Below are 57,671 nucleotides of genomic sequence, written 5' to 3'. Positions count from 1 at the left end.
TCGCCTCGGTATAGGCCTTGCGGGTCCGGTGCTGGAAACCGCCCGCAACGGCCACCAGGTCATATGGGCGTCCCGATAACTCGGCACGGATATCGTCAATGATCAGGTCGAGGTTGCAGCCTTTGCCGATCACACCGGCCAATACCTCGCGCGGCACCGGCTCGCCAGCGGCGAAAATAACCGCCTCCACCCGGTTCATCCATTCGCGCCAACGTAGGTCTGGCGGCAGGTGGTCAAGTTCGGTATCCAGCAATGTGCGCTGTGTGGTACGCTCTTGCCGCTCACAGCCGTCTTCTTCCAATGGCCGCATCTGTTCAGCCATCGCCTAAAGTCCAAACAGCTTGAACGTCGTGCGGCCGGAAAGCTCCTGCACCGCACCAAGGTCCTCCAGCCGCTGAAACAGGCGACGTGAAGCAAAACGTGAAAGCCTGCTTGTCGCCAATGTCCCCGGCACGGCATCGTCGTCGAGCAACTGGCGAATGGCATCGCAAGCTCCCTTGGCCCGCAATTGCGGCGTCACCTCCTTGAGGCGCGTGGCACGGCGTCCAATCTCTGCAGCCAGCCGACAGGCCTGCGTGGCTCCGTCCGTCAGGGCGAGGCAAAGCGCCAATTCGAATCCGGAATCGCCGGGCTTCAACCGGGTGCGTCGCCCTGCGTCAGTGCGGAAGGCCGTAGAAAACGCCTGCCCCATGAACAATGGAATGGGTCGCGGCCAACTCATGGTTTGTGCCAAGACGAAATCGGCCAGCCACCATGCCAAAGGCTCGGCGTCGGGAGCAAGCGCTACGGTTCGTGCCGCCGCGGCGGCAGCGGCAAACGGTGCGCCCAGCCCGGCGCTCGCAATGTCGTCCAATTGACCGGGAAGCGCATTCAACTGTCCATTATGTGCAAGGCCAAGCAAATCTGCAATATGCTCCAGGGCTACCGCATCGGCCGCCGCCTCCCCTGCAGCGAGACAACGCCAGGCAGCGTAAAGGCTGCCGCCTGGACCAAGCGTACCGATGGCGCCGGTCTCCCCTCCCTTAAGCGCATTCGGCCTCAGTGCCCAGACATCGCGCAGCGCCAATTCATCCTCGCTGCGCCCTGCCAATCGACAGGCAGCGACACCACATTTGATCGCCAGCCGCTGACGCCACGCCCCCGCCCAGACCGATTGGGACCGCACGATCCGGTCGAGAGAGTTAAGCGCTGCACCTGCCATGAAAGCGGCGTGCGCCTTGTCTTTCACCAAATCCTGCCGCAATGCCCATTGGGGAACGGGAATCGATTCGTCCTGAGGGGCCATTGCCGGAAAAACGGCAGCAAGACGAGATGCTCGCCGCGCTGCCGTTGCCTTGCTCCGCCTGGACACAGTAACCGCAATGGCCTGCGAGGTCTCAACTCGGTCGGTGGGCGACGCTATGTCGGCAGCGGTTGGCTCCGGGAGTGGGTCGGGTCGAATCATGAAACGAAGTCTAGCGCATCTGTGCGCTTGTTTCGATGCAGTCAATCAAAACCGCACTCAATATTGATTGGTCTGGTTTGGAGAAATGGGTCTGCTACGCCGCCTCTGGCGCAACTGTCTTCGGCACCCGAATACCATTTTTCGCTCTCCGACCTGACCCGCGATTTTTGGTAATGGTTGCGGATGGCCGAAGAAGAACCCCTGGGCCTCGGCGCAACCTTCCGCGTGCAGAAAATCGGCCTGCTCCTGGCTCTCGACACCCTCCGCCAGAACCGCGATAGTCTTCTTTCATTTCGGGATTGCCCGGACCCACCGAATACGGTTATGCGATGGACTCCTGCGCCCTGCCCTGCTTTGATGGGAACGGGTCTAACCGGAGGGCACTATGGTTTCGGAACGTTCTGCGCTTCTTGCACTGGCGAATTTGTTGAGAGGCTTGATCGTCAAGCTTCAGGAAAATGAGGCATTAAAGCCAGAAGAAGCGAGAGCTCTTATCGAAGACACCCTACTGAAGAGCGCTGGAGAACCCCCAAAAACACGGGGAGAAATCCGCGAATTCCTCCATGCAATGTTCCCGAGCGAAAAGTTCGAATAGGGAACGACCGGCTCTTCAACCACCGCCATTTCTGTGCTTGCCGACGTCTGAACACCTGCCTCGACGAACGTCAGCCCCAAACACGACCTCGGCGGAGACATGGAGGTTGCGGCTCGCTATTTTCAGATTATTGTTCATTCACCGCGCAGGTGATCATCATTTCGATCAGTTCCGGTCCGCTGGATAGCTGGACCCGCCAGCCGTACAATCCGAAAAGGTATGGCCTCTGTTGCGCTGATGGGCGTTTTTTGGGTTTTGGTCTGCCGTGCGGGCGATGCAAATTGTAGCGATGCAGCCAGACCGGCAGTCTGGCGGCTCGGTGCGCGGCCACGCTCGGCCATGCGAGACCCGATTTAAAGCTCCGGAATAATTCTAAACCCGATTTGCTGCCTTCAGTGCGGCGAAACCGCCGCACTGAAGGCGAAATATCAATTCTTGATCGTGTCTTCCAAGAAGAATCGGCCGAGTGGATTCTGGTAGAAGTTTTCGACGTTCTTACGGGTAACGCTGATGAAGGGGCTGTAGTAGAGATCAATCCAATGTACGTCATCCTTGGCGGTCTTCTGGATCTCCATATACATGGCCTCACGCTTGGCCGGGTCCATTTCGGTACGGGCTTTCGCGACAAGATCTTTCACGTGATCGTTCTTGTAGCGTGTCATATAATTCATGTTGGAATCGTGCCCCAACACGAACGTCGTCTTCTGGTCTGGATCGATGACATCGTAAGTCCAGTACATAACGGAAAGATCATAATCACCCGCAATCAGCATGTCCCAGCTCTGGCTTGGATCGACCTTCTGCAGGTTCGCGGTTACACCGGCCTTCGCCAATTGCTGCTGGAGCAGCACGGCGATTTGTTCGTCCACTTCGTTGCCGGCGTTCACAACATAGTTCAACGTTAAGCCGGACGCGCCGGCATCGGCCAACATTTGCTTGGCCTTTTCTGGATCGTATGCGCGATGCAGGGCATTCGCATCATGGTAGAGCGCACCTTTGGGAATATAGGAGTCAGCGACTTCGCCAAGCCCGAAAGTGACGGTGTCAACGATCGCCTGCTTATCGATAGCCATATCCAGCGCCTCTCGCACTTCCTTCTTGGCCAAGGCGCCATGCTCATGGTTGATAAGCAGGTGATCTTCACGGGTCGAAGTATTCTGCGTGACGACCAGTTCCGGGTCCTTCTTCAGTTCGGCCACGCGTGAGAACGGCACGGAGATTGCCGCGTCGAGTTGTCCCGCCTGGACGTTCAGCATCCTCGTATTGTCATCGGGAATTGATATCCATTCGACGCCATCGAGCTTAACGCGGCCGGCTTCCCAGAAATTGGGGTTCTTCTCCAGGATAACGCGGTCGCCGCGACGCCATTCCTTCAGCATGAAGGCGCCAGAAGCGATTGGATTTTCAGCATAGGCATCCGCGCCCATCGATTCGACTCCCTTCTTGGAAAGGATAGAAGCGCCGGGCATTGCCAATGAGGCGAGGAACGGCGCCGATAGGGTTTTCAATTTCACCACCAGCGTGCGCGGGTCATCGCCCTGGCTGGCTGTGTCGATCACCTTGTAGGTTTCGCTCCATACCGAGCCTTCGTCGTCGCGGATGCGCTGAAGGCTGAAGGCTGCATCTTCGGCCGTAATCGGCGACCCATCGGAAAACTTGGCCTCACGAAGCTTGAATGTGTAGGTCAGCCCGTCTTCGGACACGGTCCAGCTTTCCGCCAATCCCGGCTCCAGCACTTTGCCCGATTTGTCGACGCGCACAAGGACGTCATAAACGTTGGAAAATACCCAAAAATCAACATTCTGGGCCGTCTTGATCGGATCAAACGTCGTCGAGACCCCGCGGCGGCCGATTGTCAATATGCCAGCCGCTTCGGCCATACCCGCTCCCAGCGAAAGGCCGGCCATTATGGCCACGAGGCCGATCTTCACCCATTTGTTTTTCATCATCGTGTTCCCCTTCTGGATTGAGTGTTTTGAATAGCGGTCACTATGCCATCTCCCGATCCGCCAGCGGCAATAGCGATTTATCCGGATCGATATCGGGAATGGCCCGTATCAAAGCCTGCGTGTAGGAATCGGTTGGGTCCTCAAACACCTGTAGGGACGTGCCCTGTTCGACAATTTGCCCTCTGTTCATGACGACAACCCGATCACAGAGATTACGCACTATGGCGAGGTCATGCGCGATAAACAGCAGAGTTAACTGCATCTTCTCCTTCAATGTACGGAAGAGATCAAGAATCTGTGCCTGGATGGTCACGTCGAGAGCCGCCGTACTTTCGTCAGCGATAATCAGCCTTGGATTTACCGCGAGCGCTCGGGCAATGCCGGCTCGCTGACATTGGCCGCCGCTCATGCTGCGCGGGCGGCGTTCGGCGAACTCGCGGCCAAGTTCGACCAGATCGAGCAACTCGCCAACGCGCGCCGGAATATCCACTTGTGGAATCCGGCCCTGCACCTTCAGCACCTCGGCCAGCATCTCGCCAACCGTCATACGCGGGTTCAGCGCATTGTACGGATCCTGGAAGACCATCGCCGTTTCGCGCCGCAGTTTGGCAAGAAACGCTCCGGGATCGCCGCGCAAACTGGTCCCGTCGAAGGTGACATTCCCTGACGTGATGGGCGTCAATCCCAGGATCGCCCGCGCCAGTGTACTCTTGCCGCTGCCGGACTCTCCGACAATGCCGACTATCTCGCCGGCCATGATTTCGAGCGACGCGCCCGCTACGGCACGGACCGAACCGGACTGCTTGCCCAACAGGCTTCCGGCTCCGGCGAAACAGACGTCGACATCCTCCACCTTGAGTAACGGTTTATCCCGCGTCGCACGGAAATCGGGCGGAGATGTCAATGCCTTCTTCTCCATCGCTGGGGACGGCATCGATGGATGACTGCCAATGAGCGTCTTCGTATAAAAATGATCCGGTGAGCGTAACAGCTCGCGCTTGCGCCCCTGCTCGATGAGCCTGCCCTCACGCATGACGGCAATACGGTCGCACGTTTGAGCGACAATGCCGAGATCATGAGTAATGAGGATAATCGACAGGCCGCGTTCGCGTCGGATATCCATCAACAGTTGCAGAATCTGCGCCTGAATGGTGACGTCGAGGGCTGTCGTTGGTTCGTCGGCGATGAGGATTTCCGGATTGCATGACAGTGCGACGCCAATCATCGCTCTCTGTCGCATGCCGCCAGAAAATTCGTGCGGATAGGCATCGAACTGCCGTTCCGGGTCAGGGAAGCCGACCTGACGAAGGATCGCGATTGCCTGCCGGCGCGCGGCAGGAGCGTCGAGTTTCTGATGGTACCGCAGTCCCTCGCTTAGTTGATTGCCGATGCTCATCACAGGATCCAGATGGCTGGTCGGATTTTGGAAGATCATTCCGATCCGGCCGCCGCGAACGCTCAGCATCCCGGTCTCGCTCGCTTGGGCGAGATCCTGCTCACCCAGCATGATGCGGCCGTTCTCAATCTGCATGTTCCTCGAAGGCAGCAGCCGGACCAGCGTGCGGCAGAACAGGCTCTTGCCCGACCCGCTCTCACCGACCAGTCCGAGCACCTCGCCCTTGCCCAGGTCGAGCGAAACTCTGTCAAGCAGCAAACGCGGTGCGCCGCCTGGCCGGTTCAGCGTTACTGTGAGATCAGTGACGGCAAGCACAGGAGCGCTCATTCTTTCACCCCCAGCACGTCGCCGAGCGCATCGCCGAATAGACTGAAGCCGAAAGCGAGGACAACAATAGAAAGACCGGGAAATAATGTGATCCACCAGGCTGTGGTGATGAATGGCTGGCCTTCTGCGACCATAATGCCCCATTCGGCGATCGGCGGCTGAACACCGAGGCCTAGATAACTGATGGCGGCGCCGTTGAGCAGGACTATCACAGCGTCCGACATCGAAAACACCACAGAGCCGGCGACGGCGTTCGGCAGAAGGTGCCGGAACATGATACGAGCGCGGCTGAAGCCGAGGCTGACGGCGGCGACTGCATAGTCGCTGTTCTTCAGCACCAGCACCTGCGCGCGGATCAGCCGCGCATAGGAAACCCAACCCACAAGCGCCATGGCAATATAGAAACTCGTCAGCCCCGGACCGAGGATGGCGATGATCGACAACACCAGCACCAGGAAGGGAAAGGCCAGGATGACATCAATGAGGCGCATGAGGATCGCATCCACCAGCCCGCCGAAAAATCCCGCCACGGTGCCGACCAGCGTGCCGATGATGAAGGGGAAGACAACGCCGAGGATCGCGATCTGCAGATCGACACGTAGCCCCCAGATCACGCGCGAAAAAACATCGCGTCCAAAATTGTCCGTGCCAAAGAGATGAGCCCAGGAAGGGCCTTGTAGGCGCAGATCGGTATTCTGGGTGACCGGATCGTAAGGCGAGATATAGGGTGCCAACAATGCCGCCAGTACAAAGACAAGGAGGATCGTGGCGCCGATCATCAACACAGGTTGTCGTCCGAACTGACGATGCAAGCTCATCCATCTCGTCTTGAGGGTTAACGCACTCACAACTTCACCCGAGGATCGGCGGCGACAGTGACGATGTCGGCGATGAGATTGATAAGCACTGTGGCACAGGCCAGCACCATGGCTACCCCCTGCACTACCATGTAGTCGCGTGAAAAGATCGCTCGCACCAGCAATTGCCCGATGCCGGGAATGGCAAACACGCTTTCTATGACAACCGTGCCGCCGATCAGCCAGCCTATATTGATGGCAAGAAGGTTGATGGTGGGAACCATCGAATTCGGAAAGACATGACGCCAGAATACAACCCGCTCAGGCATGCCTCGCGCTCGGGCGGCGGTGGCTATGTCGGAGCGCAGCCCTTCCACCATTGCCGCCCGTAGACTGCGCGTCAACACGGTAGAGAGCGACAGCGCAATAGTGAGACTGGGCAGGATGAGATGGGCAACCTTGTCCCCCAGTGTGCGACCGTAGCCTGAAACCGGCAGCAGATCGAGATTGACGCTGAACAGGATGATCAGCATCAGCCCCAGCCAGAATGGCGGGAAGCCGATGCCTGCCGTTGAGACGACGCGCACGGCATGATCCGCAAATCGGCCATGATTACGTGCAGCAAGCGCCGCCATAAACACCGCGATCAGGACTGAAAGCGTCACGCTCGTCAGCACCAGCACCAGGGTCGGCTCGATACGGGTCAGGATAAGCTTCAGCACGTCGATCTTATAGAGAATCGACTTGCCCATCTCCCCATGGAAAAGGTTCTTCACGAAGTAGAAATATTGCAGCCACATCGGTTCATCGAGACCGTATTGGCTGCGAATATTGGCAATGGCCGTGGGTGTAGCGCGCGTGCCGAGCAGCACACGAGCAGGGTCGCCGGGGATGAGCCTAACCAGCACGAAGGTGACGATGCTGATGCCGAACAGGACCGGCAGAAACTGGATCGGACGATAGAGAACGAACTTGTACCGATGCATCCCTCAGTGTCCCGCCATTCGGTGCGTCATATGCCTGCCCCATGGCGGGAGAGAAAACCGAGCAGCACGCGGTAATAGTCGTCTGGGTTCTCATAAAACGGCATGTGACTGGAGTTTCGAATGATGCTTACCTCGGCTGCCGGCATGGCCGTTTTCATGCGTAAAGCGCAGGCAGGTGTCAACTCATCATGCTCACCATTGATGATGAGCGCGGGCGCCTTGATCTTCGGCAGGTCTGGTATGCGGTTCCAGTCCCTGAGATTGCCGGTATAGAGAAACTCGTTCGGCCCCTGCATGGCCACATATGGCCCCATGTTCCAGTCATCCAGTGAGCGCTGCACCGGTGCCGGCCATTCCGGCAGCCGACAGACATGCCGATAGTTGAGCAGAGTAATGGCCGCCATGTATTCGGGATGATCGAGCGAGCCTGCAGCCTCGTGTCTCTGCATCATGGCCACGGTTTCGGAGCCGAGTGCGCCGCGTAGCCGCTCAAGCTCGGAAACCAGGTGGGGGATGTCTGCAACTGTGTCGGTCAGAATGAGCGAGACGAGGTTTTCAGGATGCGTCAGCGCATAGTCGATGGCAAGCCACCCGCCCCATGAATGCCCCAGCATGTGCACCTTGCCGAGACCGAGTTCACGGCGCACCGTTTCGGTTTCAGCGACATAACGACCGATCGTCCAAAGCGAAGCATCTTCCGGTCTGTCCGAACAGCCGGTGCCTAACTGGTCGAAGGCAACGATCCGGTAGCCGTGATCGGTCAGACAGGAATGCGCCTCACGCAGATAGTCGCACGGAAGTCCCGGGCCGCCATTCAGGCATAGTAGCGTATTATCGCCCTTGCCGAAGCTGTATGCTCTTATCCGATAGCCATCCACCCGGATATCGACTGTTTCGTCGGGGCTGATCTCACGCCACATTGCATTCTCCGAGCGTTCGTGAAAGCGACCGCGAACCCGATATTGGTGGGCAACTCTAATACTTTGATGGAGCATCGGAATACTCCGAAAACCGGTACCCACTTTTCGGTCCGATGCTCTAGTTTATTCGCCAAGCATGCTTTGACCAGCTATAAGAAATGATAGGTTCGCGAATGTTTCCACGGGAGAAGGAGACGCGCAGTAGCATGCTCGACCGAATTGAGGGGATCAGACATCAATTCACCCGATGTCGGACGCTCGAGGGGCGCGTCGACCATGCCTTCGAGGCCATGCAGAAGCTCGGCTTCGATGCCTTGATTTACGACTATACGCCGGTGCCGATGAAGCCCAGTGGCGAGATCGCCATCCCGTCTTTCATGAAATTGCGCAACATCACCGGCGCCATGCATGAATACTGGTGCGACCGCGGCTATTTCCTCATCGATCCGGTGCAACTGCTTGCCGCGCGTACGTCGGTGCCATTCTTCTGGAACTACGAGCCGGGAGCCAACTCCCACATCCGCCGGTTCGTGACTTCCGAAACCGAGCCGGTGGCGCGCTATCTTCTCGATCACGATATGCCGGCCGGCGTGACGGTTCCTATCCATATGCCGCAAGGCGGCTATGCCACTGTTACCGGCACGCTGGCACGGAGCGCCCCCGCGCGCGACGCGCTGTCCAATATCGCCGATTTCGGCCTGCTCGCTCAGGTTTTCCACGAGAGTGCATATCAGGCCTATATCCGCAACTTGCCCAGCCTTGCGCCTGTCAGTCTGACGGCGCGCGAAAGGCAGTGCCTGCGTTATTGCGTCGAGGGCTACTCGGCCAAGGAGATTTCACGCTTCATTGACCGTTCGATTCCCACCGTCGTGCTGCATCTTACCACGGCGACGAAAAAGTTGGGGGCACGCAACCGCACCCAAGCTGCTGCACTGGCAGTGCGCCATGGCTTGCTCGGTGAAGTTTGACGACGGAAAGTTGCCTTCTCCGGTATCAGGGCAACACTGATCGTGCGTTGACCTGACATCGCCAAACGTCAAACCTCTCCGTATCTCATTAGCGGCTTGCCGGCGTGCGCCCGTAAAGCAGCAGCATGGCGACGATGACAATACCATAGATGATCTGCCGCCCCGCTTCCGGCATCTGCATGACCGACAGGATGGACTGCAGCAGCGTGATGAGGATGACACCGGCCACGGTGCCGAGATAGGAGCCTCGCCCGCCAAGGATCGACGTTCCGCCGAGCACGACCGCCGCGATCGACGGCAGGAGGTAGGCGTCGCCCATGGATTGCGCCGCCTTCGAGGCATATCCGGCCAGGAGAACGCCGCCGAAGGCTGCCAGACCGCCGCACATGGCGAAAGCGATCAGCACTACGCGGCGCGTATTGATGCCCGAAAGGTAAGCCGCACGCTCGCGATTGCCGATACCGTAGATCGTGCGTCCGAAGCCGGTGCGCGTGAGAAGGAACACCATCGCGATACCCACCAGCGCCCAGACGATGACCGCATTTGGCACACCGGGAAGGATGGAGCCGGTAGCAACGTAGCGCATGGCGGGGGTCGCCGTGTCCTGCGGCGACGAACCGCCGGTGTAAACCACCATCAGCCCCTGGACGACAGCATTGGTGGCAAGGGTGATAATCATGGAAGGGATGCGCAGATAGGCCACCCCTATCCCGTTGACGAGCCCTATCAAGACACCACACAGAATGCCGAACGGCATGGCCAAGGCCGTCCCGACGGGTCCGTAGGCGGCCGCCGCGCATGCCATCATCGCGCCCGCCGTGATCGTCCATGGTACCGACAGGTCGATCTGGCCGAGGAGGACGACCAGCATCATGCCGGTAGCGATGACGCCGAGGAAAGACGCGACTTTCAATTGCTGAAGCAGATATTCCGGCGACAGGAAGTTGCGCGAATAAAGACTGCCGAGAAACAGCAGCACAACGATGCAGGCAAAGGCGGTAAGGACCGCCGGGTCGGCCCGGCGCAGGAAGCCTGGCAGGTATCCGGCGCGGCCATGAGACGCCATGTCGCTCATAGGAACCACTCCAGCCGGTTGCGTATCCTGAACAGCCCGAAAGCGCCAAGACTAACAGCGACCAGAAGGATCACGCCCTGGAAAAGCGGCTGCCAAAGAGCGCCCAGATCGAACACGAACAGAAGATCGCCTATGGTGCGAAAAGCGAGCGCGCCGAAGATCGCGCCTATGGCGCTGCCACGCCCGCCGTACAGGGAAACACCACCGATGACCACGGCGGCGATGGAAAACAACGTATAGGCGTTGCCGCTGGCATAGGCGGCTTCACCCGTATAGGTGAAGAAGGTCAGGAACAGGCCGCCGAATGCCGCGAGCAGCCCCGAAAGCATGTAAGCGGCGAATTTGGCGCGGCGGATCGGCACGCCCGACATATAGGCGGCCGCCTCGGCCGAGCCGGCCGCATAGGCGCCACGGCCAAGCACCGAGCGCCGGAACGGCACCCAGACCAGGAGAACGATCACCAGCAGCAGGACGAGGCTTGCCGGCACCACGCCAAAAATCTTTCCCGTCAGGGTATCGGCAAGATCCTCATTGACCGAACCGCCTGGAAAAGGCCGGATCAGAAGGGCTATGCCGAAGAACACGGCGCCGGTCGCGATGGTGGCGACGATGGGCTGCAGGCGACCATAGATGACGATCGCCCCATTCAGCGCTCCGCACAACACGCCCACGACAAGTACGGCCAGGATGCCGAGTGCCGTTTGCATCGGCGTCCCGACGACCAGCGCCGACGCGACGCAGTTGGTCAGCACAAAGATCATTCCAACGGATAAATCGATGCCGGCCGTGATGACCACCAGCGTTTGCGCCATGGCAACAAAGGCAAGCAATACGCCCTTGTTCGCCGCCGTCTCCACCACATTGGCCGTGAAGCCCGCCGGATGGTTCGACGTGTAGATGGCAAACATCAGAAGAAAGATGCCGCATGCAAGCAGCGTGCCCCGCTGCTCGGCGACCCAGTAGCGCCACTCCTTCACGCGTTGACCTCCTGCATTGCGCTTTGCCCTTCTGCCTCGATATTGAGGGCGCTCGCAATCAGCGCATGCTCAGTGATTTCGGCACCGACGAGTTCACGCCTGACAGCGCCGTCATAGAGCACCAGCACCCGGTCGCAGCAACCGATGAGTTCGTCATAATCGGTCGAGTAGAACAGGATCGCGGCGCCGGTATCGGCAAGCTTGCGCAGAAGCTGGTAGATTTCCTGTTTCGTGCCGACATCGATGCCGCGCGTCGGATCGTTGAGCAGAATGATGCGCGGCTGGCGCATCAGCCATTTGGCGATCACCACCTTCTGCTGATTGCCGCCCGACAGTGCACCGACGGGAATGTCGAGCCCTGCCGTCTTTATCGCCAGCAGCCGAACCATATCGTCGATCAACTCCTGTTCCTGGTCGCGATCGACGATACCGGCCTTGGTGATGCGGTCCAATGATGCGAAGGACAGATTTTCGCGCACCGTCATCGGCAGCATTAAGCCCTCGGTCTTGCGGTCCTCCGGGATCAGGGCCATTCCGATTCCCGCTGCACGGGCGGCAGCGGGGCTGTCGATGGAAACCGTTTTGCCGTCGATCAGGACTTGTCCGCCGAGGCCGCGCAACACGCCGAAGAAAGCCAGCAGAAGTTCGCGTTGTCCCTGGCCGTCCAGCCCGCCAAGGCCGACGACTTCGCCCGGATGCAGTGTCAGCGAAATATCGTGCAGCCGACCCGCCCATGACAGACTGCGCGCCTCCAGCACCGGTGCCGATTTCGAGGCCGATCCCGAGTCCGGTTTGGCCGGGAAGACATGACTGTATTGCCGGCCGATCATCATCTCGATCACTTCGTCGTCGCTTCTGGTGCCGGCGCGGTAGCTGGCGACGTTATGGCCGTTGCGGAAAACCGTGCACTCGTCCGCAAGTTCGCGGATTTCGTTCATGCGGTGGGAGATGTAGAGCAGCGCTAGCCCCTCCGAGCGCAAACGCTTGCATACGTCGAAAACCTTCGCAACATCGGCGGCGGTCAGCGCGGACGTCGCTTCGTCGAGAATGAGGATGCGCGGCTTCCTGGCCAACGCCTTGGCGATCTCGACTATCTGGCGGCGCGACAGCGGCAGGTCCTTGACCAGCGCGCGCGGATGGATGTCCGCCGCGCCGGCACGCGCCAACGCCTCCTCGGCAATGCGGCGCTGGGCCTTGTGATCGATCATGCCGAAGCGTTGGGGCGGATCGGAAATGACGATATTGTCCGCAACGCTCAGTTCCGGAACCAGGGACAATTCCTGGAACACGCATACGATGCCGGCCTGATTCGCAGCGGCGGGAGACGCGAACGTCACCTCGCGCCCATCCAGCAGTATGCGGCCCTCGTCAGGTCCGACAACCCCCGAAAGAATCTTGATGAGGGTGGATTTTCCCGCGCCATTCTCGCCCAGGATGGCGTGGATGGAGCCGGCATTTACCGACAGATCGGCTTTCTCCAACGCCTTCACGCCACCATAACGCTTGGAAATGCCTTCCATGCGCAGAAGTGGAACCGCATCGTCCATCGGCTTCTCCAGAGGTGCGTTTCAGGGAAGAAGCGCCACGAATTCTTCCGTGGCGCGTAGTAGGCGGGGAGGCCTACTGGTCTTCCTTGGACTGCCCCATGATTTCCTGCGCGCTGAAATTGATGCCGCAGGTCGGAAAGGAATTTCCGACGAAGAAATTGTTGGACTCGCTTGGAAAGTAGTCCTGGCCTTCTTTCAGATCAGGATAGGAGGCAACCGCCAGCGGCAATTTCAGTTCCTGCGGCACAGTCTCACCTTCGAGCGCGGCGATGGCCACCTTGATTGCCACCGCGACCTGCGCGGGACCGCTTCCAGCCGAGGTGCATTTCAGGCCCTGTTCTGCATATTCATGGCAGAATTTGCGGAACCCGTTCTCCGTCTCGCCGGCGAACGGCACAAAGGGGTGCTTGGCGTCGATCATGGCCTGGACGACGCCGGTGTCGCCGCCCTGGGCGGTGATGCCGTCGAACGGTCCATTGGTGGCGATGACGTCAGCCGCGGCTTTCTGCGCGACGCCATCATCCCATTTGCCCATCACTTCGGTGATTTTAAAATCCTTGCCAGAAGCCTTCAGCGCTTCCTGGACTCCGGCGTGACGGTCGGTATCGACCGACGTGCCGGCGACGCCGCGCACTTCCAGCACTTTGCCGCCTTCCGGCAGGTACTTCACCAGCCAATCACCCCACAGCGTTCCCAATCCCTTCTGATCGACATTGACGTTGATGGCGTCCTTGGTGTCGAGCGTGTTATCGAAGGCAACGAGGACGACGCCGGCTTTCTTCGCCCGCTTGATGACCGCGCCGAAAGCGGTAGGATTCTGGGCGTCGGTGACGATGGCGTCATAGCCGGAATCGATGAAATTGTTGATCGCTGAAATTTGCGCCGGCACGTCCTCGCCGGTCGAGACGACCTTGAACTCCTTGAGCTTGGCGGCGACATCCGGCTGCGCGGCATAGGCCTTGGCCGTCTGCACCATCTGGATGCGCCATGTATTAGCTATGTAGCCGTTGGCCAAAGCGATGCGGTAAGGGCCTTCCTTCTTCGGGTATTTGAAGAACTGAGTATCCGCCGACCACGGCACGAAGCAGTCGGCCTGCGCAGCCGGACCGGACACGATCTCCGGATCGGCCAGCGCTGTCGAGCCAAGCATCATTAACGCCGTCGCGGCCACGACGCCGCCAAGAAATGACCTGTTCATTCTTACTCCTCCCATCTTTCTTAGTTTCTCACGTCTCAGGCGCTTGGAACAGATCGGCAGGGCATCTCTTCCCATGCCGATGCGCGTACAGCCGCCATTCATCAGATTTATGGTAGCGCTACCATTGAATTGTGTAAAGCGAAAGCCGGCACATTTTGGGCGATTCAGCGTGCCGTGCTTTCCCGAGGGATGAGTTCAAATCCGAGATCGATCACGCGGGTTTCCGGCCGGTTCCCGTCGATCTCCTCCAGCGCCATTGCAACCGCGTTACGACCGATCTCGTAGCGGGGCGTCCTGATGCTCGTCACGGACGGATAGGCGACATGCATCATGTCCAGGTCATTGAAGCCGGTGATTCCAATTTTTCCCGGCACGTCGATCGAGGCTCGGTGACACTCGAAAAGCACCCCCAGCGCGATATCGTCATTGTTGCAGAACACGGCGTCAAGAGTCGGGACTTTGGCCAGCGCCTCGCGAAACAGTTCGCGGCCCAACGAGACGCTGGACGGGACCGGCGTCGTCGTTACCAGGCGCGGATCAAAAAGCCCGGCCCCCTCCGCAGCCGCGCGGTAACCAGCGAGGCGGCGCTGCGAGCGCGGATCCATGCGTGCACCAAGAAAGCCGACACGACGATAGCCCGTATTGATCATGTGTTGCGTGGCAACCCGCCCACCGTCAAAATGCGAGAAGCCGACCAGCATGTCGATCGGATCCGGGCCTGTCTCCATGATTTGTACGACAGGGCATCCCGCCGTGACCAGGAGCCGGCGGGCTGCGGCGGTCTGGTCGATGCCGGACACGATCAGCGCCGCCGGTCTTTGGCTGAGAAACAGGTGCAGCAATCGCTCTTCTTCCAGGCCTGAATAATGCGTGTCGCCAAGCTGGATGCGAAACGGCCCGTCCGACAGGCTGTCGTAGATGCCGCGAACCACTTCGGCGAAAACATTGTTGGTCAGCGACGGCACAAGAACTCCGAACACATCGGCGCGTGCCGAGGCAAGTGCGCGAGCATTGGGATCGGGCATGTAGCCGAGTTCACCGACGGCATGCTGGATCTGGCGACGCAACTCCTTCGAAACCCGTTCAGGCTCACGTAGAGCACGGGAAACGGTAATTGCGCTTACGCCCGCCTTTCGCGCAACGTCGGCAATCGTCGGGCGGCCGCCACCCCGGCGGGAGCGTGGTTTCATCATCGGTCTCCACAGCGTCCCGTGTTACAGATACGCACCCGTCGGCACGACAAAGCATAATACTCAACGTTTCCATCTTAATCGTCACGCCGCCACCCGATCAATGGGTCCGCAAAGGCCGGTTCAATAACTTGAATGAATAAATCATATAAAGTAACTACCCGTGCAATGCGGCGCCGGCCTACGCCTAGATCGCTGGGCCTGAGGGGCGAAAGCAGCATGGAAAAACGGCGGCGGCATATCGAGCGTGGTTCAAGGGAAGGTTGATCGTGGACTTAAACCCGCGGATGGAGAGCCGCACCAGCGGTTTCATGGTTGCCGGCGATCTGCGGTGGCGAGTCTGGAACGGCGTCGTCGCCGATGTGTGGAATGTAACCTGCAACGAACGAGCCGAAGGACATTACGTATCGCCGAATCCTCGGTTGTTCGTTCTTCTGGAGATGGAAGGGACCGAAGGCAGGTTCGAAGTCAGCCATGCTGGAGGAAGGGCCGCACATTTCGAAACCGTTTCGATGTGCTTCGTTCCGGCTCGGATGGCATTGACCGCACAAGCGTTCAACCTTCACCGGATCCGGCATCTCGACCTGCACTTTTCCGAGAATGCGATCCGGCAACGCTTTGGCCGATCCTTCGATTATTCACGGCTGACGCAGGAGCGACTGCAATTCACGGATGCGCGCATGGCTTCGATCGCCGGGTTGATCGCGAAGGAGTGCATCACCCCCCAGCCTTTTCATCGGAAATACGGTGAAAGCTTGATCGATGCCCTGTTGGCGCTGCTCTTTGAGGTGCCGCCGGAGCGCACCAAACGGCGCACCGAACTGTCACGGCGACAACTTGTGCAGACTACAGCCTTCCTGGAAGCACATTGTTTCGAGACGATACGACTCGCTGAACTCGCCGCTATGATCGATCTATCGCAGACCCATTTCAGCCACGCCTTCAAGGCTTCAACCGGAATGCCGCCACATCGGTGGCAGATGCACTCTCGCATCCGCAAGGTGCAGGAAATTCTCGTTGCTCGCGAGGCTTCCCTGATCGAAGTTTCCAACATCGCCGGATTTTCCGACCAGGCGCATTTTACACGAGTCTTCAAGAATATCGTCGGCGTCACCCCCGCCGAATGGCGCCGCCAGAATCTGTCGTGACATTTCCGCGCGGCCATACAGCTTTCATGCGCAAACGCCCAAAAACAGACAAGACAAGCCAAAAACGTCCAATCCTCTTCACAAAACTTGATGTAATCGATCAAGTTATAAGAACGGCTTTGACTAGGACGCCGGGGGATTATCAACGATGGAACGAACTGCCTTTTGGACATTCTTGGCGGCAAGCCTGGCAAACACTGCGTTGATGCAGGCCACGCCAGCCTGGTCACAGAGCCAGGGCGAGGTTGAGTTGACGCCGGTTGTCGTCAACTCCGGTGAGAATGGAGAGGACGCCAGCGGCACCGGAACAGTCAATGGCGTCGTCGCCAGGAAAACCACGACCGGTTCCAAGACTGCCACCGCGATCACCGAGGTGCCGCAGTCGGTATCCGTCGTAGGCCGCGAAGAAATCGACGCGCAAGGCGCGCAGAAGGTGGACGAGGCATTGCGCTATACCGCTGGTGTTTTCGCTCAACCTTTCGGATCGGACAGCGATACCAACTGGCTGTTCATCCGTGGCTTCCAGGCGACGGCGGATGGCGCCTACATGGATGGGCTGCAGCTTTTCAGCTATTCGTTCGGCGGCTTCTATGTCGACTCCTTCGGCCTTGAACGAATCGAGGTTCTCAAGGGTCCGGCTTCGGTACTCTATGGAGGGAGCAACCCTGGCGGCATAGTCAACTATGTCAGCAAACGGCCGACGTTCGAACAGCAGCGCTATGTCGAAACCGGCGTCAACGACGCAGGCACGGCCTATCTTGGCTTCGATGTCGGGGATACTTTTAACGACAATACCGTCTCCTATCGCATGACGGGAAAAGTCGCAGGTGGCAACGGTTATACCGACTATCAGGACGGCTGGCGTGGCATCATTTCCCCGAGCATGACCTGGAAGCCTGACGAACAGACATCGCTCACGATCCTCACGAATCTCACCTATATCGATGAGAACCACAACGGCGACAACTTCTTGCCCTATGATGGCACCGTCGTCGACCGTGTGGTCGGCGGTGTGAACTACGGCCGTATCAAGCCGGGCACCAACCTCTCGGAACCGGCTATCGATTACTACAAGCGCCAGCAAGGATCGATCGGCTACGAGTTCGAGCATACTTTCGATAACGACTGGACCGTTCGTTCCAACGCGCGCTTCATCGGCACGAAGAACCAGGAACTCTCGGTCTACGGCAACGGCTGGGCACCGGCGCTCGCACCGGACCAGTTGTCGCGTATCAACTGGGAACACGACACCTCCGCCAAGTCGTTCCTGATGGATAACCGGGTCGAAGGCAAGGTCGAGACCGGTCCGTTGGATCACACATTGCTGGCCGGCATCGAATACAAGTATTACAACATCGACAACAAGCAGAGTTACAATCTGTGGGATCCGAACGCTAACCCGATCGATCCGTTCGATCCGGTCTATGGAACCGCGCTCGCTCCGCGCGAATTGCAGACGAACGAGAATTTCACACTCAAGTCGCTCGGCTTCTACATCCAGGACCAGATCCGCTTCAGTAGCGGCTGGTTGACGACGCTCAACGGACGCTATGACCATGCCTCACTGACGCTGGATAACGGGCCGACCTATTGGGGAACCAGTCCCGATCTCAGCACCAGCTATGGGCAGTTTTCCGGACGTGCGGGTCTCGCCTACGAGTTCGACAACGGCCTGACACCCTATGCCAGCATTGCCACGTTCTTCAATCCGATCATCGGCAAGGATGGGGTGACGGGCCAACTGTTCGAGCCGGAGACTGGAACTCAATACGAAGTAGGCTTGAAATACCGGCCGAGCTTCATCGACGGTTTGTTCACCCTCTCGCTGTTTGATCTGACACGCCAGAACGTACCCACCTATATGGATCCGTTTGCGCAGGTCCAGACCGGCGAAATCCGTTCGCGTGGCTTCGAGGCCGAGGCAAAAATCAACGTCACCGAAGACTTCAGGGTAACGGGCGCGCTCACCGCCTACGACATCGACATCACCAAGGCCGCCCCCTACAGTTCGGGGACCATCGGCAAGACGCCCTTTATCGTTCCCGAGGTTCAGGCATCCCTCTCGGCGGATTATACATTTAGGAGCGATGCTTGGTACGATGGCGTCTCGATCGGCGGCGGCGTGCGCTATATCGGCAAAAGCTGGGCCGACAACGAGAATACGCTGTCTGTCCCCGCCGTAACGTTAGCCGATCTGAAACTCGGTTATAAAAAAGACAATTGGGGCGTTGACCTCAACATCACCAATCTATTCGACAAGACCTATGTAGCGGCCTGCCAGTCGCCCACGGCCTGCTATTATGGCGAAGGACGTTCGTTCAAGCTGAAGATGCACACCACTTGGTGACCCGACTAGATAGGACCTCCAATCGGGAACAGACAGCGCTGTTCCCGAATTCATTTGAAAGCCGGCAATGCTCGATGAACACGACATCCTGTTTGAACTCGACTCCGTTTCATTCCGGGCCGGTGAGCGTGTTATTGTCAAACCGTTGACGCTGGCCTTGCCGCAAGGCCGAATTTATGGCCTCGTTGGCTCGAACGGTTCCGGCAAAAGTACCCTCATCAAAGTGCTGGCGCGCCAGCAACCGGCCACGGCTGGCGCCGTCAGCCTGCTCGGCAGGAAATTGCCGGACTTCACGGATCGTGAGTTTGCGCGTCTCGTCGCCTATATGCCCCAGTTCACGCCCCCGACGGACAGCCTGACCGTACGGGAGCTTGTTTCGCTCGGCCGCTTTCCCTGGCACGGGGCGCTGGGCCGCTTCAGCGAGGAGGACGCCTCCAAGGTTGATGAGGCGCTTGGGCAAACGGACCTGCATTCCTTCGCCTTGCGCATGGTAGACAGCCTTTCGGGTGGTGAACGCCAGCGTGTGTGGCTCGCCATGATGCTTGCTCAGGACACGCGCTGTCTGCTCCTCGACGAGCCGACATCCGCCCTCGACGTAGCCCATCAGGTGGAAATCCTGTCGCTCGTAAGGCGCCTCAGCCGCGAACGCGGGATCGGCGTCATCATCGTTCTGCACGACATCAACATGGCCGCGCGTTATTGTGACGAGATTATCGCGCTCCGTGACGGCCGGATGGTCGTGTATGGCACGCAGGCGGAAATTCTTGATGAGGCGATCCTAGACCGGATCTATGGCCTGCCAATGGGAATATTGCCTCATCCCGTTACTGGCGCACCGATCAGCTATATTCTATGACAGTCGGGCATCTGAGCAGACGGAAGCTGTTGGCGTTCGCCAGCGCCCTGCCTTTCCTCCCGGAAACGTCGCATGCAGCCGAACCGACTATTGCTACGATCGACTGGGGATTGCTAGAAGCAGCGCTCGCGATCGGAGCGGTGCCCGTCGCGGCGACCGAATTGTTGCAGTTTCGCAAGATCGCCGTCGAACCGACCGTGCCAAGCACCGTCGCCGATCTCGGCCTGCGTGGGTCGCCGAGCTTCGAATTGCTTCGCATTATCAAGCCGGACCTGATCCTGATTTCCGGGTTCTACGAATATCAGCGTCCTTCGCTCGAACGTATTGCCCAAGTTCTGACGCTGCCGGTCTACGAAGCAGGCAAGTCGCCCTATCCATTGGCGCAACATTCCACGCTGGCTCTGGGTGAACGACTGGGAAGGAGCACGCAAGCACGAGACTATCTGGAACAGACAGAATATGATTTAGCCAACGCGCGGAGCGCACTCGCGAAAGTCGCACATCGCCCATTCTTCGTCATCAGTCTGGGGGATTCCCGCCATTTCCGAGCATTCGGGGCCGACGCCATGTTCGGCAATGTGCTCACACGCCTTGGCCTCGGCAATGGATGGCAGGAAACTACCAACTACAGCGCGGCGGCGCCGGTCGGCATCGAGGCGCTCGTGCAGGCGCCGGAAGCTTTTATTGTCATCGTCGGTCCCCTGCCTCCGGGAGTCAGCCGGGGCCTTGACGAGAACGCCCTGTGGAACGCATTGCCTTCCGTCCGTGAGGGACGAGTCGTTTTTCTCGATCCTATCAATCATTTCGGAACGTTGCCGTCGGCGCGGCGCTTCGCCAGGCTTCTCACCGCTGGTATCGAAAGCCTGCCGCATGGCTGATCGATCCCTCCTGCCTGCCGTATTTTGGTGTCTGCTGGCGCTTGGGGCCGCTTTGCTGTTCGGCCTGCGCCTCGCTGAACTTTGGCCGGCCGGAGTGGCAGATACAGATGGTGTCGATCTTTCCCGCGTTATCCTGATTTACAGTTTTCTGCCGCGCGCCGCTGTCGCCATCGTGGCAGGCGCCGCGCTCGGCCTTTCCGGGCTGCTACTTCAACGCATTCTTCGCAACCCGCTCGCCGAGCCTTCGACGCTGGGCATTTCGGCGAGCGCGCAACTCGCCATGGCGACGGCGACGATCTACGCGCCTGCCCTGATGGAATTCTCGATCGGCACGGTCGCTTTTGCCGGAGGTATCGCCGCCGTGGCGCTGATCCTTGCACTGACCTGGCGAAGGGGATTGGAGCCGGTCGCGGTTGTATTGGCCGGCATGATGGTGGCGCTGACTGCGAATTCACTCAGTGCTGCACTTATCCTCGCCAACGGCGACTACCTGTTCTCCCTCTTCATCTGGGGCGGCGGGTCACTGGTCCAGCAAGGATGGGGCCCAACCATCTCGATCGGCCTGCGGCTTGTTTTGGGGCTTGCCGCGGCCGGGCTCGTGCTTCGCCCTCTGGCCATCCTCGGCCTGGACGACCAGTCCGCACGCAATCTTGGCGTCGCCGTCCATGCCAGCCGTTTCGCGGTCATTACGCTGGCCGTCTGGATCGCGACGACGGTCACAGCCGAAGTCGGCATCATCGGATTCATCGGGCTTGCCGCTCCGGCGCTCGCCACGCTCTCCGGTGCCCGTTCATTGCGCCAGAAACTGATCGCAACGCCGCTGACAGGCGCCATTCTTCTATGGCTGACCGATGGCTTGGTGCAACTATTCTCCGGCCCCGAAGGCGAGCGCGTGCCCACCGGCGCGGCAACCGCTTTGCTGGGCGGACCGTTGCTGCTATGGCTCTTGCCGCGCCTGAAGATGTTCGAATGGCCTTCCGTCAGTGCGTCGACTGCTGCCGTTAACCGAGCGCCAAGACCCTGGTTGGTCATCATGCTGATCGTGCTCAGCATGCTGTTGGCCACCGGCGTCGCGCTGCTGGTCGGCATCGGGCCGCAGGGTTGGCAAATCGCGTCAGGCGAGGCATTCAATGATTTGCTCGACTGGCGCGCACCGCGTGTCGCGGTGGCGGCGGCAACGGGTGGAATGCTCGGCGCCGCCGGTGTCGTCATCCAGCGCGTCGCCGCGAATCCGCTGGCCAGCCCCGAGATTCTCGGTGTCGGCGCGGGCGCTGGCGCCGGCATGGCTTTGGCCCTCGTGTTCGGGGCGACACTCGGCTTTCAGTTGGCGGCTTCGGCCGCAGGAGCGCTTACCGTGCTCGGTGTCATCCTGTGGATCGGAGCACGCGCCGGTTTCGGGCCCGAGCGGCTGCTGTTCGCCGGCATCGCCATGAACGCGCTATGCAGCGCAGTGCTGACCGCGATGATCGCGCTCGGCAACCAACAATCCTACACATTGCTGCGCTGGTTGAGCGGATCCACGAACGACGCGGTTGCCTTCGATGGATTGATCTCGGTGGTTGGCCTTGTCCTGTTGACCGGACCGCTCTTCCTCGCGACGCGCTGGCTCGATCTCCTCCCCCTTGGCTCGCCGACAGCGCGAGCACTAGGGCTGCACGTCGGCTATTCCCGCCTCGTGGTGATCGTGCTGGCGGCGCTGATGACGGCACTGACCGCCAATTACGTCGGCCCGTTGAGCTTTGTCGGACTGATCGCCCCGCATCTGGCGCGCCTTCTCGGCCTTGGCCGCGCCCGCCAGCAACTGGCAGGCGCTATTGCGCTTGGCGCATTATTGATGGTCCTGTCGGACTGGCTTTCACGTATGGTCGCCTTCCCGTATCAACTCCCGCTTGGCATATTCGCATCGCTCATCGGCGGACCGTATCTGATCTATCTGCTGGGAAAAGGAGTACAGCGCCATGGCTGATATGCCACGGGTCTTCACCGCTTCGGCCGAGGTGCGACTGGCTTCGCCAGAGCGGCTGATGCTGCGGCTGTGCGCCCATTTCCGCGAATTCGGCGAGGTGATGGTGAATGGTCCCTGCAGTCGCGTCGAAACCGGTTTCGGCACCGCCGGCATGGAGGCGTGCAAGGGCTGCCTCAAGATTTCGGCGCAAGGCAAGGACGAGACCGCGCTCGCTTATGTAAAGCTCGCGCTCGCAGAGCATCTTTTGACTTTCGCAATCGATGAGCAGCCTGAAATAGTATGGCATGGCGATGGCGCGGCCGGCTCTCCCCTGCCCTATTTCCGCGAGATGCGCGTCGTCCGCACCAGCGACGTGACCCCACGCATGCGGCGCATCACACTTTCCGGCAGCGACCTGCAACGCTTCACCTCGGACGGACTGCATGTGCGTCTGCTGTTCCCAAAGCGTCGTGATGTGTTGCCTTCCTGGCCGACGACAGGGCCTGACGGACGCCCCTGCTGGCCAAATTTCGAGGACCGCCCCGAGGTGCGCATCTATACAATCCGCGCCATCAACGTCGCCAGGGGCGAGGTCGATATCGATTTCGTCATGCATGCCGGCGAGAATATGCCTGGCGCCCGTTTCGCCGCCGAGGCCCTGCCCGGTGATCTCGTCGGCATTACCGGACCCGGCGGCGGCGGCATAAGTACGGCGGACTGGTATCTGCTGGCCGGCGACGAAACGGCACTGCCGGCGATCGCCCGCATTCTGGAGGAACTCCCCGGCGGCACAAAAGCGGTCGTGCGGATAGAGGTGGCAAATGCGCAGGAACGTCAGGTTCTGCGTTCCGTCGCCGATGTCGATCTGCAATGGCTTTGCCGGGACAGCCTTTCCGCCGGAACGGAGCAACCGCTGGTAGATGCCGTGCGAGCCGTAGATATGCCCAGGGACGGCAAGTCCATTTTTGCTTGGGTTGGGTGCGAACGCGCCGCTTTCCGCCAGATAAGAAAATATCTAAGGGAAGAATGTGGGTTGAGCCGCGCCGAGCATCTCGTGGTGGCTTACTGGCGTCGTGGATTTTCCGGCGATGCCGCGAGAAAGGACGAAAGCCGACCGTAGCCTCGGCGCGGCCAGCTATCCGAAATGATCCGCAGCTTTTTCGAATATTACAGACCTTGGAAGCGGCTGTTCCTGCTGGACTTCGCCTGCGCAGTGATTTCCGGCCTGCTTGAGCTTGCCTTTCCTCTCGCGGTCAAGTGGTTCATCGACACATTGCTGCCGACCCAGCAATGGGGAACGATCCTGCTGGCGGCGCTTGCCCTGTTGGCCCTCTACGTGGCCAACACCGCGCTGCTTGGTGTGGTCGTCTACTGGGGGCACATGCTCGGCATCAACATCGAGACCGAGATGCGCCGTAAGAGCTTCGACCACCTGCAGAAGCTTTCCTTCACCTTCTACGACAACAACAAGACCGGTCATCTCGTCGCCCGCGTCACCAAGGATCTCGAGGAGATCGGCGAAGTCGCGCATCACGGCCCGGAAGATCTGTTCATCGCGGTCATGACCTTCATCGGCGCCTTCGTCCTGATGCTCACCATCAATCCGAAGCTTGCTCTGATCACTGCCGCGATCGTGCCGGTTGTTGGCTGGGTGACAAGCCGGTACGGCGCCCGCATGACGCACAATTGGCAGGCGCTCTACCGGCGCGTAGGCGACTTCAACGTTCGCCTGGAAGAAAATATCGGCGGCATGCGGGTCGTGCAGGCTTTTGGCAACGAGGACCATGAGCGCGATCTCTTTGCCAAAGACAATTCCAACTACCGCAAGACCAAGCTGGCCGCCTATCGCATCATGGCCGCCAGCACATCGCTCTCCTATCTAAGCATGCGGCTGATCCAACTGGTCGTGATGATCGCCGGAAGCTATTTCGTACTGACCGGCGAGTTGACCAACGGCGGTTTCGTCAGTTTCCTGCTTCTCGTAAACGTTTTCTTCCGCCCCATCGACAAAATCAATTCCGTCATCGAGACCTATCCGAAGGGGATAGCCGGGTTCCAGCGCTACCTCGACCTGCTAAATACACGGCCCGACATCGCCGACCACGCTGGCGCTCATGCGGTTCGAGACCTGAGTGGCGCGATCCGCTTGCGCGGCGTCACCTTCAGCTATTCCAGCGGACGGCCGGTCCTGAACGGGATAGACCTGGATGTGTCCGCCGGCGAGACCATCGCCTTTGTTGGGCCGTCAGGCGCCGGCAAAACCACGCTGTGTTCGCTCATTCCGAGGTTCTACGAGATCGACAAGGGATCGATCGAGATAGACGGCATCGACATTCGCGACATGACGCTTGCCTCGCTGCGAAGCCAGATTGGGGTCGTCCAGCAGGATGTGTTCCTATTCGGCGGCACGATCCGCGAAAATATCGCCTATGGCCGGCTCGATGCGCCTGAGGAAGATATTGTCGAAGCGGTAAAGCGCGCCAGGCTCGACCGGCTGATCGCCTCCTTGCCAGAAGGGTTGAATACGGTGATCGGTGAACGCGGGGTCAAGCTGTCGGGAGGGCAGAAGCAGCGCCTGGCCATTGCGCGCATGTTTTTGAAGAACCCGCCGGTCCTCATCCTGGACGAGGCCACTTCGGCGCTCGACACCGAAACCGAGCGCGAAATTCAGCTGTCGCTGACCGAACTTGCCAGGAATCGTACTACTCTGGTGATCGCGCATCGGCTCGCCACCATCGAGCATGCCGACCGCATCGTCGTCGTGGATCATGGAAAGATCGCCGAGCAGGGCACTCATGCAACGTTGATGAAAAGCGGACCGGTTTACAGGCGCCTGCACGCCGTCCTCGATTGACGGGAGGATCAGCTCAGCGGAACGTTAGCGGTATGGCAAAGGCATGGCGCGAGCCGCCAAGGCCTTCGGGAGGAGCTGGAACCCGCGCGGAACGAACCATCCTCAAAGCGGCCCGGTCCAGCCTTGCATTGCCTGATGAGCCGGTGACGCTGGCAGAAACGATAGTGCCGGAGGAACCGATCACAAAGCTGATCCGGACTGTGCCCTGCATGCCGCGTACGGCACTTGCACGGCGCGCGATGGCGGCCCGCACGGCGCTGTTCCAACGGGAAGGATCGATCTTAGGCGCCCTGGACGCGGCTGAAGCCCGAGTCGAAGGCGGCGTCTTGGCCTGGCGCCTCGGTCGTTCGGCAGGCTTGTCCTCCTTCACGACTTTAGGCTCTTTAGATGCCGGCTTTTTCCGTTCCACTCTTTTCCTGACTGGCGGCTCCGGCCTCGGCTGCGGCAACGGGACCACGATTTCGGGCGTCACCACCTCTGTAGTCTCCTGCTCGATCATTTCCGGTTCGACGGGTTCCGGCTGCACCGTTTCGGCAACGGGCTTTTCGATTTCCGGCTCCGGTTGGATCTCTTCCACCGGCGCGGCGGTTGCTTCCACGACCTCGTCGGGCTCTATCTCTGCCGTCTCTTCCACCGGGTCGATCTTGTTCACCGGCTCTTCCTGCGCCAGCGCCTCGGACTGGACAGTTTCCGGCACCGACACCGGAAGCGGCGCCAGGTCGATCTCCATCGCCTGTTCCATTGCGTCATGCTCGTCCCGGGGGGCAACATCGCGCAGCAGATAGGCAAAAGACGCATGCGCTACCAGAATGACAATACCCGCTCCCAGCCATAGGCCGGCTTCCCGCAACGGAGGACGCCGACTGAGCGCGAGTTCGGCAGGTGCTGCTGTCATGGATTGCCGGCCCCGCCTCCGGGCAGGCTCTCTATGCCGACGAGCGCTACTTTCAGATAGCCGGCCGAACGCAACAGGTTCATCACCTCCATCAATTCCCCGTATTCGACCGCCTTGTCAGCGCGCAGGAATATCCGGGTTTCCTTATTGGCGTCGGTAATCCTGTCGAGTGCGCGCGCGAAACCCTGCCGCGGCAGGATCTCGTTTCCGAGTGACAGTGAAAGATCCCGCTTCAGGGTTAGAAAGGCCGGCTTGTCCGGCCGCGGAGCAGCAGCGGCGGTCGAACCCGGCAGGTCGACATTGACGTCCACTGTAGCCAGCGGTGCCGCCACCATGAAGATGATCAGCAGCACAAGCATGACGTCGATGAAGGGCGTCACATTAATCTCGTGCGTTTCCTCCAGTTCGTCGCCGATGCTCTCGCGAACTTTCCCAGCCACTGTCCTTCTCCTACCCGGCAGCCACGCGGGCGGGTACGGCACGGTAGTCGAGATCGCGGCTGACAAGCCGCTCGACACCTGCGGCGGCATCGGCGAGAACCTGCCTGTACCCGGCGATTGCGCGCGCAAAGACGTTGTAGATGACCACGGCAGGAATGGCAGCCACCAGACCCAGCGCCGTCGCCAGCAGCGCCTCGGCGATGCCGGGAGCGACCACCGCGAGGTTGGTCGTTTGGGCTTCCGAAATGCCGATGAAGGCGTTCATGATTCCCCAGACCGTGCCGAACAAGCCGACAAAGGGCGCCGTCGAGCCGATGGTCGCGAGCAGCCCGGTGCCCCGCGTCATGCGACGTGCAGCTTGCGCCTCTATGCGCGACAGCCGGGAGGCTACGCGCTCCTTCAGCCCTTCGCCGCCGGCATGATCAAGCGCTTCCGCAGAAAGATCGACCTCTTGCCGGGCAGCCTGAACAAGCAGACTTGCCGCATTTTTACCGGAGCCGAGTGCCGCGCTTGCATTCTGGAGGGAGCGTGCCTGAACGATCGTTCCCATGGCGCGATACGCGCGCATGCGCGCCACAAACAATTCAAGCGTCTTGACGAGCCAGACGGTCCACGTCACCAGCGAAGCGAAAGCCAGACCGATCATCACCGCCTTAACGACGATGTCGGCATTCATGAACATGCCCCACGGAGAAAGGTTGTGCGGCAGCAAAGGCGTGGCAATCTCTTCTGGGGCAGCCGTGTCCTTGGCATGTCCAGCTGGTTCGGGCTCATTTCCCTGCGCTGCATTCATGCCGGCCGGAGACGCGGACGGAAAAGCCAAGTCGGTGGACGTGCCCTGCCCGGTCCCGGATCCTGCCGCGGCATTGTTTACAGCCGGGTCTGGCGCGGGGTCCTGCGCCATCGCCACCGCCGTCATAAGACCCAGCATGGCCCATGCAAGAATTGCGATCGATCTCATCCGGGTTATCCATTCGCGAGTTTTGTGGACAAATACACTCAACTAATGCGTCGTTTCAATGGTCCATTTGAGAAACGCGAATTTGTCAGCGTGTCCGCACGCGACCCGCTTGGCCTCGCTCTGGGCGCACGAGACGCCATCGTGAATTCGTGGCGCCCGCATAGCCGGACATGGAAGCCGCGTCTTCGGTCCGATGCCCAGCTTGTCAGTAGGTGGCGCGGCCCCCGGATAAGTCGAAGACGGCAGCGGTAGTGAAGGAGTTTTCTTTCGAGACCAGCCAGGCAACCATGTTGGCAGCCTCTGCCACTTCGAGGAAGCGGGCGCGCGGAATTTTCGCCAGCATGTAGTCTATATGTTCCTGGCTCATCTGATCGAAGATCGGTGTGCGCGCCGCCGCGGGCGTAACGCAGTTGACGGCAATGTCGAAAGCGGCCAGTTCCTTGCCCAGCGACTTGGTCAGGCCTATGACCGCCGCCTTCGAGGCCGAATAGGCCGATGCATTCGGATTGCCCTCCTTGCCGGCAATGGATGCGATATTGACGATGCGGCCGTAATCGCGGGCTTTCATCGACGGGACCACGGCGCGGTTGACGTGGAACGTACCGTGCAGGTTGATGTCGATGACGCGTTTCCAGTCTTCCAGTGGATAGGTGTCGAGCGTGTGGTTGGGGCCGGCTATACCGGCCGAATTGATCAAAATGGACACCGGGCCGAGAGCGGCCTCGGTTTCGGCGTGGGCCCTGACGACCGCCTCGGCATCAACGATATCGACGACCGCCACACTTACAGCTCCACCCAAAGCTTTGCGCGCCGTTTCCAATTGCTCGCCATTAACGTCCCACAGGCTGACTCTGGCTCCGGAAGCTATGAGGCGTTCGGCGAAAGCCAGGCCCAGTCCCTGCGCACCGCCCGTCACCACCGCCGCCTGGCCTTCAAGATCAATTCTGTTCACTGTAAATCTTTCTCCCATGGCTCACGACGCAACACATTGTCTTGTATGAGCTAGGAATTCAACGAGCATAGCGCAGTCACGCGGTAAGACTTCTGACCCGCTCGAACGCCTTGTCGAGCGGCCAGAGTGGACGCGGCACGCGGATATAGGGTCGCCGCTCCGCGCGTGGGGTCGCCAGTGCACCCGCATCGCAGACGACGACCTTGCCGGCTATGGGCTCAAAGGCCGCACGGAAATGCTGCATGGACTTCAGAACCAGCACGCGGCAAGTTGTCGGCTCGATCCCGAAAGCGCGTAATTGCTGGAGATCAACCATTTGCTGCGCCTCGGAAACGATCAAGATGTCGATTCCGTCGACATCGATCACCGCAGTCGGTCCGAAACTATGGGCAAGTCCGCCCTGGATCGGCCCGTCGCCTATATAGGCCCCGTCCGAGAGCTTGCGCAGCACGCCGGTCACCGGTAGCGGGCCGCCGCCGAAATTCGCATCGCCCTTGCCGCCAATCACCACCGTTACGGTTTCGCCTTCCTCGCGGCGATGCAGTTCCGCTGCCGCTTCGGCGTCGACCATGGGGGCAAGCACGGCGCCCCGCACGCCTGCATTAAGCAGTCCTTTCAGCAGCGCGGTCGAGTCGCCATAGGAGCCGGCGCCAGGATTGTCGGCATAATCGGCGATGACAAGCGGCTTGTCGCCACGCCAGGCGAGAGCCTCGGCGGCGGCTTCCTCGATCTCGATGAAGACGTTTCGCTTGCTGGTGCGCCCCTGCCAGACTCTGTCGGCGAGTTCCTCCGTCACGCGCCGGGCGACCGCCTCGGCGTCGGGATCGCTTCTGTCATAGGTCGCGAGCACGGTCGGACCGACACAGGACACATCCGCCCCGGTGAAGGCCGCATTGACGGAAACCGCAAACAGGCCCTCGGCCTCGGCCTCTCGGGCGCGATCGTAAAGCGCCAAGGTCTCGGAAATGTCGGTGCGGCCGGAATTCGCCTCGTCCAGCATCGGCACATGCGCCCTGACGGTGCGCGGCATCACTTCGCCTTTCATGGCGCGGTCCAGAATTCGGGCGGCATGGATACCGGTTTCGCGCATGTCCACATGCGGATAGGTCTTGTAGGAAACGAGGATTTGCGCCTGACGGACCATATCCTCCGATACCATAGCGTGAAGGTCGAGCGTCACCGCGATCGGGATGTCCGCTCCAAGTTCGTCTCGCAGGAGGTTGAGCAGGTAGCCTTCCCCGTCATCGCAGAAGTCCGGGACCATCGAGCCATGCAGGCCGAGCAGCACTCCGTCGAGCCGGCTCTTGTTCGACCGTGCGGCCCCCAGGATAACACCCGCAATGTGGTCATAGGCCGCCTTCGTTACCCGCCCGCCGGGCACGGCATGTGCCGAAATGGCGTGTACAACGTTCCAGCCTGCGGACTCGGCCACATCCATGAAACCGGCAAGTTCGGTGTTCGCGTTGCGCCGGACGCGGATTGCTTCTTCGCCATGTAACAGCGCGTCCACCTCAAACTGTGGCAAGTCGGTGCGATAGCGCGAAAACGTATTGCTCTCGTGCATGAATTCGGCGGTGAGGACAGTGAAGGTCATTGATGGTCTCTATTGCGCGACGCGGACAGTGTGGCTTTCGCCGATCTGGATAAGTACGCTGGGCTCGGGTTCTTCGTCAGGCGTCGGCCGGCGTGATATATCGGGTGAAAAACGCGAGGCATCGGGAATGGGTGCAGCATCCGGCAAGCGACGCGTTCCGACCAAAACCGCATCCGGATCTGGAACAGAACTGATCAGGCGGCGCGTATAGGGATGGGTCGGGCGGTTAAAAATCGAATTCCAGTCCCCCTCCTCGACGACGCGACCAAAATACATCACCGCGACCCGATCGCTGACATGCTCCACCACGCTCAGATCGTGCGAGATCATGATGTAACTCAGACCTAGAGTCTCCTGCAGATGCATCAGCAGGTTGATGATCTGCGCCTGGATCGACACATCGAGCGCCGACACCGGTTCGTCCAGAACCAGTATTTTTGGGTCAAGCATCAGCGCCCGCGCGATCCCGATCCGTTGACGTTGCCCGCCCGAGAATTCGTGCGGATAGCGGTTGGCATGATCCGGCGTCAGGCCGACACGCGTCAGCATGTCGGCGACGCGGTGGTCGGCGTCGCTTCCCTTGGCGATTTCATGCAGCGAAAGCTGTGAGGACAGCATGCGCCCGACGGTCTGACGCGGGTTCAGCGATGCATAGGGATCTTGAAATACCATCTGGGCGATGCGAGCGCGATCTTTCCGGCCAGGTGCATTGGCCCCTGTCAGTGACCGACCCCGAAACAGAACGTCCCCCTGGGTCGGCTCCTGCAAACCCATCACGGTTAGCGCCGTGGTGGATTTTCCGCAGCCGGACTCACCGACGATGGACAGGCATTCTCCTTCGTTCAGGGTGAGATTCACCCCCTGCACGGCGCGGAGCGTGCGTTTCGGGGCGAGAGGCGATTGACGTGGCAACGGGAAATGGACACTGAGATCCCGGATTTCGAGCAAAGGTGCGCTCATGCCGTCACCTCCGGACAGGCCTCGCGCGGGGTGGTCAGCGTTGGCGCGTCGCGCCCGCGGTCCTCGCTGGCTACAACCTGGTCAAGTTCCGTCAAACGGCCACGCCCGGCGAGGGTTCGTGAACCCAGGCGCGGACGCGCAGCAAGCAGGCCGCGGGTATAAGGATGCAACGGGTTCTCGAACAGTGCCTTGGCGTCCTGTTCCTCAACGAGGCGCCCTCGATCCATGACGCCGACGCGTCGACACATATTGGCGATCACGCCTAAATCGTGGCTGACCAGCAGCACGGCGGTTCCCTCGGCCTTGCAAAGCTCGGCGATCAGTTCCAGGACACCAGCCTGTACGGTCACATCGAGCGCGGTGGTCGGCTCGTCGGCAATCAAAAGGTCAGGGCGGCAAGCCAATGCAATCGCGATCATGACACGCTGGCGCATTCCTCCGGAGAGCTGATGCGGATAGGACCGGGCGCGCTCCTCGGGCGAAGGCACGCGAACGTTTTCCAGCCCCTCGACGGCTTTGCGACGCGCCTGCGGCCAACTCATGCCGCGATGAACAACCAGCATTTCAGCAATCTGTCGGCCCACTGTCACCAAGGGATTGAGTGCCGTCATCGGCTCCTGGAAAATCATCGACATACGATCGCCGCGCAGGCGGCGCCGGGCGCGGTTGCCAAGTTTGAGAACATCCTGTCCTTGAAACATGACCTCGCCGCTCGTCACTTGCAGCGGTCGCTTCAACAGCCCCATTACCGATAGGCCGGTGATGCTTTTCCCGGAGCCGGATTCCCCAACCAATCCATAGGTTTCTCCGGGCAGGATATCGAAAGACACGTTATGAAGGATGGCGTTGTGCTTGCCGACGCCGATACGCAGATTGCGTATGGACAGGACCGGATCAGGACAAATGCGGCTCATGCCTTCCGGGTCCTCATGTGTGGATCAAGCATATCGCGGAGCCCGTCGCCAAGTAGGTTGAAGCCGAGAACAGTGACGAAAATCGCGAGTCCGGGGAACACTGACGCCCAGGGAGCGGTGCGGATCAACTCGCGTGAATCTGTCAGCATGTTGCCCCAGCTTGGCTGTGGAGGACTGATGCCAACGCCAAGAAAGGACAAGGCCGCCTCTGCCAGGACGGCGCTGCCGATACCGAGCGTTGCGATGACCAGTACCGGGCCGAGGATGTTCGGCAATATCTGCGTTCGCATGATGTTGGCATCGCTGAAGCCCGCGACCTTGGCGGCTTGCACGAAGGCTTGGTTCTTGAATGACAAGGTCGAACTGCGGGCGATGCGACAGGTCCACGACCAGTTCGTCAGGCCGAGCGCAATCAGAAGACTTGGCAGACCTGGCCCCAGCACCGCCATGATGGCGAGCGCAAACACCAGCGACGGGATTGCCAGCATGACATTCGTCAGCCCGTTCACCAGATCATCCCACCAGCCTCCGAAATAACCGGCCGAAACGCCGAGCACCGTACCGATGGTCGAGTTGATCATCTGCGAGACGAGGCCCACGGTCAAAGACACCTGGGCGCCGTACAGAACGCGGGAAAATACGTCACGACCCTGTGCATCCGTGCCCAGCAGATGCTCCCAGCTTGGGGGCATCTCGGAGACCATCAGATCCGCATCGAGTATCGGATCATACGGCGCAATCCAGCCGGCGCAGATTGCCGCCACAACCACGATCACCGCCAATGTCAGCCCGAAGACAAGATTGAAGCGCAGCCGCATCCTCAAGCCACCTTGATGCGCGGGTCAATCGCGGCATAAGCGACATCGACCAACATGTTGATGACGAGGAACCACAGCACGATCACGATAACCGTGCCCTGAACCACGGGAATGTCGCGAGTCGAAACACTATCGACCAGAAGCGAGCCGATTCCTGGCCAGGAGAACAGCGCCTCGATCACGATCGCCTGCCCCATGAGCGAACCGAACTGGAGACCGAGTGTGGTCAGGACGAGCACCAGCACGTTACGGGTCACATGGGCAAACACCAGACGCGGCTCCGTCAGCCCTTTTGCCCGCGCCGTGCGCACGAAATCGGCGTTCATGACGTCCAGAACACCTGCGCGGGTTGTTCGCGCCAGAAGCGCCATCGGCGATACGCCTAGCGCAATGGCTGGCAATACGATGTGTTTGATGCTGCCGGGGTGGTAGCCGAAGCTGGGTAGCCAGCCAAGTTGCAACGCGAAGACATACATCAGAAGCAGACCGAGCCAGAATTCAGGAAGCGACAGGCCCGAAACGGCCATCATCATTGTTCCGGTATCAAACAGGCTGCCCGGCTTCAGCGCGGCGAGAAATCCGAGAGGAACGCCGACCACCACGGCAAAACCCATTGCTGTTAGCGCGAGTTTGATCGAAGGCCAAAGCCTTGGCTCAATCACATTCCATACCGGTTCACGGGTCCGGTAGGAAATTCCAAGATCGAAATGCGCCAGCCCCCAGAGATAGTCACCGAGGCGAACCAGCAGAGGCTTGTCCAGCCCGAACTCTGAATTCAGATGCGCAACGACATCTGCATTCATCGCGTTGCGACCCTCCGCCATCAGGCTCGATATGAAGCTGCCAGGGATGACGCTGAAAATCACGAAGATGATCAGGACGACCGCCAGCAAGGTGGGGATCATCTGCAGCGTGCGACGAAAAATGAAGCGCAACATGAGCTGGTTCTGCCTCCCAGAGCATCGGGCCGAAAAGTGACTGCCGGGTTTCGGATTGTTCCGATGCTCCATTAAAGTGCTGGAGCGTCCTTTGTGCGTTCAATTGAACACGGCGCTCCAGGGGCGAGTGTCATGCGGCGGGCCGGATCACTCCCGCCCGCCGCATGACATCCCTACTTGCGCGAAGCGGGGGCGCTGGCGTCGATCCAGATGTCTTCATAATCCTGGATCGCCAGTTCCATGGCGTTCGGCTTCAGGCCGTGAACCCATGGCTGGTAGGCCATCACGGCCTTGTTATAATTGAAGAACCAGATCGGAGCTTCCTCTTGGAGAAGGTTGTTTGCCTCCTTGAGAATCTCGTTCTGCTTGGCTGGATCGGTTTCGTTACCCGCCTGCTCGATCAGCTTGTCGAAGTCTGCGTTGGAAAACTTGACATAGTTGCAGGCGGTTTGCGGGGTTTTCGAATAGAAGCAGGTCAGATATTTCAACGGATCCGGGCCGGACGAGTTCGACCAGATAAAGGCTTCAAAATTGTCTGACAGGATCTTGTCGGACAAGACTGAACTCTCCACCGGGTCGGTCGTCACCTTGATGCCCACCTTGGCCAGCATTGGGATGATCGCCTCGACGATCGGCACGCCCCAACTTTCATTCGAGGTCGCGGTGACCGAGAATTTCAGGCCGGTCTCGAATCCCGCTTCCTTCAGCAATTCCTTGGCCTTTTCCGGATCATAGGGATAAGGCTTGGCGCTCTTGTCGAAAGCCGGCGACGATATCGGCAGCCACGAGACCGCGGGATAGGCTTTGTTCTTCAACAGTTTCTCGACGATCAGATCCTTGTTGATCGCATAGTTGATCGCCTGCCGGACGCGCTTGTCCTTGAACGCTTCGACCTTCGGGTTGAAGCCGATGTTGCGGGTGTAGACTTCGGCCACTTCAAGAATGTGATCCTTCAGCGCCGGATCCTGGCCATAGGCTTCGTATTGCACCGGGCCCAGAACATTGACGTCGATCTCCCCATTGCGGAAGGCGATGTCGCGGGCCGAGGCTTCACCCATCAGCATGATCGCAAGCTTATCCAGATGCGGCTTGCCTTCTTCGTAATAGTCGTCGAATTTTACCAGTTCGACCTTCGAGCCGGGAACGTAGTTGGCAAGCTTGAACGGGCCGAGGCCATTGGGTTTGGAGGCGAGTTGATCCTCCGGATAATCCTTCGAATAGATCGGCGCAAAATTCGACATCAGATTCCAGCCCGGCTCGGCCAGGTTGATGAAGGTGATCTGGACGGTTTTGTCGTCGATCTTCTTCAGCCCCGAAATATGATCGGCCTTGCCGGCCTGAAATTCGGCGACGCCGGCGATCTGCAGCATCTGCTCCGCACCTGGCAGCGCCTTCTTGGGATCTGCCAGACGGTTGTAGGACCAGATCACATCGTCAGCATCGAGCTTGTCGCCATTGTGGAAGGTCGCGTCCCGGAGCTTGTAGGTATAGGTTTTGCCGTCCGCCGACTTCTCGACAGATTCTGCGAGAGCGAGCTCCGGCTTGCCGCTTTCGGGGTTCCATTTGTAGAGCGAGCGATTGATCGCCTTCGCAACGATTTCGTCTTGCGTATGCGGGGTCGCCGTGATGTCGAGCGACGTAATCGAACTGCCATAGGGCGCGACATACACGAATCTCCCGCCATCCTTTGGAGTCGCGTCCTGCGCCAGGGTGGCGGTCGCCATCCCCAGCATAAGTGCCGCTGTCAGGCCAAGTCTGGTCAACATCTTACTTTCCTCCCATGGGGTTCGTTTCTCATTCCTCTCCGAGACGGTCGCGTCCAGCGGCCGCCTCACCCTCTTTCATGGACGACACGCCCGTCCAGAACCGTTATTTCACATTGCGTTTCATTCAGGATCTTCTCGGGGTCGGCTGTCAGGAGATCATTCGAGAACACGGCGATATCCGCCAGCATTCCGGGCTCCAGCCGCCCTTTCACCTTTTCCGCGCCTTGGGAATAGGCGCCATGTTCGGTATAAGCGCGCAGAGCCTGTTCGGGCGTCAGTATCTCGGAGGCATCCATCACCGTGCCCTTATGCGTCTTGCGCGTAAGCATAGCGTAGAGGTCCGGGAAGGGATTGGGCGAACAGACCGGTGAGTCGCTGCCGGTGGACGGTTTCATCCCAAGCCGATCCCAAGTGGCGATCGGATAGGAGGTCAGCCCGCGCTCCGCCCCGAGGACCGAGATGTAAGCGTCGCCGAAGTCGTAGATGAAGGCCTGCTGGGGTGCCGGCAGGATGCCGGCCTGAAGCATCCGCTGGTTGATTGCTGCATCGACATAGCCACAATGCTCAATGCGATGACGATGCTTATGGCCGGGATTGGCAGCACGCACTCTCTCATAAGCGCGCACGAGCTGGTCAATGGCGGCATCGCCGATGCCATGACAGACCATGGTGTAACCCATCGCCGTATATTGATCGACCAGTTCGAACAGTTGGGCGTCAGGCAGCATCTGAATGCCAAAATTGTCAGGCTGGCCGATATATGGCTGGCGCATCCAGGCCGTTCGCCCGCCGGCCGAACCATCCGTGAATACCTTCACGCCACCTATCCGGAACATGTCGCTGCCGCAGCCGGTGACAAGGCCGGCAGCATGGCATGGCTCGACGATGGACGATCCGGGATCGCCCAGAAGCGTTGCCCAGACCCGCACCGGCAGTCTGCTTTCGCGCTCAGCCTGCTGATAGGCTTCGATCTCGGTCATGCCGTCGACCTGGCCGACAGCCGCATCCATGCAGGACGTGATGCCAAACTGCAAAAGGTGGCGGCCACCCGCCTCGATGGCATCGATAATCCCGGCAAGAGACGGCGTCGGCTGGACGTCATAGACGAGATTCTGGGCATTCTCCGCCAGCATTCCGGTAAGTTCGCCAGCCTCCCGGCCAATCAAGCCGCCATCCGGATCAGGCGTATCGACGTCGATTCCCGCCAGCGCCAAGGCGCGAGAATTCGCGATCGTGACATGGCCGCAAGCGCGTGTGACCGAAACCGGGTGATCAGGCAGCGCAGCGTCCAGTTCCTGCGCCGTGGGCATCCGGCCGTCGGGATAGCGGGTCTGGTCAAATCCACGCGCCGTCACCCACTCGCCCTTCGGCGTTTTGACGGCTCGCGCCTGAAGGGCGGCAAGCAGCGCGTTGCGGGTCGGTGTTGCATCCGGCGTTGCATCGACCTTGCCACGCAGCAATCCTGTCGAGATAAGATGCAGATGCGCATCGTTCAGGCCGGGCATCGCAAAGCGCCCAGCCAGATCGATCACCTTCGTGCCTGCTCCGATCGACGCCTTGATGTCGGAGTCCGAGCCGCTGGCCTGGACCTTGTTGCCAAGGATCGAAATCGCTTCTGCGATTGGATTGCCGAAACCAGTCCAGATTTTGCCGCCAAGGAGAACGAGATCGGCCTGCTTCAGTGAGTTCATATCGCTGGCTCTGTCCCTTCCAGTAGCGACAAAGCGCCAATCCTTGTCGAGCGGCAAATAGCCATCCCAATCTCGCTCTCGCTCGAAAACGCTTTGCTATACGTGTCCCGACAATGATTTGCAGAAGGAACTCCGCCCTGCCGCCTTGGATAGGGCAAAAGGCTCCGCGTTGCGGCAGCAACGCAAGGACGCTCTGCCGTATCGAGCACGAAATTCGAGATTGTTCCCCTCCCGGATGCCGGCTTCGGGTGCCGGCTTGGTCATTTTTCCGACGATACGTCGTCTGGAGCAATATGGCTAATTCGGTTTTTGCAATTAATCATGCCAAATTTGCATAACATGAGCGCAAATCATGGCATGGCCGCTTCGACGCCAGACAGATTTTGGTTGCTTCGCCCTATCGTAGAGAGGGGTCGACAATGCGTGCAATATGCTGATGGAAAGTCGATTAGCCCACCCTTGTTTTATCTAACGGCAATCTCGTAACACTGCGTAATGGGCTCTCTGGGGCGCCATACATCAGGTCATTGGCAGTTTCCGTTGCCAAGGTCATATGATTTGAATTGATAACAAGGAAAGGATCGTCATGCGGATGCGATGCAGGCTCGCCGTCTTTTTCTTTCTGGTCGCAATGCCCTTGTGGCCGCAAGCCTCTGCACACGCGCAGCAGCCAACAGCACCTTTAAAGGTCGGCCTCTTCGTCAATCCCCCCTTCGTGATGAACGAAGGAGGGCACTTCACCGGTATGGCAATCGACCTTTGGGAACATCTGGCGGCGAAACTTGATCACCAATATCGCTACGTCGAGTTCCAGACGCTTCGTGACCTCATCGGTGCGACCGCTTCCGGCAAAGTCGATGTTGCCGTCACCAATATGACGATCAATCAATCGCGAGCCGAACGAGTAGATTTCACTCAGCCATGGTTTGATGGCGGCATGCGGATCATGACGAATACAGAGCGGGGGAAGGGCTTGTCCAACCTGATCTCCGGCCTTAGTGATGCGGGGTTCCTGAAAGCGTATGCCTGGATCGCATCGATCATTGTGGCCGCCACGTTTTTTCTCACTTTCTTCGATCGCCGGTTTGACACATCGTTCCCCAGAAGGTGGCGAGACGGCGTCGCTGAGAGCTTCTACACGGTGATGTCGGTTGCGACATCCGGCAAGCCTCCCTCACGAAAAAACCTCTTCGGCTGGGTCGGCCGCATCTGGCAAGGGCTGTGGCTGGTTTGTGGCATCGCGGTTCTTGCTTATGTGACCTCATCGGTCACAAGCGTGATGACGACTCTTTCCCTCACCAACCAGATCAACGGCATCGCTGACTTGGCCGACCAGCCGGTTGGGGTGCTAAGGGGAACGGTCGAGGAGGATTTCGCGCTGCAACAAGGCCTCCAGACACGGCCTTATCCGGGCCTAGCCCAAGCCGTTGAAAGCCTGCTGAGTGGCGACGTGGCTGCCGTCATCGCCGACGCGCCCGTTCTCGAATATTATGCCTACACTCATGCCGATCTGCCGGTTGATGTCGTGGGACGTCTGTTCGAGCCGGACAAGTACGGCTTTGCCCTCCCACACGGCAGTACGTTGACGCACCCGCTGACGATTGAAGTGCTCGGCGCACTTGACACCGGGGAGGTGGAGAAACTTCGCACCAGATATTTCGGGGCAGCTGAATGATCACGAGGGATATATATGCTTTCTTCACACGGTGCGAGCTGCGCCAGGTATAGCCTCATCTTTCTGCCCGATATCGAGCAGATCTTCGATGCGGATCGGAAAGCGGCGGACGCGCACGCCCGTCGCATGCCGACCGTTCCGGTGATGCTTCGCTCCCTTAGCACGTAGTGCAAAAAAAGCGCCTGTCCCCGGTTTCGGTCGTTTATAGCACCTTTGGCATCCATCAGATTTACGATGCCAGAAGAACCTTCGCCACGGCCTCATCCGTCACCAGATGATTTACATATTTGCCGAGCAACGTCGCACGGATGATGCGCGCTTTGTAAAGCCCTCCGGAAGCGAGCACCGAGACGGGCTTCTGGCGCAGCGCGTTCAATGAAATGGCCATAACGGAACGATTCAGCGGATGATCGACCGGTTGACCCTCGGCATCGAGGAAATAGCCGAGCGTTTCGCCGACCGCCCCCAGACGCTCCAGCTCTTCCAGATTGTCCTTGACGATGCGTAGCGATGGAATGGGCGAACGCTGGTGCAGATCGCCACAGGCGATCAACGCCACGTCGGCGATCTCCGTGCGCGCAAGAACATCGGCGATCTCGTCATTATGGAGGATTGCTTCAAGGCTCTCGGGGCTCGAGCAATAAATAGGCGCGGTAAGATAGTGGCACTCGAGGCCAAACGATCTGGCGACCGACATGGCCACTTCGAACGTATTGGTCAACGACGCTCGGGTGACGCCCCCCATCAACCCAACGACCCAGGAATTCGGATTGGGCCGCGCCTCCAGTCGCCTTGTCGCGAAGGACAATGTCCGGCCCCAGCCAATCCCCACGCCCAGATCCCGCCCGGCAATAACGGAGTTGAGAAGTTCGCCGGCCGTCTCGCCTATGGTCCGCTGCTGCTCGACCGGATCCGCCAACGAAGGCACGACCACCGCCCGAGTGAGACCATACCGGGCCTTGAGAGCTTCTTCGAGCTCAACACAATCGGCAAGCGGCAAGCGGACTTCGACATTGACCAGACCAGCCATACGAACTTGCCCGATGATCTTGTTGACGCGCAGGCGCGTCATGCCAAGTTCCTTCGCGATGTTCGTCTGCGTCATTCCTCCGACGAAATACAACCACGCAGCCCGAGCAAACTCGCGGTCCAATTGAAAATCGTCATCGCCGGCATCGGCTCCGGGCTTGCTCAGCACGCTGAAATGTCCATTGGCTTATTCGTCCATGGGTGATGATTTGGCCGATTTTTGCCTCGTTCACTCCAGGTTCGTGTGACGCGAGCGCATGGCAGCGGCATCTACACCCAGACGCTCCCGCAACTCCAATATCAGCACCTCAAACAGCAAATAAAGCGCGCCCTCGAAGAGCGACCCCATCGGCAAAACCGAACTCGGCGCCGTCGCATCGCGTGCCATGGTCTGCGCCGGCACAACCAGAGTCCAATCGGCGGAACGTGGCGTCGCGCCCTCTGGCTCTGCCGTCAGGCAAAGGCTTTTCGCGCCTGCATGGCGGGCAACGCCGAGCAAGGCGCGGACGGTGGAAAAATCACCGGGACCGGCCGACACGATCAACAGGTCGCCATCCCCCAGATGCGGCGTGTCCATATCGCCCACGACATGCGCATCGAGACCAAGATGGAAGAGCCGCATGGCCAAGCCCTTGACCTGCAAGCCCTCGCGCCCGACCCCGTAAAGCGCGATACGGCGCGCGCCGGCAATGGCATCGAGTGCGACCTTCACCTGATCCTTGTCGATAGCAACGAGAACCCCGCGCAGTTCGTCCAGCGCCTTGTCAAAAGTCTCGTCCATGCTTCCTCCCAACAAGAAAACCGTCATCCCGGCGCCTATTGACCAAGCGTCTACTGGCCAGGCGCCTTTTGCCCAAGTGCCCCCTGTAGAGCTTCGGTCATGGCGCGCAGCGTCAGATATGTGGAGGCGGCTCCGGGATCGATATGACCGATCGAGCGTTCGCCAAGCTTTGCGGAGCGGCCACGGCGCGCAACCATATCCGTCGTTCTGTCCATGCCATCCTTGGCGCCGGCAGCAGCCTTGACCATCACCTCGACCGACGAGGCCCCGTTTTGGGCGGCGTTCGTCGCGGCAACGGCTGCCGGCACCCAGGCATCCACCATCGTCTTGTCGCCGGGCTCCGAGCGGCCACGATCGCGAATGCCCTGACAGGCCGCGGCAATCCAGCTTGCCAACGCGTTGGCATCGAGGTTCCGCCGATCGCCGACCGCAGTGCCAGCGCGCAGGAAGGCAGTTGCATAGAGCGGTCCGGAGGAAGCGCCGACGGCATCGAGAAAAGCCTTGGCCATGCGCTTGCAGGTTGCCTCGATCGTTTCATGATCGGGCGCGGCCGCCAGCGCCTTGGCCACCGCGATCCAGCCGATCTCCATCGTCACGCCGTGATCGCCGTCACCGATCACGCCGTCGAGTTGCGACAGCCAATCCTTCTCGGCGATAATCGCCGCCCCAACTTTGCGCATCATCTGGCGGAATATCGCTGGCGTGACATCGCCATCCGTTGCCAGTTCCTTATGCTCGGCCGCACCGTCGGCATCGTCCCCGCGTGTTTGCACCGCGGTGTGAGCCACATTTGCGCGCGCCGGGTTTGCAGCGGCAATTTCGCCGACAGTCAGCGCAACAGAGCGGCAGGGATGCGCAAGCAATGCGCGCAATTCGTCGTCCAGCCGCAGCACGGTGATGGAGGCTCCGGCCATTTCAAGCGACGTCGCATATTCGCCGACCCAGCTGCGGGCCACAGCGATGCCATGGTCACTCAGGATATGCTGCGTCTTGCGGTGAAGGAGATAGAGTTCCATCATCGATGTGGAGCCAAGGCCGTTCACCAGAACAGCCACCTCGTCGCCGCGCCGCAAACCGAGGTCGGCGATGATCGCCGAGAGCAGGTCTTGAGCAATCTCGTCAGCGGTTTCGAGCGGGCCGCGACGAATGCCGGGCTCGCCATGCAGGCCCATGCCGATTTCCATGTCGTCGGCAGATATCTCGAAATTCAGCTTGCGCGTTTGTGGCAGCGAGCACGCCGAAAGCGCAACGCCCATGCTGCGTGTCGAGGCATTGGCGTGGCGCGCAAGGCGATCGATCTCGTCGAGGGGCAGCATCCGGTCAGCGGCCGCGCCGGCAATCTTGAAGACGAAAAAGTCACCGGCAATGCCGCGCCGTTCGCCGATCCGTTCCTTGGGGGCAGAGGCGACATCATCTGTCACGGCAACGCTTTTGACGGCAACGCCAGACGCTGACAGCTCTTCGGCTGCCATGTCGAAATTCATCACATCGCCGGAATAGTTGCCATAAAGGAAGACGACGCCAGCACCGCCGTCGGCTTCGCGCGCGGCATCCAGGATCAACTCTGGCGATGGCGAAGCGAACACATTGCCGACAGCCGCCGCATCGGCCAACCCACGACCGACATAGCCGGCGAAAGCCGGCTCATGCCCCGAACCTCCACCCACCACGACACCGACCTTGCCCGGCCGAGGCCCATCAATGGCAACGATTGCCCGTCCAGCGGCTCCCGCGACGCGCAACAAATCGGGATGGGCGCCGATCATTCCCTCGATCATCTGCGGAATGATATCTTCCGGGGCGTTCATGATTTTCTTTGTTCGAGCGCTCACCAACTGTTCCTCGATCATATGTTCGGGTTCGGATTGCAATCTATGCAGCCTGCCGCAGAAGTGCGACGGCAGCCTTCATGTCGGCGAGCACATGCTCGTCGGTTTCCTCGAAGGGATAGATTATTTCCATGAAGTAGGTCTGACTGGAAAGACGGTGGCGTCTCCAGAATTCCGCCAACCTGTCCGGCGTTATCACGCCGTCACGGGTAAAGTTCCAATGCCGATCCAGAAGCCCATCGGACTGCTGGATATGGAAGGCGCCGATATAATCGCCGCAGATCTCCATCCAGTAATCCATATCGGCCTTGTCGCCGAAGAGCGGCGTAAACAACGCATGGCCCCAATCGACCATGAGCCGCACCGGTATGGCGCTGTGGGCGTTCAGGTCCTTCATCAGGCGCAAGGCGTCCGGCGCCGAGGACGGGAATTCCGTCGCCAGAGGAACCGGCTCGATGTAAAGGGTATCCAGCCCTCGTGCCTTGGCATGATGGGTAAGGTCGAGATAGGCCCCGATCGCGTCCTTGTAGATCGTTTCGCGACGAACAGGGTCGAGCGCATCGGCGGCCGAAAACGACCCGAAGGGCATGCCGGCGGCGCGTACTCCCATTTCCGACGTCATGTCGATTGCGCGCTTGAGGTGCTCTTTGCCCAGCGCCCGCAGTTCCGGGGTCGGCGCGAGAAAATGGTTATAGGTGTAGGATGCAAGCCCACCGAACGTGCTTTCGATGGTGATGCCCGCACGGCGGAATGCGGCGGCGTACTCACGCGCGATCGGATCGCGTTGCTCGGCCGGCCACCACGGATCAACCAGGTCCCAGGTAAATTGAACGATATCGCAACCGATCTCGTTCTTGACGATATGGGCCATGGCGTCGCCGCCCAGCCAGCGTTTGATGGCGAACGACAGGTTCAATCCAAGTTTCATGTTCTCCTCCCGTACATTCGCTGGTTAGGCTGCATCGGAACGCAGGTAACGGCGCGACACAGCGTCGAAAGAGATCGCCAGGACGACGATGACACCGCTGACGATGCCCTGCCAGTAAGGCGAGACGCCAAACAGAACGATGATGTTTTCGATAATCCCGATGATGGCCGCACCGAAGGTCGCGCCTAGCGGCGTGCCAACCCCGCCGGTCGTGGTCACACCACCGATGACGGCGGCTGCGATCGGTGCAAGCACCCAGGTCTCGCCGATCGACGGCTGGGCCGTTCCCAGCCGGGCGACCATCAGCAGGCCAGCCAGGGCAGCCATGACGCCGGCGAAAACGAAAACCAGTATCCTGATGCGGTCGACCTTGATGCCGAGCATGCGAGCGGCGGCCGGATTGTTCCCGATGGCATAGAGGTAACGCCCGAACGGAGTCTTGGCGGCGATGAACGACACAATTGCCAGCACCACGATCATGATGACGAACGGCATTGGAATTCCGAACAAATCACCACGACCGAAAACCTGAATTTCCTTCGGGATATTGGTGATGGCAACACCGCGCGTCAGCACCAGGTTGGCGCCGCCGAATATGCCGGCTGTGCCGATGGTAAGCACAAGCGAATGCAGGCGAAGAAGCGACACCAGCACACCGTTGAGCAGGCCGCAAGCCGCCCCCAGAAGCAATGCAAGCGGCAATGCGATCCAGGGCGACAGGCCTAAATTGACCATCAGCATGCCGGCGGCAACGCCACACAAGCCGCCGATGACACCGAGCGACAGATCGATCTCCCCCAGGATCATCAACGATGCCTGGCCGATCGTCACAAGGCCGACGAAGGCCAGCGTTCGAGTCACGACGGACAGGTTGTAGCCGGTCATGAAATAGGGCGACAACAGCGCCGATATGACGAAGATCGCGACCAGCGCGATGAAAACGCCAGCCAATGGATTGACGACCAGCGCCTTGAGGGGATTAGGCCGCATCGGGCGTGTTCTCCTTACCGAATATTGCGCCGACAAGCGTTTCGTTGCTCGTGCCGGCGGCATCGAAACTTCCTGTCACCTTGCCCGAGTGCATTGTGACGATACGTGTCGCGCATTTGCGCAACTCCTCCATCTCGGAGGAAACCAGGATGATCCCGACGCCCTGCTCGGCCAAACCCTTCATGATGCGATAGATCTCCGCCTTGGTACGCACATCGATGCCCTTTGTCGGCTCGTCGAAGATGAGGACGCGCGGCTGCTGGGCCATGGCGCGGCCAATAAGAGCCTTCTGCTGGTTGCCGCCGGACAGGAACATGATTTGCTTGCCCATGCTCGACGTTTTGATGTCGTAGGCCTTGATGATATCGGCGACGCAGGCGCGTTCCTTGCGCGCGGAAATGCCGAACACCGACGCGGTCTGGTCGTAAAGCGAGATGCCGATATTGTCGCGCACCGACATCAGCGGCAGTATGCCGTGTTGCTTGCGCTCCTCGGACAGATAAATCATGCCGTTGCGGATCGAAGCGGCCGTATCGCCGAGCGTCCAGGGCTTACCCTCCATTTCGACCGCGCCGGCTGTCGCCTTTATGTAGCCGAATATGGTCTGCATCACCTCGGAGCGGCCGGCCCCCACCAACCCGGCGAAGCCGAGTATTTCGCCGCGTTTGAGGTCAAAATCGACATTCTCGAAATGCGGACCGCTCAGTCCGCGCACCGTCAAGATCGCGTCCCCGTCGCCCGGCGGTACAACCTCGGGACGGAAGGTATCGCCAAGGTGGATCGTTTCCCCCGACATTGCCCGGATGAGCCCATTGACATCAGTATCAGCCAGATGCCCGGCCTCCACCTTCTCGCCATTCCGCAGAACGGTGCAGTCATCTCCGATGGAAAACACTTCATCCATCTTGTGCGATATGAAGATGATCGCATGTTCGCTATCACGAAACCCCGAAATGACCTGAAACACGCGATCGACTTCGGTACTCGTCAGTGACGAGGTGGGCTCATCGAGGATAAGCACTTTCATGTTCTTGTTCGTGGAGGCCCGTGCGATCTGCAACAATTGCTGATCGGGAACCGAGATCGTGCGCACGAAGGCGGCGGGCGACGCGGTTATGCCGAACCGCGCGAGAACCGTCGCCGCTTCGCTTTCGAGACGCCGACGATTGACAATGTTGCGGCCATGCCCCGTGCGGTCATAGGGAAGAAACAGGTTTTCCGCCACCGACAGGTGCGGAAACAGGGTAAGTTCCTGCGGTACATACGCAATATTGCGAAACAGGCTCGGGTCTTCGGCGGGGTCTTTTCCATCAATGCTGATGCTGCCGCGCGAAGGTCTGTCAGTGCCCGTCAGAAGCTTGACCAGAGTGGATTTGCCGGCGCCGTTTTCTCCAGCGAGAACATGAACGCGGCCGAGTTCGATTGAAAGATCGACATCGTTCAACGCACTTACGCCGGGAAAGTCGCGGCCCAAGCCATGCGTTTCGAGAAAGGCCATATGACAATCTGTTCCTGATAGTGAGCTGTCGGCCTTCATATGAGCCGGCAGTTTCCGTCGGTCTTCCGATAACCGGAAGAAAGAGGGCCGCGAGCCCGAGCCGCGGCCCTGAAACGGGCGTTACTTCACATTGTCCTTGGTCAGGAAGGAGATGCCGGTATCGATGTATTTCGGCGTCTCGGCACCCGTCGCCTTCTGCCACATGGTCATCACCGACCAGTAACCCTGCATCTCAGGCTTGGTTGACGAGGAACTGTCGGCGACGCCGTCCTTGATCAACTGGATCATCTGCGACAAATCATCCAGCCCGACGAGTTGAACCTTGCCGACCTTGTCCGCTTCCTTGATGGCCTGGCCGATGCCGATCGGGCCAGCCGCGTCACAGGCAACCCAGCCTTTCAGATTCGGATTGGCCTGCATGATAGCAGCGGCCTGCTTTTGCGCGGTCTCGATGTCGTCATTATCGATGCCCGTCGCAACAACCTTGATCTGCGGATGTTCGGCAAAGACCTTCTTGTGGCACTCCGCGCGGATGGCATGGTTGGGTGCAGTCGGCACGCCCATCATGATGGCAACCTCGCCACCTTCTTCGCCAAGCAGTTCGACAAGGCGCCGTGCCGCTATGGACGCCTGCTCGCAGAAATCGTTACCGATGCTGGTAAGATCCATGCCCTCGGGCGGGACCGAGTCGAAGATGGTAACCGGAATGCCCTGCGCAACGGCTTCTTCCAACGGAGCGCGATTGCCGCTGGGGTCAAGCAGGTCAATGGCGATGCCGTCGGGATGCGTGGCGATCGAGGTTTCCAGAATCTGGTTCTGCTGAACCACATCGGCCTGCTGCGGCGCACTGTACTCGATCTTGACCGTAGAACCGGTCTGCGCCTCAATGGCCTTGGCAGCCGCATAAGCACCATTGTTCACCTTGTCGAACCAGGGATGGACGACCTTTGGAATAATGACGAAGCGATAGCTGTCTTTCTTGACCGTGCCGGGGCCGGCATCCTGAGCGAAAGCGGCGGTCGATGCCAGAAAAAGCCCGGCCAATGCCAGCTTGAACAATGTCTTCATAGGGGTCCTCCTTGGGCTCACTGCAATTTGGAATAAGTGCTGTGAAATCGCAGGCACGATTATATTGATGCCTTCCCAACCTCGATACACATGTATTTTATTATTTACAAGAGATCACCTGATCGATCGGCGCGATGTTTCCCAGATGCGGACGCATAACAAGACGGCGCGCTCAGCCGTGTGACATCGACCCGGAAGCGGCAAGCTGGGCGTCGGCAACAACAATCAGGATTTCTGGCGGGAACCTGCTCTCGAGCCATGACAGGAGGAACTGGCGAGCCTGTTAAAGGCATTGCCGCTTATCTTCGAGCGCCTACCGAGGCGTATTACCGCAAGGTGTGGTTCGAAAGGGATGACATCGTTATTTCGAGCATGACCGGAAATTCGATCTGCCGGACTGACTCAATCGGTGCTCGAAACTGGAGAGTCGTTTTGTCCGAATAGCTCGTCTTTGGCTTGAATCGGGCGCGCACGAAGCCTTGAGAAGCGCTCAAGAAAGGCTGCTCACCGCTGAATTGCTATCACTGTCGGTGAAGCCAAGCTGTTCGTCAGAGCCCACGTAACAGGAGAATCTTAGCATCTCATCGTGGCAGTAAGACGATTTCGTATTTATCCTCCAACAAGACGCGGCAGCAGAAAGATTTCACTACCTTGCGGCAATTCTTTCGACCAGGTGTCGCGATAGATCACGCCGTCGATGGCGACCGCGATGCCCCGTTCGATGTGTGGCTCGAGGCCGGGATACTGTTCAGCCAGTTTCCTGAACAGTTCCCTTATATCTTTCGCCTCGACGTCGATCTTGCTCTTCCCTCCGGCGGCGGCGCCAAGCGCGCCCCAAAGCGTCACTTCCACCATCAGCCTGCCTGTTTCGCCTCGATTGCCGCCAGTACGCGCGGCGGCGACATCGGGATATGCGTCATACGCACGCCCGCCGCGTTCGACAGCGCATTGGCGATCGCCGCCAGCGGGGGCACGATCGACGTCTCGCCGACGCCGCGCACGCCGTAAGGATGGTTCGGATTGGGGATCTCGAGGATCTGCGTGTCGATCATCGGCAGGTCGGAGCAGACGGGGATGCGGTAGTCGAGGAAGCCGGGGTTCTGCAAACGCCCATCCTTGCCGTATATATATTCCTCATTCAGCGCCCAGCCGATGCCCTGCGCCGCACCTCCCTGATACTGTCCCTCGACATAGGTCGGGTGCACTGCCTTGCCGGCATCCTGCACCACCGTATAGCGCAGTACCCGCGTCGCCCCGGTTTCGGGATCGACCTCGATGTCGCAGATATGGGTGGCGAAGGAGACGCCCGCGCCGTCAGCAACAAGCTCGCTGTGGCCGGCGATCGGCCCACCCGTCGTGCCGGACGCGGCCGCGATCTCCTTGAGCGACAACTTGCCGAGATTGCCGTGTTTTCCGCCCTTGGCGACTGCGTGGCCCTTTTCCCAGGCAACATCGTCGGCGGAAATGTCCCACATCTGCGCGGCGCGCTCACGCAGTGTCTTGATGGCGTTACGCGCCGCCGAGATGGTGGCCATGGAGGTAGAGAAGGTGCCGCGGCTGCCGTCGGTCATGTCGTTGTAGCCGAGACTGGATGTGTCGGCGACTACCGCCTTCACCTGCTCATAGGCGATGCCGAGTTCCTCCGCCGCGATCAGCGACAGAGAGGCGCGAGAGCCGCCCACGTCTATGGTGCCGACGGCAAGCGAGACCGAGCCGTCCGCACCGATGTTGAGATCGGTGCAGGTCTGGCCACCGAAGTTGAACCAGAAGCCGCAAGCCATGCCGCGGCCCTGATTCCTGCTCAGCGGCGCCTTCATGTGCGGATGGTTTTTCACCGCCTCAAGCGTCGGGCCGATGCCGATCGGGCCGTAGACAGGCCCGTAGGACGACCTCGTGCCTTCCTGAGCGGCATTCCTGATGCGGAAATCGACTGGATCCATGCCAATCTCCTTGGCCAGTTCGTCGATCACGCTTTCCACGGCGAAGGCCGCCATCGGCGCTGACGGTGCGCGATAGGCCGCGGTCTTCGGCCTGTTGACGAGCACCTCATGGCCGATCGTCTTGACATTCTCGAGCCTGTAACAGGCAAAGGCGGTCATGGCGCCGACCTCGGCCCACGTGCCGGCGAAAGGACCGCAGGAATAGCGCAACGTTGCTTCGGCCGCGGTAATGGTGCCATCTTTCCGGGCGCCGATCCTGACGTCGATCGAGGTGGCGCTCGTCGGGCCGGAAGCGCGAAATACCTCGTCGCGCGTCATGACGAGTTTCACCGGACGGCCTGCCTTGCGCGACAGCGCCAGTGCGACCGGTTCGGCCCAGACATGGGTCTTGCCGCCGAAGCCGCCGCCGATCTCGGAAGAGGTAACGCGCAGCTTCGAGGCTTCCATGCCAAGCAGTTGGGCGCAATGCTGGCGGTAAACGAAATGCCCTTGCGTGCAGACCCAAAGGTCTGCGGTTCCATCCGAGCTGACGCTCGCCACGCAGGCATGCGGCTCGATATAGCCCTGATGGGTCTGCTCGGTCCTGAAGGAGCGTTCGACGATTTTGTCGGCGTGCCTGAAGCCTTCCTCGGTGTCGCCATGGCCGAATTGGCTGCGCTTGCTGATATTGGACGGCTTGGCAGGTCTTGGTTCGACACCCTCGGTAAATATGCTGTCATTGAGAACAGGCGCAGAGTGCTTCATCGCTTCGTCGACGTCAGTTACATGTGGCAGCACCTCGTAATCGACCTCGATCAGCTTCAGTGCCTGCCTAGCCGTGCGGGCATCGACCGCGGCCACCGCAGCCACTGCATGGCCGTCATAGAGTGCCTTCTTGCGCGCCATGCAGTTATCGAGAATGTCATACATGGCGGCGTCGCCGTCGGTGAGGTCCGGCAGGTCAGCCGCAGTGATCACCGCCTTAACGCCGGCGAGCATCTGCGCCTTCGACGTGTCGATCTTCCTGATCCTGGCGTGGGCGTGCGGGCTTCTGAGAATACGTCCGACCAGTTGGCCGGCCATGTTGAAATCCGCACCGTAGCGGGCGCGGCCCGTCACCTTGTCGACGCCGTCGGGCCGTATTGGACGCGTGCCGACGGAATTGAAGCTGCGAGCGGAGTAGCGGGGATCAAAATTCATGGTCATGCTGCCTTCATCTCGCTGACGGCGTCCTGAACGGCACGCACGATCTTGTCATAGCCGGTGCAGCGACAGAGATTCCCGGCAAGGCCGAAGCGAATTTCCTCCTCGGTTGGGTCGGGGTTCTTCGCCAAAAGGTCCTTCGCCGCCATCAGAAAGCCCGGCGTGCAGATGCCGCATTGAAGTGCTGCGTGTTCGAGGAATTTCTGCTGGAGCGGATGCAGCTTGTCGCCATGCGCCATTCCCTCGATGGTTTCGACGTTCCGACCTTCAGCCTCCGCGCCCAGCACCAGGCACGAGCATACCAGCCGGTCGTCAAGGATGACGCTACAGGCGCCGCAGTCACCGGTGCCACAGCCCTCCTTGGCTCCCGTCAACCCCAGCCGATCACGCAAGACATCGAGCAGCGTCTCGTCGGGCTGGCAAAGATACTCGACATTATCGCCATTGATTGTGGTTGAAACAGCTACGCCGGCCATCATTTGCCTCCTGCACGCTTATAGGCGGTCGTGGCGGCCCGTCTGGCCAGCACGCCCGCGACTTTCCTTCTGAATTCGACGGTGCCCCGCTTGTCGTCTATCGGACGGCAAGCACCCGAGCAGACCTTGGCGAGCCGCTCCAGCGCAGCCTCGTCGAGCTTCGAGCCGACAAGGACCTCGGCTGCCTCTTCCACCAGCAGTACCGTGGGAGCGGCCGCGCCCAGCGCTACGCGAGCCGTCTTGACGGTGCCCTTTTCGTCGAGCGTCAGGTTCACACCGGCGCTGACCACCGCGATGTCCATTTCGGTGCGCGGAATGAAGCGCAGATAGGCGTCACCCGCATGCGGCGGGCGCTTGTCGAGCAGGATCGCCTCGATGATTTCGCCCTTGGCGAGCGATGTCTTGCCGGGGCCGGCTGGCACCGCCTCGACGGGAACGGTGCGCCGCCCGGATGGTCCCACGACCACCGCTTTGGCACCCGCCGCCACCATCGCCGGCACGCTGTCAGCCGCCGGCGAGGCGTTGCAGAGATTGCCGACGATTGTGCAGCGCCCCTGCACCTGTTTCGAGCCGATCAGCCTGGCCGCTTCGACGACGCCCGGCCACGCTTTTTTCAGGGCTGCGTTCTCCCCCAGCACCGCGCAAGGGACCGCCGAGCCGATGCTGAAGCCTTCCGCTGTTTCCCTGATCTCGCCCAATCCGTGGATTGCTTTTATGTCGATGATGAGGTCGGGTTCAATAAAGCCGCCTTTCATCCTGACCAGAAGGTCGCTGCCTCCAGCGAGGATAGCGGCTGTTCCGTCCGGTTCGGCCAACAGACCGACGGCGTCTTCTATTGATTGTGGACGTATGTAGCGCATCGTCTCCCCTTGATCATCACAATCCTACGCTCCTCTTATAAAGCTTCGTTTCGGAATGGCCATCCGGTTCTGTCCTCCCCGGTCGCAACGCTGCGCCAGAAATCGGATGGGCAACGCAACTTTGATCGAGCGACCCGTGGGACCGAGTATCGAAAAGCCATCGTCCCGTCAGAAGGACGGGCGGGCTTTGTGCCATACGAACCAACCCTGTGCCTTGCACCAGTACGACTCCAAATCTTGGTCAGAGATTGTGTTGAGAATCAACATTTGTCTAGATTCTACCCCTCAACTCGTTGCATTAAAATATATAATTGCTCTATAATGAATGAACGTTCAACAACTGTTGGCTCGCCATGACGAAGCATTCGCGCGACATTTCAGTCCCGGCCAATTGGGATCGTCGAGGGCTTCCTCGTTGGGCCTACCATAGCGATGCCCTTCTGGAACTGGAGAAGGAGCATGCATTCCGCAACCATTGGCAGATTGTCGGTCATGTCTGCGATGTTCCGAATGCCGGTGACTACATCGCCATGGATGTGGTGGGCGAACGGGCGCTGGTCGTGCGCGGCAAGGACGGTATCGTGCGTGCCTTCAACAATATGTGCCGCCATCGCGGCAGCCGTGTAGTCGCCGACGACAAGGGCAGTTGCAAGAACGCGTTGGTCTGCCCGTTCCACGGCTGGGTCTATAATCTTGACGGAACGCTGCGTGGCGCAGCCCAACCGCGATCCTTCCCCGAGATGGACAAGACCGAGTTCGGTCTGCAACCGCTCGATCTGGAAATCTGGATGGGCTTCATATTCGTGCGCTTCCGCAAGGGCGGACCGCAGCCTTCCGTCGCCGAACTCTTGGCGCCGATCGGGGAAGAATTTTCTAACTATCGGGCCGCCGAAATGGTGCCCACCGGCGGTATCTGGACACAGGAATCGCCAGTCAACTGGAAATCCGTCCGCGACGTTGACAATGAAGGCTATCATGTCGCTATGGCGCATCCAGCCTTACAGGATCTCTACGGAACGACCTATTTCGACGAACCGTTCGTCGATGGCGTGTCACGCTCCTTCGCCACCTACAACCCGCATGCCGGGCGCCGCTGGAGCGTGAAGAACTATGTCCGCATCTCACAGCAGCCCGAACACCTGCCGGACCGTCTCAAGACCGCCTGGGTCTATTACGGCATCTTTCCCAACGCGGTGATCGCGGCAACGCCGGAATCGGTGCAGTTTTACCAAGAATTTCCTCTCTCTACCGGAAAGTCGCTGTTGCGCGGCGCTATCTATCGCTACGCACAGGAAAGCCGCGAACAGGCGGCGGCCCGCTATCTGGCCTTGCGTATCGACCGTGACACCATGGCCGAAGACGTGCAGCTTACCGTCTGGTCGAACGAATCCATGCTATCGAAGGCCTTTGGCGGCTTCTATTTGTCCAACCTGGAATATGGCGTACGCACCCATCACGACCATCTGCGCCGGCGACTGCCGGTTCTGGCGATGGAAACGGCGCCGGGCGAAGCCGAAATGGCCGGCATCAACGACAGATTGCTTGCGCAGGCTTCAGCGGCAGATCAATAGCGCCGGCAAAGTCCTCGAGGATAGCCGCACGGCGGGCATGCCCGCCTGTTTCCAGAGCCAGTCAGCCGTTCCACATGCCTTCCTTACGCAGTTCTTCCATCGTGCGCACGATGCCTTCACGCAAAATGCTCACCAGATCGTCGATCTGGCTGCGCGTGATGACGAGCGGCGGCGACATCACACACATGTTGATCAGCGGCCGCACCAGCAGCCCCAGTTCCTGACAATGCGCGTCAATGCGCTTGCCGACATCCTTGTCGAGTTCCAGCGGGTCCTTGCTTTCCCGATCGGCAACACATTCGACGCAGGCCATCAGCCCAAGCCCGCGCACCTCACCAACCAAAGGCAGGTCCTCAAGCGTCCTCAATTGCGATTGGAAATAGGGCGCGACCTCCCTCGTATGGGCAAGCAAGCCGTTCTCCAGAATATCGAAATTCTTCAGCGCCACTGCACAGCCGATAGGGTGACTGGTATAAGTCAGCCCATGCGCGAACATGGCGTCGGGGTGGTTGGAGCGGCGCAATTCCTCCAGCAGTCTTTCGGAAATGACGACGCCGCCGAGCGGAAAATAGCCGGACGTCACGCCCTTTGCGAAGGTGATCATGTCCGGATCCAGGCCGAACACATCGCCCGATGCGAAGACAGACCCCAGTCGCCCGAAAGCCGTGACCACTTCGTCCGAAACATAGAGAATGTCATTTGCGCGGCAGATTTCGCGGATGCGCTTCAAATAGCCGTTCGGTGGCAAGATTACGCCGCCTGACGCTTGCACCGGTTCGCCGACAAACGCACCAATCCGCTCGGCGCCGATCCGCTCCACCGTGGAGCGGAATTCTTCCACCAACGCATCGCAGAACCCTTCCACGCTCAAGCTTTTCGGCCGCCGGAACGGGTCGGGTGACGACAATTTGACGACGAGATCATCGGCGCCGTCCATCCAGTCGCGGTCGCGCGGCCGCCCGTTCAGCGATGCCGACAGATAGGTGGAGCCGTGATAGGCGCCGCCGCGCGACAGGATCAATTTCTTGTCCGCCCGGCCGCGCACATTGTTGAAGAACTGCATGAAGCGCAATGCCGTCTCCACTGCCGACGACCCGCCGGTGGTGAAGAAGACATGGGATAGATCGCCGGGCGCATGATCGGCGATACGCCGGGCAAGTTCGGCCGATGGCGCATTCATCGTGTACCAGGGGGTATTATAGGAGAGTTGCATGGCCTGCTCGTACATGACCTGCGCCATCTCCTCGCGGCGGTGGCCGATATTGGTGCACCACATGCCGGCCGGGCCGTCGATCAGCCTATGGCCGGCATCGTCGGTGATATAGATGCCGTCTCCTTCCCCGATCAGCGTGCGAGCCTCCGCGCCGGCCGAACCCGCATAAGGCCATGGCTGAACGAGATGACGAGTGGCCTGCTCGACCGCGTCCTTGCGCAAAGCCTCGTCACCCTGGACGCCCCTCGGTTCCCGCAACGCCGCCATGATTCGCCTCACTCGTTCCCTGATAGTTTGATGCGCGGCTTCAGATTTCACCAAGCATCGGAAAATCCGAATCTCTTCACTTCATTTTGAATGTCCGTTCAATCAATATTGCAGAAATTGAACTTGATTTCAATGCACGGATGCAGGCATGATAAGTGATGCTGCAAACCTCGAAAATGCAGGCGCGGCAAACCAATGGGATGGCAGCGTGGCTGAGTGGCTAACGACTGAAACGACGCATGATGGCTTGCGATGACGGCTGCCGCGGACCAGTCGCAGCCGCTCGTATCGGGGCGGAAAAGCAAAAGCGGCCTTCTGCGAACGGAAATCATGCAGGGGCTGGCCCTGATCAGCCCGACCTTCCTTTACGCGTTCATCCTCTTGGTCCTGCCGATCGTGGTCGTCCTCGCCCATTCGTTCTGGACGCAGCATTATCTGACTGTCGATCGTACATTCACCCTTGCGAATTATCGCGCCGCATTGGGCGAGCCCATGTATCGCGATCTTTTATGGCGCTCGCTTCGCATCTCGCTCGTGGTGAGCGGGCTGACGGTTTTTTTCGCCTATCCAATAGCCTATTACATCTCCTTCTATGGCGGCCGGCGCAAGGGGTTGTGGCTGTTCCTCATCACCATTCCGTTCTGGACCAGCTATCTGTTGCGCATCATGTCGTGGAAGGTGATCCTCGGTTACAACGGCGTGCTCAATTCCGCGTTGATGGGGCTCGGCATATTGCATGAGCCGTCTCCTGCCCTGCTCTACAATTCCAGCGCCGTCGTCATCACACTCACCCATGCCTGGGCGGCCTTCGCCGTCCTGCCGATTTTTGTGGCACTGGAGAAGGTGGACCGCACGCTGATCGAGGCGGCGGCAGACCTTGGCGACGGGCCGCTACGCGCCTTTTTGCGCGTGACCCTGCCGCTATCGGTGCCCGGCATCGTCTCGGCGCTACTTATCGTCATGATCCCCACCGTCGGCGATTTCGTCACCCCAAAGCTGGTCGGCGGCAAGGATGGCATGATGATCGCCAATGCCATACAGGTGCAATTCGGCAGGGCAGCGAACTGGCCGTTGGGAGCGGCACTCTCGGTGACGACCATGATCGTCGTGAGCTTGATGGCGGGCGCGGCCGTCTTCCTCATCCGCACTGTGGCGAGGTTGGCCAGATGATCCGGTTGCGCCGCCTTTTACCCGGTGGATCGTGGTTATCGGCCTACGCCTTCCTCTATGTCGTCTTCCTTTACCTGCCAGTGATGTTCCTGCCGATCTTTTCGGTCAACACCGCGGCAACGCCGAAATTTCCGCTCAACGGATTCACCTGGAAATGGTACGAGGGCCTGCTGCGCACGCCGGAACTCGTTGAAGCCGCGTGGAACAGCCTGATCGTCGGCGTTTCGGCGGCGATCCTGTCCACCATCTTCGGCATTCTCGCCGCGCGCGCCATCACCCGCTACCGCTTCCCCGGCCGCCGCCCGATCAACGGATTGATTATGGCGCCGTTGGTCCTGCCCGAAATCATCATCGCCATTTCACTGCTGCTGGTCGTCCTGCGGCTTGGTATCGGTCTTTCGTTGTTCACTGTCATGCTCGGCCATGTGCTGATCTGCATCCCCTATTCCATGACGGTGCTGACATCTGGCTTCGAGGGCTTTGACCGCAGCCTAGAGGAAGCCTCGGCCGATCTCGGCGAAAGCGCCTTCGGAACATTTCGGCGCGTGACCTTGCCGATGGTCATGCCCGCAATCATTTCAAGCCTTCTGGTGTCCTTCACCATCTCACTGGATGAATTCATGATCGCCTTTTTCCTGAGCGGAACCGAAGCGACGCTGCCGATATACATCTGGGGCCAGTTGCGATTCGCAGCTAAACTGCCCGGCGTGCTGGCACTCGGCACGCTGCTGCTGGTTGCCTCGTTCGTTCTCATGGCGATCGCGGAAATGTTGCGTCGGCGCGCTGCAAGCCGCACCCACAATGAGGGAGGTCTTTATGTTTGATCGCGTCCCGCCAGAACGTACGATGATCGAGATCCGCGACGTGACGCGTAGCTATGGCGCGTTCAAAGCTCTGGATGACGCTTCGCTCGCCATCCGCGAAGGTGAATTCTTCTCGCTCCTCGGCCCTTCCGGTTGCGGCAAAACCACGCTTTTACGGATGATTGCCGGTTTCGACCAGCCAACCAGCGGGTCGATCGCCATCGATGGCCAGCCGATGGATGGCATTCCAGCTAACCGGCGGCCGACCAATATGGTTTTCCAGAGCTATGCGATCTTTCCTCATCTCAATGTTGAGCAGAATGTTGCATATGGTTTGAAGCGGCTGAGATTGGACGCGGGTGAAGAAAAGCGCCGTGTCGAGGAAGCTCTCGAGCAAGTATCGTTGACCGGACTCGGCAGGCGTGGCGCCACCGAACTGTCAGGCGGCCAACGTCAGCGCGTCGCGCTCGCTCGGGCGCTGGTGATGCGGCCGAAGGTCTTGCTGCTCGATGAGCCGCTCTCGGCGCTGGACAAGAAATTACGCGAGCAGATGCAGATCGAATTGCGCCGGTTGCAACAGGCTGTTGGCATCACCTTCATTCTCGTCACCCATGACCAGTATGAAGCACTTGCCATGTCCGACCGTATCGCGGTGATGTTCAACGGGCGCATCGCACAGGTCGCCTCACCGAAGGATATCTACCAGCGGCCGGTCACTCGCCAGGTTGCCGATTTCCTCGGTGGCATGAACTTCGTCGCAGCCGAGATCGTCGAGGAGAGCGGGGCGACACTGACCGTCGATACGCTGGGGTTCGGCCGAGTGAAAGCCGAAAAGCCCCCCGCCTTCCTGCGTAAGGGCACAAGCGCCACGCTCGGCATCCGCCCGGAACGATTACGCGTTCTGTGGGACGAAGAGCGTTTCGATTTCGAAGTCGCGGGCACGGTGGTCGAACGCCATTATTTCGGCGAAGTCACCCACCTGATCGTTGACATTCCAGGCCTCGAAAAGCCGCTTTCGGTGATTGAGACTAATGATTTCGGCGCCGACGACATTCCGGTCGGCGC

The 57,671-nt window shown here is 59.8% G+C and carries 49 protein-coding genes (2 of these 49 only partly in view); 14 read left to right on the top strand and 35 right to left on the bottom strand.

What is annotated here, in order from left to right; genetic code table 11:
- A protein-coding gene (gene scpB, locus BFN67_RS18395) for an SMC-Scp complex subunit ScpB (RefSeq protein ID WP_425349799.1) crosses the window boundary here: on the bottom strand, positions 1-322 show its start. 422 nt of this gene lie to the left of the window's left edge; only the first 322 of its 744 coding nucleotides appear in the window; it begins with the start codon at positions 320-322; its stop codon lies beyond the left edge, outside the window.
- A gap of 3 nt (positions 323-325) precedes the next feature.
- Positions 326-1,285, bottom strand: a complete 960-nt coding sequence (locus BFN67_RS18390) for a DUF1403 family protein (protein WP_080920969.1) — start codon at positions 1,283-1,285, stop codon at positions 326-328.
- A 544-nt stretch (positions 1,286-1,829) separates the two neighbouring features.
- On the opposite strand from BFN67_RS18390, the gene BFN67_RS18385 reads away from it, so the two are divergent.
- Positions 1,830-2,039: a hypothetical protein gene (locus BFN67_RS18385; protein WP_080920968.1), complete on the top strand. Its 210-nt coding sequence runs from the start codon at positions 1,830-1,832 to the stop codon at positions 2,037-2,039.
- Between the two features lie 428 nt (positions 2,040-2,467).
- Here the strand turns inward: BFN67_RS18385 and BFN67_RS18380 are convergent, their stop codons facing one another.
- Genes BFN67_RS18380 through BFN67_RS18360 form a run of 5 tightly spaced genes read right to left on the bottom strand, consistent with a single transcriptional unit; the run spans position 2,468 to position 8,414 of the window.
- Positions 2,468-3,985 carry an ABC transporter substrate-binding protein gene (locus tag BFN67_RS18380; RefSeq protein WP_080921012.1) on the bottom strand — a complete coding sequence of 506 codons (1,518 nt, stop codon included), beginning with the start codon at positions 3,983-3,985 and terminating at the stop codon, positions 2,468-2,470.
- 43 nt (positions 3,986-4,028) lie between these two features.
- Entirely contained in the window at positions 4,029-5,711 is a 1,683-nt protein-coding gene (locus BFN67_RS18375; protein WP_080920967.1) for a dipeptide ABC transporter ATP-binding protein, read from the bottom strand.
- Entirely contained in the window at positions 5,708-6,529 is an 822-nt protein-coding gene (locus BFN67_RS18370; RefSeq protein ID WP_080920966.1) for an ABC transporter permease, read from the bottom strand. The genes BFN67_RS18375 and BFN67_RS18370 overlap by 4 nt, the downstream gene beginning before the upstream one ends.
- 26 nt (positions 6,530-6,555) lie before the next feature.
- Entirely contained in the window at positions 6,556-7,494 is a 939-nt protein-coding gene (locus BFN67_RS18365) for an ABC transporter permease (RefSeq protein WP_080920965.1), read from the bottom strand.
- Between the two features lie 26 nt (positions 7,495-7,520).
- Positions 7,521-8,414: a proline iminopeptidase-family hydrolase gene (locus BFN67_RS18360; protein ID WP_080920964.1), complete on the bottom strand. Its 894-nt coding sequence runs from the start codon at positions 8,412-8,414 to the stop codon at positions 7,521-7,523.
- A gap of 206 nt (positions 8,415-8,620) precedes the next feature.
- Between BFN67_RS18360 and BFN67_RS18355 the strand changes: the two genes are divergently transcribed.
- The gene (locus BFN67_RS18355) at positions 8,621-9,382 is read left to right on the top strand and encodes a helix-turn-helix transcriptional regulator (protein ID WP_080920963.1); all 762 of its coding nucleotides are present in this window, start codon (positions 8,621-8,623) and stop codon (positions 9,380-9,382) included.
- Positions 9,383-9,470: 88 nt separating this feature from the next.
- On the opposite strand, the gene BFN67_RS18350 is transcribed toward BFN67_RS18355, so the two are convergent.
- The 5 genes from BFN67_RS18350 to gntR form a co-directional block, all read right to left on the bottom strand.
- Complete coding sequence (locus BFN67_RS18350; protein ID WP_080920962.1) at positions 9,471-10,457, bottom strand: ABC transporter permease; 987 nt, start codon at positions 10,455-10,457, stop codon at positions 9,471-9,473.
- On the bottom strand, positions 10,454-11,434 hold the full coding sequence (locus BFN67_RS18345) for an ABC transporter permease (protein WP_080920961.1): 981 nt from the start codon (positions 11,432-11,434) through the stop codon (positions 10,454-10,456). The genes BFN67_RS18350 and BFN67_RS18345 overlap by 4 nt, the downstream gene beginning before the upstream one ends.
- A complete protein-coding gene (locus BFN67_RS18340; protein ID WP_080920960.1) occupies positions 11,431-12,981 on the bottom strand; it encodes a sugar ABC transporter ATP-binding protein in 1,551 nt (516 codons plus the stop codon). The genes BFN67_RS18345 and BFN67_RS18340 overlap by 4 nt, the downstream gene beginning before the upstream one ends.
- A gap of 73 nt (positions 12,982-13,054) precedes the next feature.
- A complete protein-coding gene (locus tag BFN67_RS18335; protein WP_080920959.1) occupies positions 13,055-14,179 on the bottom strand; it encodes a sugar ABC transporter substrate-binding protein in 1,125 nt (374 codons plus the stop codon).
- Between the two features lie 164 nt (positions 14,180-14,343).
- Positions 14,344-15,372 carry an HTH-type transcriptional regulator GntR gene (gntR, locus tag BFN67_RS18330; protein WP_080920958.1) on the bottom strand — a complete coding sequence of 343 codons (1,029 nt, stop codon included), beginning with the start codon at positions 15,370-15,372 and terminating at the stop codon, positions 14,344-14,346.
- Positions 15,373-15,638: 266 nt separating this feature from the next.
- On the opposite strand from gntR, the gene BFN67_RS18325 reads away from it, so the two are divergent.
- From BFN67_RS18325 to BFN67_RS18295, 7 genes are all read left to right on the top strand, one after another.
- Positions 15,639-16,517 carry a helix-turn-helix domain-containing protein gene (locus BFN67_RS18325; RefSeq protein WP_245295319.1) on the top strand — a complete coding sequence of 293 codons (879 nt, stop codon included), beginning with the start codon at positions 15,639-15,641 and terminating at the stop codon, positions 16,515-16,517.
- 148 nt (positions 16,518-16,665) lie between these two features.
- Positions 16,666-18,864 carry a TonB-dependent siderophore receptor gene (locus BFN67_RS18320; RefSeq protein WP_080920956.1) on the top strand — a complete coding sequence of 733 codons (2,199 nt, stop codon included), beginning with the start codon at positions 16,666-16,668 and terminating at the stop codon, positions 18,862-18,864.
- 67 nt (positions 18,865-18,931) lie between these two features.
- Positions 18,932-19,720 carry an ATP-binding cassette domain-containing protein gene (locus tag BFN67_RS18315; protein ID WP_192856871.1) on the top strand — a complete coding sequence of 263 codons (789 nt, stop codon included), beginning with the start codon at positions 18,932-18,934 and terminating at the stop codon, positions 19,718-19,720.
- Positions 19,721-19,749: 29 nt separating this feature from the next.
- Positions 19,750-20,598 carry an ABC transporter substrate-binding protein gene (locus BFN67_RS18310; protein ID WP_245295317.1) on the top strand — a complete coding sequence of 283 codons (849 nt, stop codon included), beginning with the start codon at positions 19,750-19,752 and terminating at the stop codon, positions 20,596-20,598.
- Positions 20,591-22,564: a Fe(3+)-hydroxamate ABC transporter permease FhuB gene (fhuB, locus tag BFN67_RS18305; RefSeq protein ID WP_080920954.1), complete on the top strand. Its 1,974-nt coding sequence runs from the start codon at positions 20,591-20,593 to the stop codon at positions 22,562-22,564. The genes BFN67_RS18310 and fhuB overlap by 8 nt, the downstream gene beginning before the upstream one ends.
- Positions 22,557-23,663 carry a siderophore-interacting protein gene (locus BFN67_RS18300; RefSeq protein ID WP_080920953.1) on the top strand — a complete coding sequence of 369 codons (1,107 nt, stop codon included), beginning with the start codon at positions 22,557-22,559 and terminating at the stop codon, positions 23,661-23,663. The genes fhuB and BFN67_RS18300 overlap by 8 nt, the downstream gene beginning before the upstream one ends.
- Positions 23,664-23,687: 24 nt before the next feature.
- Complete coding sequence (locus BFN67_RS18295; RefSeq protein ID WP_080920952.1) at positions 23,688-25,397, top strand: ABC transporter ATP-binding protein; 1,710 nt, start codon at positions 23,688-23,690, stop codon at positions 25,395-25,397.
- A 13-nt stretch (positions 25,398-25,410) separates the two neighbouring features.
- On the opposite strand, the gene BFN67_RS18290 is transcribed toward BFN67_RS18295, so the two are convergent.
- The 11 genes from BFN67_RS18290 to BFN67_RS18240 all read right to left on the bottom strand — a co-directional run bounded on the left by BFN67_RS18290 (position 25,411) and on the right by BFN67_RS18240 (position 37,326).
- Positions 25,411-26,292 (bottom strand): energy transducer TonB family protein, encoded by an 882-nt coding sequence (locus BFN67_RS18290; RefSeq protein WP_080920951.1) that lies wholly within the window; start codon positions 26,290-26,292, stop codon positions 25,411-25,413.
- Positions 26,289-26,732 (bottom strand): TonB system transport protein ExbD, encoded by a 444-nt coding sequence (gene exbD / locus BFN67_RS18285; protein ID WP_080920950.1) that lies wholly within the window; start codon positions 26,730-26,732, stop codon positions 26,289-26,291. The genes BFN67_RS18290 and exbD overlap by 4 nt, the downstream gene beginning before the upstream one ends.
- A 10-nt stretch (positions 26,733-26,742) precedes the next feature.
- Positions 26,743-27,693, bottom strand: coding sequence for a tonB-system energizer ExbB (gene exbB, locus BFN67_RS18280; RefSeq protein WP_139789242.1), 951 nt, complete (start codon positions 27,691-27,693; stop codon positions 26,743-26,745).
- A gap of 205 nt (positions 27,694-27,898) precedes the next feature.
- Positions 27,899-28,645, bottom strand: coding sequence for an SDR family NAD(P)-dependent oxidoreductase (locus BFN67_RS18275; protein WP_139789241.1), 747 nt, complete (start codon positions 28,643-28,645; stop codon positions 27,899-27,901).
- A gap of 76 nt (positions 28,646-28,721) precedes the next feature.
- Positions 28,722-30,239, bottom strand: a complete 1,518-nt coding sequence (locus tag BFN67_RS18270; RefSeq protein WP_080920948.1) for a M81 family metallopeptidase — start codon at positions 30,237-30,239, stop codon at positions 28,722-28,724.
- Between the two features lie 9 nt (positions 30,240-30,248).
- Positions 30,249-31,187, bottom strand: a complete 939-nt coding sequence (locus tag BFN67_RS18265; protein WP_245295316.1) for an ABC transporter ATP-binding protein — start codon at positions 31,185-31,187, stop codon at positions 30,249-30,251.
- An 8-nt stretch (positions 31,188-31,195) separates the two neighbouring features.
- The gene (locus BFN67_RS18260) at positions 31,196-32,104 is read right to left on the bottom strand and encodes an ABC transporter ATP-binding protein (protein ID WP_425349803.1); all 909 of its coding nucleotides are present in this window, start codon (positions 32,102-32,104) and stop codon (positions 31,196-31,198) included.
- 5 nt (positions 32,105-32,109) lie between these two features.
- Entirely contained in the window at positions 32,110-32,931 is an 822-nt protein-coding gene (locus BFN67_RS18255; protein WP_080920945.1) for an ABC transporter permease, read from the bottom strand.
- Positions 32,932-32,933: 2 nt separating this feature from the next.
- Positions 32,934-33,869 carry an ABC transporter permease gene (locus BFN67_RS18250; RefSeq protein ID WP_080920944.1) on the bottom strand — a complete coding sequence of 312 codons (936 nt, stop codon included), beginning with the start codon at positions 33,867-33,869 and terminating at the stop codon, positions 32,934-32,936.
- Between the two features lie 173 nt (positions 33,870-34,042).
- A complete protein-coding gene (locus BFN67_RS18245) occupies positions 34,043-35,635 on the bottom strand; it encodes an ABC transporter substrate-binding protein (RefSeq protein ID WP_080920943.1) in 1,593 nt (530 codons plus the stop codon).
- Positions 35,636-35,700: 65 nt separating this feature from the next.
- A complete protein-coding gene (locus tag BFN67_RS18240; RefSeq protein ID WP_080920942.1) occupies positions 35,701-37,326 on the bottom strand; it encodes an amidohydrolase in 1,626 nt (541 codons plus the stop codon).
- Positions 37,327-37,912: 586 nt separating this feature from the next.
- On the opposite strand from BFN67_RS18240, the gene BFN67_RS18235 reads away from it, so the two are divergent.
- Entirely contained in the window at positions 37,913-39,001 is a 1,089-nt protein-coding gene (locus BFN67_RS18235; RefSeq protein WP_080920941.1) for a transporter substrate-binding domain-containing protein, read from the top strand.
- Positions 39,002-39,230: 229 nt separating this feature from the next.
- Here BFN67_RS18235 and BFN67_RS18230 read toward each other — a convergent pair whose 3' ends face one another.
- The 11 genes from BFN67_RS18230 to BFN67_RS18180 all read right to left on the bottom strand — a co-directional run bounded on the left by BFN67_RS18230 (position 39,231) and on the right by BFN67_RS18180 (position 51,582).
- Positions 39,231-40,106, bottom strand: a complete 876-nt coding sequence (locus BFN67_RS18230; RefSeq protein ID WP_080921009.1) for a sugar-binding transcriptional regulator — start codon at positions 40,104-40,106, stop codon at positions 39,231-39,233.
- A 153-nt stretch (positions 40,107-40,259) separates the two neighbouring features.
- On the bottom strand, positions 40,260-40,811 hold the full coding sequence (locus BFN67_RS18225) for an SIS domain-containing protein (RefSeq protein ID WP_080920940.1): 552 nt from the start codon (positions 40,809-40,811) through the stop codon (positions 40,260-40,262).
- A gap of 50 nt (positions 40,812-40,861) precedes the next feature.
- Positions 40,862-42,643, bottom strand: a complete 1,782-nt coding sequence (gene dhaL, locus BFN67_RS18220; protein WP_080921008.1) for a dihydroxyacetone kinase subunit DhaL — start codon at positions 42,641-42,643, stop codon at positions 40,862-40,864.
- A 40-nt stretch (positions 42,644-42,683) separates the two neighbouring features.
- Positions 42,684-43,568, bottom strand: a complete 885-nt coding sequence (locus BFN67_RS18215; protein WP_080920939.1) for a sugar phosphate isomerase/epimerase family protein — start codon at positions 43,566-43,568, stop codon at positions 42,684-42,686.
- A 24-nt stretch (positions 43,569-43,592) separates the two neighbouring features.
- The gene (locus tag BFN67_RS18210; RefSeq protein ID WP_080920938.1) at positions 43,593-44,558 is read right to left on the bottom strand and encodes an ABC transporter permease; all 966 of its coding nucleotides are present in this window, start codon (positions 44,556-44,558) and stop codon (positions 43,593-43,595) included.
- Entirely contained in the window at positions 44,548-46,056 is a 1,509-nt protein-coding gene (locus BFN67_RS18205; protein WP_080920937.1) for a sugar ABC transporter ATP-binding protein, read from the bottom strand. The genes BFN67_RS18210 and BFN67_RS18205 overlap by 11 nt, the downstream gene beginning before the upstream one ends.
- A 120-nt stretch (positions 46,057-46,176) precedes the next feature.
- The gene (locus BFN67_RS18200) at positions 46,177-47,124 is read right to left on the bottom strand and encodes a substrate-binding domain-containing protein (RefSeq protein WP_080920936.1); all 948 of its coding nucleotides are present in this window, start codon (positions 47,122-47,124) and stop codon (positions 46,177-46,179) included.
- Between the two features lie 609 nt (positions 47,125-47,733).
- The gene (locus tag BFN67_RS18195) at positions 47,734-47,979 is read right to left on the bottom strand and encodes a MoaD/ThiS family protein (RefSeq protein ID WP_080920935.1); all 246 of its coding nucleotides are present in this window, start codon (positions 47,977-47,979) and stop codon (positions 47,734-47,736) included.
- Positions 47,979-50,243, bottom strand: coding sequence for a xanthine dehydrogenase family protein molybdopterin-binding subunit (locus BFN67_RS18190; protein ID WP_080920934.1), 2,265 nt, complete (start codon positions 50,241-50,243; stop codon positions 47,979-47,981). Before BFN67_RS18190 ends, BFN67_RS18195 begins: the two co-directional genes overlap by 1 nt.
- Before the next feature lie 2 nt (positions 50,244-50,245).
- Entirely contained in the window at positions 50,246-50,722 is a 477-nt protein-coding gene (locus BFN67_RS18185; protein ID WP_080920933.1) for a (2Fe-2S)-binding protein, read from the bottom strand.
- On the bottom strand, positions 50,722-51,582 hold the full coding sequence (locus BFN67_RS18180; RefSeq protein WP_080920932.1) for an FAD binding domain-containing protein: 861 nt from the start codon (positions 51,580-51,582) through the stop codon (positions 50,722-50,724). The genes BFN67_RS18185 and BFN67_RS18180 overlap by 1 nt, the downstream gene beginning before the upstream one ends.
- A 353-nt stretch (positions 51,583-51,935) precedes the next feature.
- Between BFN67_RS18180 and BFN67_RS18175 the strand changes: the two genes are divergently transcribed.
- The gene (locus BFN67_RS18175; RefSeq protein ID WP_080920931.1) at positions 51,936-53,153 is read left to right on the top strand and encodes an aromatic ring-hydroxylating oxygenase subunit alpha; all 1,218 of its coding nucleotides are present in this window, start codon (positions 51,936-51,938) and stop codon (positions 53,151-53,153) included.
- Between the two features lie 61 nt (positions 53,154-53,214).
- On the opposite strand, the gene BFN67_RS18170 is transcribed toward BFN67_RS18175, so the two are convergent.
- Positions 53,215-54,633 carry an aminotransferase gene (locus BFN67_RS18170; RefSeq protein ID WP_080920930.1) on the bottom strand — a complete coding sequence of 473 codons (1,419 nt, stop codon included), beginning with the start codon at positions 54,631-54,633 and terminating at the stop codon, positions 53,215-53,217.
- Between the two features lie 252 nt (positions 54,634-54,885).
- On the opposite strand from BFN67_RS18170, the gene BFN67_RS18165 reads away from it, so the two are divergent.
- The 3 genes in view from BFN67_RS18165 to BFN67_RS18155 are tightly spaced (at most 22 nt apart) and all read left to right on the top strand, a layout consistent with a single transcriptional unit that may run on beyond the window.
- On the top strand, positions 54,886-55,803 hold the full coding sequence (locus tag BFN67_RS18165; protein ID WP_080920929.1) for an ABC transporter permease: 918 nt from the start codon (positions 54,886-54,888) through the stop codon (positions 55,801-55,803).
- Positions 55,800-56,627 carry an ABC transporter permease gene (locus BFN67_RS18160; protein ID WP_080920928.1) on the top strand — a complete coding sequence of 276 codons (828 nt, stop codon included), beginning with the start codon at positions 55,800-55,802 and terminating at the stop codon, positions 56,625-56,627. Before BFN67_RS18165 ends, BFN67_RS18160 begins: the two co-directional genes overlap by 4 nt.
- Positions 56,628-56,649: 22 nt before the next feature.
- Positions 56,650-57,671, top strand: the 5' portion of a protein-coding gene (locus tag BFN67_RS18155) for an ABC transporter ATP-binding protein (protein WP_080920927.1). It continues 52 nt past the right edge of the window; only the first 1,022 of its 1,074 coding nucleotides appear in the window; it begins with the start codon at positions 56,650-56,652; its stop codon lies beyond the right edge, outside the window.

The sequence above is a fragment of the Manganibacter manganicus genome, from assembly GCF_002075885.1.
Taxonomy (GTDB): domain Bacteria; phylum Pseudomonadota; class Alphaproteobacteria; order Rhizobiales; family Rhizobiaceae; genus Mesorhizobium; species Mesorhizobium manganicum.
Note: the sequence above shows the minus strand (reverse complement) of the source record. Positions and strands in the feature narration are given on the sequence as shown.

Bases quoted from the DNA above. Each gene is read 5' to 3' on its own strand.
- BFN67_RS18390 (WP_080920969.1), bottom strand. From the start codon at position 1,285: ATGGCCCCTCAGGACGAATCGATTCCCGTTCCCCAATGGGCATTGCGG.
- BFN67_RS18385 (WP_080920968.1), top strand. From the start codon at position 1,830: ATGGTTTCGGAACGTTCTGCGCTTCTTGCACTGGCGAATTTGTTGAGA.
- BFN67_RS18380 (WP_080921012.1), bottom strand. From the start codon at position 3,985: ATGAAAAACAAATGGGTGAAGATCGGCCTCGTGGCCATAATGGCCGGC.
- BFN67_RS18375 (WP_080920967.1), bottom strand. From the start codon at position 5,711: ATGAGCGCTCCTGTGCTTGCCGTCACTGATCTCACAGTAACGCTGAAC.
- BFN67_RS18370 (WP_080920966.1), bottom strand. From the start codon at position 6,529: ATGAGCTTGCATCGTCAGTTCGGACGACAACCTGTGTTGATGATCGGC.
- BFN67_RS18365 (WP_080920965.1), bottom strand. From the start codon at position 7,494: ATGCATCGGTACAAGTTCGTTCTCTATCGTCCGATCCAGTTTCTGCCG.
- BFN67_RS18360 (WP_080920964.1), bottom strand. From the start codon at position 8,414: ATGTGGCGTGAGATCAGCCCCGACGAAACAGTCGATATCCGGGTGGAT.
- BFN67_RS18355 (WP_080920963.1), top strand. From the start codon at position 8,621: ATGCTCGACCGAATTGAGGGGATCAGACATCAATTCACCCGATGTCGG.
- BFN67_RS18350 (WP_080920962.1), bottom strand. From the start codon at position 10,457: ATGAGCGACATGGCGTCTCATGGCCGCGCCGGATACCTGCCAGGCTTC.
- BFN67_RS18340 (WP_080920960.1), bottom strand. From the start codon at position 12,981: ATGGACGATGCGGTTCCACTTCTGCGCATGGAAGGCATTTCCAAGCGT.
- BFN67_RS18335 (WP_080920959.1), bottom strand. From the start codon at position 14,179: ATGAACAGGTCATTTCTTGGCGGCGTCGTGGCCGCGACGGCGTTAATG.
- gntR (WP_080920958.1), bottom strand. From the start codon at position 15,372: ATGATGAAACCACGCTCCCGCCGGGGTGGCGGCCGCCCGACGATTGCC.
- BFN67_RS18320 (WP_080920956.1), top strand. From the start codon at position 16,666: ATGGAACGAACTGCCTTTTGGACATTCTTGGCGGCAAGCCTGGCAAAC.
- BFN67_RS18315 (WP_192856871.1), top strand. From the start codon at position 18,932: ATGCTCGATGAACACGACATCCTGTTTGAACTCGACTCCGTTTCATTC.
- fhuB (WP_080920954.1), top strand. From the start codon at position 20,591: ATGGCTGATCGATCCCTCCTGCCTGCCGTATTTTGGTGTCTGCTGGCG.
- BFN67_RS18300 (WP_080920953.1), top strand. From the start codon at position 22,557: ATGGCTGATATGCCACGGGTCTTCACCGCTTCGGCCGAGGTGCGACTG.
- BFN67_RS18295 (WP_080920952.1), top strand. From the start codon at position 23,688: ATGATCCGCAGCTTTTTCGAATATTACAGACCTTGGAAGCGGCTGTTC.
- BFN67_RS18290 (WP_080920951.1), bottom strand. From the start codon at position 26,292: ATGACAGCAGCACCTGCCGAACTCGCGCTCAGTCGGCGTCCTCCGTTG.
- exbB (WP_139789242.1), bottom strand. From the start codon at position 27,693: ATGAGATCGATCGCAATTCTTGCATGGGCCATGCTGGGTCTTATGACG.
- BFN67_RS18270 (WP_080920948.1), bottom strand. From the start codon at position 30,239: ATGACCTTCACTGTCCTCACCGCCGAATTCATGCACGAGAGCAATACG.
- BFN67_RS18255 (WP_080920945.1), bottom strand. From the start codon at position 32,931: ATGCGGCTGCGCTTCAATCTTGTCTTCGGGCTGACATTGGCGGTGATC.
- BFN67_RS18250 (WP_080920944.1), bottom strand. From the start codon at position 33,869: ATGTTGCGCTTCATTTTTCGTCGCACGCTGCAGATGATCCCCACCTTG.
- BFN67_RS18245 (WP_080920943.1), bottom strand. From the start codon at position 35,635: ATGTTGACCAGACTTGGCCTGACAGCGGCACTTATGCTGGGGATGGCG.
- BFN67_RS18240 (WP_080920942.1), bottom strand. From the start codon at position 37,326: ATGAACTCACTGAAGCAGGCCGATCTCGTTCTCCTTGGCGGCAAAATC.
- BFN67_RS18235 (WP_080920941.1), top strand. From the start codon at position 37,913: ATGCGGATGCGATGCAGGCTCGCCGTCTTTTTCTTTCTGGTCGCAATG.
- BFN67_RS18230 (WP_080921009.1), bottom strand. From the start codon at position 40,106: ATGACGCAGACGAACATCGCGAAGGAACTTGGCATGACGCGCCTGCGC.
- BFN67_RS18225 (WP_080920940.1), bottom strand. From the start codon at position 40,811: ATGGACGAGACTTTTGACAAGGCGCTGGACGAACTGCGCGGGGTTCTC.
- BFN67_RS18215 (WP_080920939.1), bottom strand. From the start codon at position 43,568: ATGAAACTTGGATTGAACCTGTCGTTCGCCATCAAACGCTGGCTGGGC.
- BFN67_RS18210 (WP_080920938.1), bottom strand. From the start codon at position 44,558: ATGCGGCCTAATCCCCTCAAGGCGCTGGTCGTCAATCCATTGGCTGGC.
- BFN67_RS18205 (WP_080920937.1), bottom strand. From the start codon at position 46,056: ATGGCCTTTCTCGAAACGCATGGCTTGGGCCGCGACTTTCCCGGCGTA.
- BFN67_RS18200 (WP_080920936.1), bottom strand. From the start codon at position 47,124: ATGAAGACATTGTTCAAGCTGGCATTGGCCGGGCTTTTTCTGGCATCG.
- BFN67_RS18195 (WP_080920935.1), bottom strand. From the start codon at position 47,979: ATGGTGGAAGTGACGCTTTGGGGCGCGCTTGGCGCCGCCGCCGGAGGG.
- BFN67_RS18190 (WP_080920934.1), bottom strand. From the start codon at position 50,243: ATGAATTTTGATCCCCGCTACTCCGCTCGCAGCTTCAATTCCGTCGGC.
- BFN67_RS18185 (WP_080920933.1), bottom strand. From the start codon at position 50,722: ATGGCCGGCGTAGCTGTTTCAACCACAATCAATGGCGATAATGTCGAG.
- BFN67_RS18180 (WP_080920932.1), bottom strand. From the start codon at position 51,582: ATGCGCTACATACGTCCACAATCAATAGAAGACGCCGTCGGTCTGTTG.
- BFN67_RS18175 (WP_080920931.1), top strand. From the start codon at position 51,936: ATGACGAAGCATTCGCGCGACATTTCAGTCCCGGCCAATTGGGATCGT.
- BFN67_RS18170 (WP_080920930.1), bottom strand. From the start codon at position 54,633: ATGGCGGCGTTGCGGGAACCGAGGGGCGTCCAGGGTGACGAGGCTTTG.
- BFN67_RS18165 (WP_080920929.1), top strand. From the start codon at position 54,886: ATGACGGCTGCCGCGGACCAGTCGCAGCCGCTCGTATCGGGGCGGAAA.
- BFN67_RS18160 (WP_080920928.1), top strand. From the start codon at position 55,800: ATGATCCGGTTGCGCCGCCTTTTACCCGGTGGATCGTGGTTATCGGCC.